This is a genomic window from Paraburkholderia sp. J69-1 (genome assembly GCF_905220255.1).
GTDB lineage: Bacteria > Pseudomonadota > Gammaproteobacteria > Burkholderiales > Burkholderiaceae > Paraburkholderia.
The window spans coordinates 115,344-173,014 of record NZ_CAJMZG010000016.1; the positions used below are offsets into that span (position 1 = coordinate 115,344).

The following is a 57,671-nucleotide window of genomic DNA, read 5'->3' on the forward strand; positions in this document are numbered from 1 at the left end:
CCGTTGCCCGCTTGAGCGCTCATACCGCCTGCGCCGAACCCATCGAACCCGCCGCCTTCGAGTTGCGCCGCGACCTCGGCGCGCGACTTCGGCAAGTACTCGGGATAGCGCGCGTTGACGAAATCGAGCAGCCCTTCGCGCACCCGGCAACGCAGATCCCAGTTCAGCCCCGAGTCCTGCGAACTCACCAGCACGCGCAACTGCATCGCGCGCTCGTTCGCGTCCGTGACCTGCAGCACCTGCACACGCTTGTCCCACTCCGGCGCATGTTCGACGATACGCGCCAGTTCTTCGCGCAGCGGCGCGAGCGGCATGCGGTAATCGAGCCACAAAAACACCGTGCCAATGATCTGCGAACTGCTGCGCGTCCAGTTGGTGAACGGATTCTCGATAAACCACTGCAGCGGCACGATCAGCCGCCGCTGGTCCCAGATGCGCACCGACACATACGTGCCGGTGATTTCCTCGATGCGCCCCCACTCGCCCTGAATCACGACCACATCGTCGATACGGATCGGCTGCGAAATCGCAATCTGCAAACCCGCAATCAGATTGCCTAGCACGGGGCGTGCCGCGATACCGGCGACCAGACCGGCCACGCCCGCCGATGCCAGCAGACTCGCCCCGATCTGCCGCACGCTCGGAAAGGTCATGAGCGCGGCGCCCACGCCCAGAATGACGATGAGGACCATCACCGTGCGCGCCAGCACGCGCGCCTGCGTGTGGATGCGGCGCGCTTCGAGGTTATCGGCGATATCGAGCGGATGCGCGGCGATGATGGCCTCGCCGATCGCCGCCGCACAGCGCACCGAGAGCCACGTGATCGCGCCCACCAGCGCGAACGCGCACAGCTCGCGCAAGGTGCCGATAAAACGCAGCGTGTCGGGCGCCTGCCACCAGACGAACTCCAGCGCCATCACGGCCAGCAGCACGCGCGCGGGCTGATGGACATAGCGCACGCACACGCTCGCATGCGGATACGGCCGCGCGATCCTGCGCACCACGCGCGCGCCGATCCAGTGGATGCTCAGCGCAATCAAGAGCGCCAGCGCGCTGACGATCAGCGTGCCGGGCCAGCTGTGTAGTGGCGCGTCGGCGGCATCGGCCAGACGCGCGCTGAAGACGGAAAGGGAATCGAAGTTGGGCATCGGCGGCCAGTTCCTCCTGAACGTGACGGAATCGATGAAAACGATGAAAAGATCGGGGCGGACGCGGCGTCGAAGTACAGCAATGCGCGCCAAAAAACGCCAAAGATTGCGGTGAACGCTATGGAAACAGCAGGCGCGAGGTCGTAAAAAACGTCCCGCAGGTGAATCGACTGAGGATTTCGCCGTTGGTTCAACGGCAGGTTCGAGTGCGGATAAAAGCGGCTGCACGGTCGTGCGTACAGCCGCCTGGACGCTCCAGCAGAGCATCCGATGCACGGACGGAAGGCCCGTCCGGCTCAAGACATGCGTTCAGGCAGTCAGATCAACTGGTGAGATTAACTAGCGAGATTAACTACCCGTCTTGCAGGGAAACGCCTTCCCCAGACCCAGCGAAATCGCCGTGCTGGCGTTGTAGCCGGCCACGTTTGGGTTATCGGCGATGTATTTGCGCACGGCGTCGGTCAGTTGCGCCGAGCGCGCGTCCGCCGGCAGGCAGAAGTACTGGCCAACCCGCGGCCCGGTCGTGCCGCCGATTGCGTCGATGGTGTTGAAGATGCCGTCGGCGGCCCCTTCGATATAGGCCGCGCAGGCGCTACGCGAGGCCACGTCGGTCTTCGAGCAAAGGCGGTTGAGGTCGCTGGCGGTGAATGCGAAAGCCGAGAGCGGCAACATGAGCGCGCCGGCGCAGAACAGAGCCCGCAGCATGGTTCTCCTTGAATCGTCGTGTGGGGCGGCGCCCCCGCGCCGCTCGCCGCCCGCTGGTGCGAGCCGTTGGAGGCGTCGTCAGCAAGGGGCAATCCCGCTATTGTGCACTGTTTTCCGGGACAGCCGTGCGGCGCGCTGCGCGCGGCGCCATCTGCGCCGTCAAACGCGGGCTGCGAGCCTGGGCTCGAGCCCGTCCTGCGTGGTGATAATGAGCCGAATTATTGCGCGGCCTGACCCATGCGCGCCGACAGATCCTTGATCGCATCCGGCGCCTTGTACTGCTTGGCGAAATCGAGCGCGTTCATGCCGATCTGGTTCTTGGTCTGCAGATTCGCGCCGTGATCGAGCAGCAGCTTCGCGGTGGTCATGTGGTCGCCGCGTGCGGCCATCATCAGCGGCGTGGTGCCGTTGGGCGACGGCGCGTTCACATCGGCCGAATAGCCGATCAGCAGTTTCGCCACGTCGTCGTTGCCGTTTGCAGCGGCGTAATGCAGCGGCGTCCAGCCCGGTTTGTTGACGTTCGCGCCCTTGGTGATGAGCAGCTTGACGAGATCGACGTCGCCGTTGAGCGAGGCCAGCATCAGCGCGTTTTCGCCGGCCTTGTCTTCGATGTTGATCTTGGTGTTCGGGTTGTCGAGCAGCAGCGCGGCAACCTTGTCCGACTTTTCGCGCGCAGCCAGCACGAGCAGCGGCATGCCCTGGTCGTCGGTGGCGTTCGGGTCCTGGCCGTTGGCGATGTCCTTGGCGACGCCCTTGTCGTCGTCGAACTTCACGCCCTTCACGAGCGAGTCGATCGGCGCGGCATAGGCCGGCGCGCTCGCGAAGAAGGCGGCACCCATGCCGATGGCGAGCGCGGCAGCGAGGCTGCGCAGGCCGGCGGCGCGCGGTGCGGACGTGGCGTGGACGGTGGACGTCAGCGAATTCAGGTTCATGTCAGGCCTTTACGTTATTCGATATCTGATTGATAACAAACGAAATACAAGCAACATTGCCGGCACGCGGGCCGCTGCGGTCCCGTTTCAGACCGGAGCCGGAATCTTGAACAGCCGGAAAAAATTCTGCGTGGTGGCAGCGCCGAGTTCGGCGTCCGGCAATCCGCGTTGCTGGGCAATGTATCTTCCGACATGGCTTACGTACGCAGGTTCATTCGGTTTGCCGCGATACGGCACCGGCGCCAGATACGGCGAGTCCGTTTCGATCAGCAAACGCTCGAGCGGCACGCGTCGCGCCACGTCCTGCACCTCGGTCGCGCTCTTGAACGTGACGATACCTGACAGCGAAATGTAAAAATTCTGGGCGATTGCGCGTTCGGCGATGGCCCACGGCTCCGTGAAGCAGTGCATCACGCCGCCCGGCACGCCGGCCTGCTCTTCTTCCATGATCCGCAGCGTGTCGTCGGAAGACGCGCGCGTGTGGATGATCAGCGGCTTGCCAGTCGCGTGCGCCGCGCGGATGTGATTGCGAAAACGCTCGCGCTGCCATTCCATATCGTCGATGGTGCGCTCGCCCAGCCGGTAGTAATCGAGCCCCGTTTCGCCGATCGCCACCACTTTCGGATGCTTCGCCAGTTCCACGAGATCGGCGACCGAGGGTTCCTGCACGTCTTCGTGGTCGGGATGCACGCCCACCGAGGCATAGATGTTCTCGAAACGGCTGGCGATATCGAGCACCGAAGGCAGCGTCTCCAGATCGACCGAGACGCACAGTGCGTGCGTCACGTCCTGCGCGCGCATGTTCTCGAGCACCTCGGGCAGGCGGTCGGCCAGGCCCTCGAAATTGATGTGGCAATGCGAATCGACAAACATGGGCGGTCCTGCGAATAAAGACTGAAAACGACGAAAAAAACGGTGAAAAGCGCCGAGCCGCGCTCAGGCGAACATCTCACGATAGCCGAGAAAAAGCTCCTCGAACACGAGGCGCGCATTCAACGGATGGTTCTCGACGGCGCGTTGCCGCGTCACGGTCTTGAGATAGCGCGCGAGTGCGGGCGCGTCGAGCTTCGCGGCGCAGCGCGCCAGCGCATCGGCCGATTGCGGGTAATAGCGCGGGCGTCCCGCCGTGCGTTCGGCGAGCAGATCGTAGGCCCAGCGTTGCAGCCAGCCGAGCACGAGCGGCACCGGCAGCTTTTGCAGCGTTTCGCCACAGGCGAAGGCGTCGCAGTTCGGGCCGGCAGCCAGTTGCGTGAGCGTCCAGTCGCGCAGCGTGCGGTTTTCGTCGCTGGCGAGCGCAAGCGCCGCGAGCGGCGCGCCGCCCGCTTCCGCGAGCAGACCGGCCGGATCGGCCACGCCCTGCTGCGCGAGCCACGCCTGCGCTTCCTGCGGCGCGGGCGTGCCCATCGGCCACTGGCGGCATCGGCTGATGATGGTGGGCAGCAAGCGGTCGATGCGCGCCGACACCAGCACGAACACCACGCTCGCGGGCGGCTCTTCGAGCGTCTTCAGCAGCGCGTTGGCGGCCGCGACGTTGAGCGCTTCCGCCGGATACAGCACGACCACGCGCGAGCCGCCGCGATGCGACCCCACGCTCGTGAAGTCCAGCAGCGCACGCACCTGCTCGATGCGGATTTCCTTGCTGGGCGTGCGCGTTTTCTTGCCTTCGTCGCCATCGGCCTTATCGGCCTTCGCGTCGCTTTCATCCGCTGCCGACGGGCCGACCAGACCGGCCAGCGCCTCGGGCACCACCACGCGGTAATCGGGGTGATTGCCCTGCGCGAACCAGGTGCAGGCGGGGCACGTCCCGCACGGCTGGCCGTCCGTGTGCGCCGCTTCGCACAGCAGCCCTTTGGCCAGATGCTGGGCGAACTGGAGCTTGCCGATGCCGGCCTGGCCGTGCAGCAGCAACGCGTGCGGCCAGTGGCGGCGCAGTTGCTGGAGTCGCTGCCAGTCTCCGGTTTGCCAGGGATAGATCATGTGTCGAATCAACCAGTTAGGCGAATGAAGCCGCGTGACAGCGCGCTCAGAGCGTGCCGATCACCTTTTCGAGCTTGCGGCGGATGTCTTCGATGCTCTGCGACGAATCGACGATCGCAAAGCGGTACGGCGCTTCTTCGGCACGGCGCAGATACTCGGTGCGCGTACGCGTGAAAAACGCATCGGTTTCGCTTTCGAAGCGATCCGGCGCGCGCGCGGCGCCACGACGCTCGCTGGCGGTTTCCGGTTCGATGTCGAACAGAATCGTCAGATCGGGCTGAAAGCCGCCCTGCACCCAGCGTTCCAGCGTTTCGAGCTTGTCGCGCGGCAGACCGCGCCCGCCGCCCTGGTAGGCGAAGGTCGCGTCGGTGAAGCGGTCGGACAGCACCCAGTCGCCGCGTGCGAGCGCAGGCTCGATCACGCGGGCCAGATGCTCGCGGCGCGCCGCGAACATCAGCAGCGCCTCGGTTTCGAGGTCCATCGGCTCGTTGAGCAGGATGTCGCGCAACTTCTCGCCCATCTCCGTGCCGCCCGGCTCGCGCGTCATGACGACCGTGCGGCCGGCGGCCGCGAGCTTCTGCTCGAGCTGTTCGCGAAACCAGGCGAGATGCGTGGTCTTGCCCGCACCGTCGATGCCTTCGAACGTGATGAATCGGCCCCGCGCCATTTAGTTACCCCGGATGTACTTATCGACGGCCTTGTTATGGTCGACGAGATTGTCAGAAAAAACGCTGCTGCCATCCCCGCGCGCCACGAAATAAAGCGCGGCGGTCGCGGCGGGATTGAGCGCCGCCTGTAGCGAGGCGGCGCCGGGCAGCGCGATTGGAGTCGGCGGCAGCCCGAGGCGCAGGTACGTATTGTAAAGAGTGTCGATCTGCAGATCGCGCTTGTGCAGACGCCCCATATAGCTCTCGCCCATCCCGTAGATCACGGACGGATCGGTCTGCAGCGGCATGCCTACCTTCAGACGATTGGTGAACACCGCGGCCACCTGGGCGCGATCGCCCGCCTTGCCGGTTTCCTTTTCGACCAGCGACGCCAGCGTGAGCGCCTCGTAAGGCGACTTCAGCGGCAGACCCGGCGCGCGCGCGGCCCACACTTCGTTCAGATGCGTCTGCATCACCTTGTAGGCGCGGCGGTAGACGTCGAGATCGCTCGAACCCTTGTCGAACAGATACGTATCCGGGAAGAACAGGCCTTCGCCGCTGCCCTGCGGTGCGGGCGGCGCGCCGATCGCGGCAAGCAGCTGCGCGTCGGTCATGGCGGCGGTGTCGTGGCTCAGCGCCGGATTGGCGTCGAGTTCCTGGCGCATATGTTTGAAGGTCCAGCCTTCGATGATGGTCGCGACATATTCGTTGACGTCGCCGAGCGCCATCTTCTGCAGCACTTCATAAGGCGTGATGCCCGCCTTGAACTCGTAATTGCCCGATTTGAGCTGGCTTTGCAGCCCGAGCACGCGCGTCATCAGCACGAACAACTGGGGCTGGACCGGTACGCCGCCGCGCCGCAACTGCGTGGTGACGCTGCGCACCGAACTGTGCGGCTTGATGGTGACGTCGAGCTGCTGGACGGCCAGCGGAATCGGCCGCGTGGCCCAATATGCAACGCCGCCCGCGGCGGCTGCGCCGAGCACGACGAGCGCTGCGCCCGCGGCAAGGCATTTCTTCAGGAGGGACATGGAAACATGACTCTGGGGGACCTCATATAATAACCGCTTGCCCTCGCTAAAGTCAGGATTGACTGTTCCCCGAATCCATGAACGCACCGCTCGCTCACGTAACCCCGGACGCCCCGTCCGCAGCCGATTTCGACGCCGTCCTCCAGGGCTGCGCCTACGCGATACTGCCGCAGTTCGGCGTGATCGACGCCAATGGCGACGACGCTGCCAGCTTCCTGCACGGCCAGCTCACCAACGACGTCCAGCATCTCGATGTCGCGGGCGCGCGCCTCGCCGGCTACTGCTCGGCCAAAGGCCGCCTGCTCGCTTCGTTTCTCACCTGGAAAAGCGGCGAAACGATCCGCCTGATGCTTTCAAAGGACGTGCAGGCCAGCGTGCAAAAGCGCCTGTCGATGTTCGTGCTGCGCGCCAAAGCCAAACTCACCGACGATACCGACAAGCTGCTCGTGGTCGGTCTGGCCGGTGACGTGCGCGGCGCGCTGGCGCGCGTGTTCGACGCGCTGCCCGATGGCGTGCACGTGAAAGTGGACGATCCGGCCGGCACGCTGATCCGCCTGCCCGATGCTGCTGGCCGTCTGCGCTATCTGTGGGTTGGCCCGAAGGAAGCCGTCGAGGCGAAACTCGCCACGCTCGCAGGCGAACTCAAGGCCGTGCCGTCCACGGTGTGGGACTGGCTCGACATCCGCGCGGGCGAGCCGCGCATCACCCAGGCGGTCAGCGAACAGTTCGTCCCGCAGATGGTCAACTACGACGTGCTCGGCGGCGTGAACTTCAAGAAAGGCTGCTATCCGGGCCAGGAAGTGGTCGCGCGCAGCCAGTATCGCGGCACCATCAAGCGCCGCACGGCGCTGGCGAGCGTCGCGGCCGGCCTCGACGCCGCGCATGCGGGCGTCGAACTGTTCCACTCGGACGATCCGGGCCAGCCCTGCGGCATGATCGTGAACGCAGCGGCCGCGCCGGAAGGCCTCGTCGATCTGCTCGCCGAAATCAAGCTGGCGGCGCTCGAATCGGGCAGCGTGCATCTGGGTTCGGCCGAAGGCCCGGCGCTGCGCATCCTGCCGCTGCCCTACGCACTGCCCACGGAAGTCTGAGTTTTTGACGGCGTTATCACTCGTGCGCCGGGCGCGCTTTACAGCTTGCCCGCGCACGGGTTGGTTCGCGCAAAAAAATAGCCATCGAGGAGACCGCGCGCGATGTGCCTGATCGTTTTTGACTGGCGGCCGCGCGCAAGCGACGGCGCGCTCTTCACGCTCGCGGCCAACCGCGACGAATTCCTGCGCCGTACGGCCGCGCCGCTGCAATGGTGGGACGACGCGCCCGACGTGCTGGCGGGCCGCGATCTGGTCGGTGGCGGCACGTGGTTGGGCATGACGCGCGGCGGACGCTTCGCCGCCCTGACCAATTACCGCGCGCCGCATGAAATGCGCCCCGACGCGCCCACGCGCGGCACGCTGGTCTCGCGCTGGCTGACCGGCGCGCCCGATCTCGCCGATACCCCGCTCGGTTATCTCGAAGCCGTGGCGCGCGACGGCGACATGTACAACGGCTTCAATCTGGTGATCGGTGACTGGACGCGGCGCGAACTCGCCTGGTACTGCAACCGCGGCGAGCGTGTGCCCACGCTGCTGCCCGAAGGCACCCACGGGATTTCCAACGCCGTGCTCGATACGCCCTGGCCCAAGCTCGTGCACAAGCGCGCCGAACTCGCGCAGCAGGTCGCGAACGGTCCAGAGGTTCCGCTAGATCAGTTGATCGACATGATGCGCGACCCGCGCATCGCACCCGACGCCGACTTGCCCGCCACCGGCATTCCGCTGGAGCGCGAGCGCGCGCTTTCAGCGGCGTTTATCGATACGCCCGACTACGGTACGCGCGGCACCACGGCGCTGCGCGTGCGCGTGAACCGCGATCGGCTCGATGTGCAAACCTGCGAGCGCAGCGACGACGATGGCTCGCATCGCATCAAGCGTCCGGGCGGCTTCGAGCGCCGCGAACGCTATACGGTGAACGCGACCGTCGCCAGTTTCGATCAAGCCTGAACGACTACGCCGCGCGCTCGAACGCTTCTACCAGCGCCTGCGCGGCGTCGCCTTGCGCGCGCCGCGCTTCGTCCACGAAAGCGCCCAGCTTGAAGAACTCGTGGACCATGCCGTCGTAGTGCACGAGCGTCACGTCGTTGCCGGCGGCGCGCAGTTTCTGCGCATACGCAACACCTTCATCGACGAGCGGATCGAACTCCGCCACCGCGATCCACGCGGGCGGCACGCCATGAAAATCGGGCGCGCCGCGCGTACCGTCGAGCGGCGCGAAACGCCAGTCCTCGCGATCGGACGCATCGCGCACGTAATGATTGAAGAACCACTGGATCGTGGGCGCTTCCAGCAGATAACCCTCCGCCAGACGCCGATGCGACTGCGTTTGCTGATGGCTGTCCGTGCCCGGATAGATCAGCATTTGCAGCAGCGGCGCGATGCCCGCGTCGCGTGCGAGCACGGCGCACACCGTCGCGAGCGTGCCGCCCGCGCTGTCGCCGCCTACGGCCAGGCGCGCCGGATCGATCGCGAATTCGCCCGCATGCGCGTGCAGCCACGCATACGCGTCGAAGGCGTCGTTCACTGCGGTCGGGAAACGGTGCTCCGGCGCGAGCCGGTAATCGACCGACAGCACCGCGCAACGCGCGTCGCGCGCGAACATGCGGCACAGCGCGTCGTGTGTATCGACGCTGCCGACCGTGAAGCCGCCGCCGTGAAAATACACCAGCGCCGGCAACGGCTCGGACCACTGCGGCTCGACCAACTGATAAAGCCGTGCGCGGATCGTCGCGCCATCGCGCACCGGCACATCGATATCTTCGACCGAATGCATCGGCGCGGCAGGAATCTCCAGCACCGATGCGCTCTTTTCGTAAGCCGCGCGTGCCGCCTGCGGCGTGAGTTCGTGATACGGCTTGCGGCCCGCGCGGGCCACCATGTCGAGAACGAGCGCGATCTTCGCGTTGAGCGGCATAGGCTTACGGTGAGTCCAGTCTGAACGCTGCTACGCGCGCGCCCCCTTGACTTCGGGCTTGAGCGAGAGCGGATCGGTGGGATTGCGCAGCGTCTCGATATCTTCGTGACGCAGCTTGACCGAAGCGAGTATGCCCGGATGCGTGAGGATATAAAAGCGGCCGTCGCGCACGGCGTCGAAGGTGGCCTTGGCGACGTCCTCGGGCGTGAGGCGGCCCGAGCGCACCGCGCGCTGCAGTTGCAGATCGGCGGCCTGCTGCGAGCGCGTGGGCGGCGCGTCGTTGCGCAGATCGTCGGGACGGCTGCGCTCGGCGTGGGCGATGCCGGTCGGCACGAAGGCCGGACACAGCAGCGAGCAACTGACCTGCGTGCCCACATTTCTCAGGTCGTGATAGAGCGTCTCGGTCAGCGCCACCACCGCGTGCTTGGAGGCGTTATAAACGGCCATCGCCGATGGCGCGAGCAGCCCGGCCACCGAGGCCGTATTGACGATATGCGCGCGCTCGCCCTGCGCGAGCATTGCGGGCGTGAAGCTGCGCACGCCGTTGGCCACGCCCATCACGTTGACGCCGAACACCCAGTCCCAGTCCTTCGCGCTGCTTTCCCACACGAAGCCGCCAGTGCCCACGCCCGCGTTGTTAAAGAGCAGATGGACCTTGCCGTAGGTATCGAGCGTGGCCTTGGCGAGCGCATCGACTTGCGCCGGATCGCGCACATCGGTACGCACGCCGATCGCCTCTGCGCCCTGCTCGCGCATCGTGGTCACGACGGCGTCGAGCGCGTCGGCATCGACATCGGCGAGCACGAGCTTCATGCCGAGCGCCGCGGCCTGTTGCGCGAACGCGCGGCCAAAACCGCTGGCGGCGCCGGTGATGACGGCCACACGGCCTACGAACTGGAACGGATCGGACATCGCGTCTCCTTTGTGATTAGTTAGCACTACATAGGCAATAAAAAGAACAAGCCGGCGTATCCGGCCGACCTGTTCCGTGCGCGCTGCGTCAGATCAGCTTGACGAGCTGCTTGCCGAAGTTCTGCCCCTTGAGCATGCCGAGGAATGCGCTGGGCGCGTTTTCCAGGCCTTCGGCCACGGTCTCGCGATAAACCAGCTTTTTCTGCGCGACAAGGCCGCCGAGTTCGGACAGCGCCTTCGCCCACACATCCATATGTTCGGAGACGATAAAGCCCTGCACCAGCAGACGCTGCGTGAGGATCAGTTGCGGATACTTGAGCGGCACCGGCTCACCGTCGTAGCCCGCGATCATGCCGCACACGGCGATGCGGCCGAACGCGTTCATGCGGGCGAGCGTGGCGTCGAGCACCGCGCCGCCGACGTTCTCGAAGTAGCCGTCCACGCCATCGGGCGTCGCGTTCTTGAGATCCTGATAGAGATTGCCGGCCTTGTAGTCGACGCAGGCGTCGAAGCCCAGTTCTTCCACCACATAGCGGCATTTTTCCGCGCCGCCTGCGATACCCACCGCACGGCAGCCCGCACGCTTGGCCAGTTGACCGACGACGCTACCCACCGCGCCGCTGGCTGCGCTCACCACCACGGTCTGCCCGGCCTGCGGCGCGATGATGCCGTTCAGGCCATACCAGGCGGTCACGCCCGGCATGCCGACCGGCCCGAGGTACGCGGACAGCGGCACGTGCGTCGTATCGACGACATGCATATCGCTGCCGTCCGAGGTGCCGAATTCCTGCCAGCCGGCCATGCCGACCACCTTGTCGCCTACCTTGAACTTCGGGTTCAGCGATTCGACCACTTCGCCCGAGGTGCCGCCGATCATCACGGCGTCGAGCGGTTGCGGCGCGGCGTAGGACTTGCTGTCGCTCATGCGCCCGCGCATATACGGGTCGAGCGAGAGCCAGTGATTGCGCACGCGCACCTGACCCTGCGCGAGCGGCGCGAGCGGCGTTTCGACGAGACGGAAGTTATCGACGCTGGCAACGCCTTCGGGGCGCGACGCGAGCAGGATCTGGCGATTGGTCTGGGTCATGGGATCGGTGATGGAAAGCGCGGCGCTTGCCGCGCGGTTTGGAAACGGAACGAACGCGCGGCTCAGCCGTCGCTCGGGCCAGGCGTGGCGTCGGGGTCGCTGCGCAGGCGCTGGCGCACGACGTCGCGGCCCACGGCCAGACGCCGCATGTACTTGAACGTGCCGAGCGCCTTGGCGACGAAATGGCCTTCGCTATCGCGGATCTCGCCTTCGCAATAGGCCATCGTGGTCGAGCGGTGCAGCACGCGGCCGAACGCGCGCAATTCGCCGCGCCCGGGCTGCATGAAGTTCACTTTCATTTCGACGGTGACGACGCCCACGCCATCGCCGGCCACGCTGCGCGCGGCCATGGCCAGCGCGATATCGGAGAGCGTCATGGTCACGCCGCCGTGCACGACCTGCCACGTATTCATGTGGCGCGGCGCGAGCGTCAGCAGCACTTCGCTTGCGCCGTCGCGCGCGCTCACGAGTTGCGCGCCCAGTTCATCGACGAACGGGCTTTCGATCGTGGGCTGCGGGTTTGCGGATTGCGTATCGACAGTCATGGCGGGCATCACGCGTTGTAATCGACGCACTGGCGCGTCTCGACCACGCGCTTCGCGAAGTCTTTGACCTTCTGATGCTCGGGGTGAACCTGGTAGGCGTCGAGTGCGGCCTTATCGGCGAAATCGGAGACGAGCACGAGGTCGTAAGTCGATTCGAGGCCCTCGCCTGCGAGACCCACTTCGAGATGGAGCGTGCCGGGCACGAGATCGCGGCAACCTTCGAGCAGCGTGCGGAACTTCGCGACGTTTTCCGCGCGCGAGGCGCCTTCGGCCGATTCCTTGAGCTTCCACATCACGATATGACGAATCACGTAATCACCTTTTCTGTCTGACTTGAACGGAAACCGCGCCATCGAAGCGCGAAACTGCCGTCATCATAACCGCGCATAGCGCGAGGCGAAGGCCATGGCTTCAGCGTCCCTGCGCCGCGAGACGATGCGCAATCGCACCGATGCGCGCCAGCGCGGCATCGGCGCTTTGCGGGTCGGGACCCGGACAACTGATGCGGATAAACCGGTCGAATCGGCCCGAATTCGAGAACACCGTACCGGGCATGATGCGGATGCGTTCGGCCAATGCGGCGTCGAAGAGCGCCATCGACTCGACGCCTTCCGGCAACTCGATCCAGAACGCCATGCCGCCGGCCGGCGGCGTGAAGCGCGTGCCGTCAGGAAACCCAGCGCCGATGCCCTGCGCCATGCGCGCGCGTTGCAGCGCAAGGCGTTCGCGCAAGCGGCGCAGATGGCGTTCGTGCGCCTGGCTTTGCAAAAATTCGGCGAGCACCGCTTGCGATAGCGGCTCGTTCAGGCGCGACTGCGCGAACTTGAGCATCGCGATGCGCGAATGCCAGCGGCCGCCCGCCATCCAGCCCACCCGCATGCCGGGCGCAAGCGTCTTGTTGAACGACGTGCAATGGATCACAACACCCTGCGTGTCCCAGGACTTGAGCGCGCGCGGCGGCGTTTCGCTTTCCACCAGTTCGCGATACGGATCGTCCTCGATCACGGCCACGCCCGCCTGCGCGCATAGCTCGACGATGCGCTGCTTGTGCGCGTCGGGCATCACGCAGCCCAGCGGATTCTGCAGATGCGGCACCACCACCAGCGCTTTCACGCCCGCGTGCTGGCGCAGCGCGAAATCGAGCGCGTCGACCGACAAACCAGTGGTCGGGCTCGCGGGAATTTCGAGTGCGCGCAGGCCGAGGCTTTCGAGCACCTGCAACAGCCCGTAGAAACACGGCGACTCGACGGCGACCGTATCGCCGGGCTGCGTGACGGCGCGCAGCGCGAGATTGACGGCCTCGATGCCGCCGTGGGTCATGACGATCTCGTCGGGATGGACAGTGAAGCCAGCGGCGAGCGCACGACGCGCGATCACGGCGCGCAGACGCGGATCGCCGCGCTCGTGGCCGGGCGACGTCAGCAGATCGGGCCGATGGCGCAGCGTGCGCACGGCGATCTTCTGCAGCGCTTCGCCGGGGAACAGCGCGTCGGCGGCGGTGACGCCGCCCAGATTGAGCGCATCCGGCACCTGCTGCCAGCGCGCGACGAGCGCCGAAATATTCGCGTGAATGCCGACGAATTGCGCCACGAACTGCGGTTCGGCGGCGCTTTCCTGCCAGTTGGGCTCGCGCGCGGCAGGCAGCGTGCTGGCCGTGGCGCGCACGAAATAGCCCGCGCGCGGACGCGCCTCGATCAGCGCTTCGCGCTCCAGCACGCGATAGCTTTCGGTGGCCGTGGCGAGGCTGACGTCGTGCTGGCGCATGAAGGCGCGCATCGACGGCATGCGGTCGCCGGGACGCAGCACGCCGCTTTCGATACTGCGCCGGTAATGTCCGGCCAGTTGCCGGTAGAGAGGCTGGTCGGAGACGTTCATCGATCGATGATGCCAGAGGCGCGGCGTACCGCGACAGATACACGCCAGCGCCGATTGCACCGGTACAGCCCGCGCCGCGCGTGCGCTGTAGCGCAACGATTGGCGCCGTCCTGCGGCTGTTGCGGCTGAGCGCGCATCCCTAAGCTGGGAGCCTGACTTCGCTTCACCGACCGGATATCGACCATGCACGACTCGTCACGCTCCGAAAATTGCGTTCCCGCTCTCCAGACCCGCCCCATCGCGCTGACGCGCGGCGCGCGCCACGCCCTCGTATTGCGGCGCGGTGCGGCGATCGTGGCGGTGGAGGGGGACCTGCTCATCAGCTATCGCGATCGGGCGCTTGCTTCGCTCGGCCAGCTTGCGCCCGAACAGACGCTGCTTGTGTATGAAGGCGAGCGCTATATCGCCAGCGAACGCAACCACTATGCGATCTGCGCGGCGCAGCCGCATGGCGCGCGTCTGCTGGTGCAGGCGCCGCCGCAAACTGCGCTCATCGCCTGGATGACGATGGCGGCTCGCCTGCTGCGAGCGGGCGCGTGGCTGCGCGCCCGTCCGCCGCGAAGCGATATCGCCTCGCGTTAGGCCTTAGACGACTTCGAACAGGCCCGCTGCGCCCTGCCCGCCGCCGATACACATCGTCACGACGACGAACTTCGCGCCACGGCGCTTGCCTTCGATCAGCGCATGGCCCGTGAGACGCGCGCCCGACACGCCATACGGGTGACCGACCGCAATCGCGCCGCCGTTCACGTTGAGGCGATCGGCGGGAATGCCGAGCTTGTCGCGGCAATACAGCACCTGCACGGCGAACGCTTCGTTCAGTTCCCACAGGCCGATGTCCTCGACCTTCAGGCCCGCTTGCTTGAGCAGCTTGGGCACCGCGAACACCGGGCCGATACCCATTTCGTCCGGCTCGCAACCGGCTACCGCGAAACCGCGGAAGATGCCGAGCGGCTGCAGGCCTTCGCGCTCCGCCACCTTGGCGTTCATCACCACACAGGCGCTCGCGCCATCCGAGAACTGGCTGGCGTTGCCAGCCGTGATCACGCCGCCGGGCATCGCCGTGCGGATCTTCGACACGCCTTCGAGCGTGGTGTCGCCGCGAATGCCTTCGTCGGCGGAGATCGTCACTTCCTTCGTGACCAGCTGGCCCGTGGCCTTGTCGCCGACACCGGCGAGCACCGTCATCGGCACGATTTCGTCGTTGAAGAGACCGGCGGCCTGAGCGGCCGCTGCGCGCAGTTGCGACTGCACGCCGTACTCGTCCTGACGATCGCGCGAAATCTCGTAGCGCTTCGCGACGTTTTCGGCCGTCTGCAGCATGCTCCAGTAGATTTCCGGCTTGTGCTGGTTGAGCCAGCCTTCGGCCATCATGTGGCGGTTCATCTCGTTCTGCACGCACGAGATCGACTCCACGCCGCCTGCCACGAACACATCGCCCTCACCGGCGATCACGCGTTGCGCGGCCAGCGCGATGGTTTGCAGTCCCGACGAACAGAAGCGGTTCACCGTCATGCCCGGCACCGAAACCGGCAGGCCCGCGCGCAGAGCGATCTGGCGCGCGATATTGGCGCCCGTCGCGCCTTCGGGGTTAGCGCAGCCCATGATCACGTCTTCGATGCGCGCGGGGTCGATCTTCGCGCGCTCGACGGCGGCTTGCGTGACATGGCCACCGAGCGTGGCGCCATGCGTCATGTTGAAAGCGCCCTTCCAGGATTTGGCGAGGGCCGTGCGGGCAGTCGAAACGATTACGGCGTCAGTCATGCGTGTCTCCAGCAGAATTTTGGATGCTGCGAATAGTGTCGAATCCAGACATCAGACCATCATCAGAATGGCGATCAAGCGACGATCAAACCGTGCCCGCGAGCACGTCGGCCGACTGCGCGCGCTTCACGCCCGCCGCCTGCAACTGCTCCCACGCGGCGGCGAGCGACCCGTTCAGGTCGATGGCGCGCGAGGCGTCTTCGATCAGCACGGTTTCGAAGCCGGCGGCGCGCGCATCGAGCGCGGACCACGCGACGCAATAGTCGGTCGCAAGGCCGCAGCAGTAGACGCGCTTCGCGCCGGTCTCGCGCAGATAACCCGCAAGACCCGTGGGCGTCGTGCGATCGGCTTCGAGAAACGCCGAGTAGCTGTCGACATCCGCGTGATGGCCTTTGCGGATCAGCGCGCGGGCGTGCGGCACGTCGAGATCGCGATGCAGCGCCGCGCCTTCGGTGCCCTGCACGCAGTGCGTGGGCCACAACACCTGCTCGCCATAAGGCAGCGAGAGGGTTTCAAAAGGCGTGCGTTGACCATGATCGCCGGCATGATTCGCCGCAAACGACACATGCTCCGCCGGGTGCCAGTCCTGCGTGAGCACAACATGCCTGAAGCCCTGCGCGAGCCGGTTGGCGACCGGCACGACTTCATCGCCCCGCGCGACGGCCAGCGCCCCGCCCGGCATGAAGTCGTATTGCAGGTCGATCAACAGGAGCACGTCGTCTGCGCTTCTCATGATGTCCGTCCGATGTTGAACTGGTCAGATGTTCAGTTGAACGAGCCGCCCTCGTCGGCCAGCCGGGCGAGCGACGCCGCGATGTCCCACGCGTCGCCGTTCGGCTGGGCGGCGTAGCGGCGGATGGCGCGCGCCACGTTGTAGAGGCCGACGGTATCCGCGTAGAGCATCGGGCCGCCGCGCCACAGCGGGAAGCCGTAGCCCGTGAGATAAACCATGTCGACGTCCGAAGCCTTCGACGCGATGCCTTCTTCGACGATCTTCGCGCCTTCGTTCGCCAGCGCGAACACCAGACGTTCGACGATTTCGTCGTCGCTGATCTTGCGGCGCCCGGTGCCCGCTTCCTTCGAATACGCGACGATCATGTCGTCCACGAGCTTCGAAGGCAGCGCGTTGCGCTCGCCGGCCTTGTAGTCGTACCAGCCCGCGCCGGTCTTCTGGCCGAAGCGGCCCGTCTCGCAGAGGCGGTCGGCGATCTTCGAATACTTGAGGTCCGGCTGTTCCTGATAGCGGCGCTTGCGGATCGCCCAGCCGATGTCGTTGCCCGCGAGGTCGCTCATGCGGAACGGCCCCATCGCGAAACCGAACTTCTCGATCGCGCGATCGACCTGCGCCGGCAGTGCGCCTTCTTCGAGCATATAGAGCGCCTGGCGCACGTACTGTTCGATCATGCGATTGCCGATAAAGCCATCGCACACACCCGACACCACCGCCGTCTTGCGGATCTTCTTCGCGACCTGCATGACCGTGGCGAGCACGTCCTTGGCCGTGTCCTTGCCGCGCACGACTTCGAGCAGCTTCATCACATTGGCCGGGCTGAAGAAGTGCAGACCGACCACGTCCTGCGGACGCTTCGTGAACGCGGCGATCTTGTCGACGTCGAGCGTCGAGGTGTTCGAGGCGAGAATCGCGCCAGGCTTGGCGACTTCATCGAGACGCTTGAACACCTGCTCCTTCACGCCGAGTTCTTCGAACACGGCTTCGATGATGAGGTCGGCCTGCTTGAGGTCGTCATAGGACAGCGTCGGGCTGATCAGCGCCATGCGCGCTTCGACCTTCTCCTGCGTGAGCTTGCCCTTCTTGACCTGCGCTTCGTAGTTCTTGCGGATCGTCGCGAGGCCGCGATCGAGCGCTTCCTGCTTCGTTTCCAGCAGCGTGACCGGCACGCCCGCGTTGAGGAAGTTCATGGTGATGCCGCCGCCCATGGTGCCCGCGCCGATCACCGCGATCTTCTGGATATCGCGCGTGGGCGTGCCCGACGGCACATCGGGAATCTTGCTCGCCGCGCGTTCGCCGAAGAAGGCGTGGCGCAGCGCGTGCGATTCGGGCGTCTGCACGAGTTCGACGAAACATTCGCGCTCGTAGGCGAGGCCCTTGTCGAAGCCCTGCTTCACGCCTGCGGCGATCGCATCGATGCACTTCACCGGCGCCGGATAGTTCTTCGACATCGCGCCCACGGTGTTGCGCGAGAACTGCAGGAAGCCTTCGGCGTTCGGATGCTCGATCTTGCGGTGGCGCACGAGCGGATGCGGGCCTTGTTTATCGGCGGCCTTGCGCGCGAATGCAACGGCTTCGGTCAGCAGATCGCCTTCGATCATCGCGTCGAACAGGCCCGATTTCGCGAGCTTTTCGCTGGGCACCGGCGCGCCGCTGACGATCATGTTGAGCGCGGCTTCGAGGCCGATGGCGCGCGGCAGACGCTGCGTGCCGCCCGCGCCCGGCAGAATGCCGAGCTTGACTTCGGGCAGCGCGATCTGCGCGCCCGGTGCCGCCACGCGGTAATGCGCGCCAAGCGCCAGTTCCAGGCCGCCGCCCATCGCCACGCTATGGATCGCGGCCACGACGGGCTTGGCGCTTTTTTCCACTTCGTTGATGACGGTGTGGAGCGTGGGTTCCTGGGTCGCCTTCGGCGTGTTGAATTCGGTGATGTCGGCGCCGCCCGAGAAGGCTTTGCCCGCGCCCGTGATGACGATGGCCGTCACCGCGGGATCGCTGTTGGCGCGCGCCAGACCCTCGACGATGCCGGTGCGGGTCGCGTGACCCAGGCCGTTGACGGGCGGATTGTTGAGCGTGATGACGGCGACGCCGTCGCGAGTCGTGTAAATCACTGCCGCGTTGTCCACTACCATTTGCCTGCCTCCATGCATGCGGGCCGCGTTGTGCGTCGCCGGCTTCATTGTCCGACATTCCCGGTCAGCAGGCAGAATACCGAAAAAAGTACGCTCGTTCCATTTTTTTCTTGCTGCAGTGCATCGGGGTTTGTACCGAGGCGGGAAAAAAGGCGAAAAAAAACGCAGCCAGAGGCTGCGCCGGAGAAAGGGTTGAAACGGTTTTAATCGCGCAAAGCGGCGGATTTCGGCTGGCCGTCGGCGCCGCCGCCCGTGGCTTTGGCGAGATCGAGCGGCTCCATCGGGCATTGCTCCGCCGCCGCGAGCGCCGTCGGCAGGATGTGGTCGCGGAACTGCTCGCGCAGCTTGAGCTTTTGCAGCTTGCCTGTGGCCGTATGCGGCAAGGCGTCGACGAACACCACATCGTCGGGCAGCCACCATTTCACGACCTTGCCGTCGAAAAAGGCCAGCAGGGCTTCACGCGTAAGCTCGGCGCCGGGCTTTTTCACCGCGACGATCAGCGGGCGCTCGGTCCAGCGCGGATGCGCGCAGGCGATGCAGGCCGCTTCCGCGACCGCCGGATGCGCCACCGCGATGTTCTCCAGTTCGATCGAACTGATCCACTCGCCGCCCGACTTGATCACGTCCTTGCTGCGGTCGGTGATATGCAGGAAGCCATCGGGGTCGATGGTCGCGACATCGCCGGTCGGGAACCAGCCGTCGACTAAAGGCGTTCCCGCTTCCTGCCTGAAGTAACGGTCGATCACCCACGGCCCGCGCACATGCAGATCGCCGAACGCCACGCCGTCCCACGGCAGCTCGCGCCCATCCTCGCCGACGATTTTCATATCGACGCCGAAAATCACACGCCCCTGCTTTTCCAGCAGCGCGCGCTGTTGCGCGGGCGGGCGCTGCGCCTGCTCCCAGTTGAGCTTCGCGAGCGTGCCGAGCGGCGACATCTCCGTCATGCCCCACGCGTGAATCACCTCCACGCCGTAATCGTCTTCATAGGTGCGGATCATCGCGGGCGGACACGCCGAGCCGCCGATCACCGTGCGATTGAGCGTCGAAAACTTCACGCCCGCGTCGCGCATATACGTGAGCAGGCCGAGCCAGACGGTCGGCACGCCGGCCGAACAGGTCACGCCTTCGGCTTCCATCAACTCATAGAGCGATTTGCCGTCGAGATCTTTGCCGGGCAGCACGAGTTTGGTGCCGTTGAGCGGCGCGGCGTGCGGAATGCCCCAGGCGTTGACGTGGAACATCGGCACGACCGGCAGCAAGGCATCGCGCGCCGATAAACCGATCGAATCGGGCAACGAAGCCGCATAGGCGTGCAGCACGGAAGATCGATGCGTATAGAGCGCGCCCTTCGGATTGCCCGTGGTGCCCGAGGTGTAGCAGAGGTTCGAGGCGCTGCGCTCGTCCAGCAGCGGCCATTCGTATTCGCCGTTCCGGGCGGCCAGCAGCGTTTCGTAGCAGAGCACCGGCGTGTGCATCTCGGGCCGATGCGCCTCGTCGCACAAGGCGATCCAGCCGCGCACCTGCGGACACTGCGGTGCGAGCGTATCGACCAGCGCCGCGAACGTCGTATCGAAGAGGACATAAGCGTCCTCTGCATGATTGACGATCCAGGCGATCTGCTCGGGAAAAAGGCGCGGATTGATCGTGTGACACACTGCGCCGAAACCCGTCACGCCGAAGTACGCCTCCATATGCCGATAACCGTTCCACGCCAGCGTCCCCACGCGCTCGCCGGGCTGCACGTCCAGCGCGATCAGCGCCTGCGCAAGCTGCTTCGAACGGACCTCGCATTCTCGATACGTGTAGCGATGAATATCGCCTTCGATACGCCGCGAAACGATCTGGGCGTTGGCGTGATGGCGCGCCGCATGCGCAATCAGCGATGACACCAGCAGCGGCACGTCCATCATCTGGCCCAGCAGCGGTGCGGTCATGGTCGGCGGTCTCCTCGACTCGGATGTCTGGATGCTCGTTTGTGATTGTGTACGGCCAGGCAGACAGCTTATTGACGGCGTGTTCTCAGGTTCCAGACTGGATTACATGACCCGCGGCGATGTCCTGCACGCCAGCGGGCGCGGACTTACAATATCGGCTATTCAACAGGCGCTCAACATGTCGTTTTCACCAGGCCCGAATTCCTCTCCCAGCGATTCCCAAGTGACACAGACCGCCACGAACCTGCCGGCCAGCGGCCCGCTCGCCGACTTCGAACGCGCGCTCACCGCGCCGCGCGACGACAACTTCGCGGCGCTCGGCGCCACCTTCTACACGCGCCTGCCCGGCGCGCCGCTGCCCGCGCCGTATAGCGTCGGCTACTCGCCCGAAACGGCCGCGCTGCTCGGACTCGATGCCGATGCCGTGCGCGACACCGCGTTCGCCGCGTTTTTCAGCGGCAACTTCACGCGCGAGCGTTCGCCCTCGGCGATGTCGTTCGCTTCGGTGTATTCGGGGCATCAATTCGGCGTGTGGGCGGGCCAGCTCGGTGACGGCCGCGCGCTGATGCTCGGCGAGGTCGAACACGCCGGCCTGCGCCACGAAGTCCAGCTCAAGGGCGCGGGACGCACGCCCTACTCGCGCATGGGCGATGGCCGCGCGGTGCTGCGCTCGTCGATCCGCGAATTTTTGTGCTCCGAGGCGATGCATCACCTCGGCATTCCGACCACGCGCGCGCTGGCCGTGACGGGCTCCGATCAGGCGGTGCGCCGCGAGGAACTGGAAACCGCCGCGGTCGTCACGCGCGTGTCGCCCAGCTTCGTGCGCTTTGGCCACTTCGAGCACTTCTACTCGCAGGACAACGTCGAGGCGCTGCAAAAGCTCGCCGATCACGTGATCGACCGCTTCTATCCGCAACTGCGCGAAGCCGACGATCCGTATCTCGCGCTGCTCGATCAGGCCGTGCAAACCACGGCGGCGCTGATGGTGGACTGGCAGGCCGTGGGCTTTTGCCATGGCGTGATGAACACCGACAACATGTCGATTCTCGGTCTCACGATCGATTACGGCCCGTTCGGTTTCATCGACGGTTTCGACGCGAACCACATCTGCAATCACTCGGATTCGCAAGGCCGCTACGCCTATCGCGCGCAGCCGCAGATCGGTTACTGGAATCTCTTCTGCCTCGCGCAGGCGCTGCTGCCGCTGTTCGGCATGCACTACGAGATCGCCGACGACAAAACCCGCGGCGAGCGCTGCGTGGCCGACGCGCAAGGCGTGCTCGAACGCTTCAAGGGCCATTTCGCGCCCGCGCTCGAAGCGCGTATGCGCGCGAAGCTCGGCCTCGAACACGCGCGCGAAGGCGACGACCAGCTCGCCAATCGCCTGTTCGAGATCATGCATGCGAACCGCGCCGATTTCACGCTGACGTTCCGCAATCTCGCCAACGTGTCGAAGCTCGATGCGCAAAACGATACGACGGTGCGCGATCTGTTCCTCGATCGTCCTGCCTTCGACGCCTGGGCCGCCGATTACCGCGCGCGCCTCGCCCACGAAACGCGCGACGACGCTGCACGCGCCGCCGCGATGAACCGCGTGAACCCGAAGTTCGTGCTGCGCAACCATCTCGCGCAGACGGCGATCGAGCGCGCGGAGCAAAAGGACTTCAGCGAAGTCGAGCGCCTTGCCAACGTGCTCAAGCGCCCCTTCGACGAGCAGCCGGAGAACGCCAGCTACGCGGCGCTGCCGCCCGCGTGGGCCAGCTCGCTCGAAGTCAGTTGCTCTTCGTAAGCTCGGCCCCATATAGACCATCTTCCACCCAGAGGAACCCCGACATGAGCCAGGACGACCACAACTCCGACGCCTACCCCGGCAACAAGAGCGACGCCGAATGGCGCGAGCAGCTCGATGCGACCCAGTACCAGGTCACGCGCCACGCGGCCACCGAGCGCGCCTTCACCGGCAAGTATTGGGACCACACCGAGCGCGGCATCTACGACTGCGTCTGCTGCGGCACGCCGCTATTCGAATCGGATACGAAATTCGACGCCGGCTGCGGCTGGCCGAGCTATTTCCGCCCGATCGACGGCGAGGTGATCGAGGAGCGCACGGACCGCACGCACGGCATGCTGCGCATCGAAGTGCGCTGCAAGAATTGCGGCGCGCACCTGGGCCACGTGTTCGAAGACGGTCCGGCCCCGACGGGCCTTCGGTATTGCATCAATTCGGCTGCGCTACAATTCGAGCCCAAGTAACGCGGGCAGGCACGCGTTCTCGTTGTTGAGCGCGTGTCGCGTTACCGCGTCGCGCCCTTTTTGCGGCTCTTTTTGCGGACTCCAGGCCGATAATGAAATTTCTGTTTGATCTGTTCCCGATCATCCTGTTCTTCGTTGCCTTCAAGCTGTGGGGCATCTTCACGGCCACGACCGTGGCCATCGTCGCGACGCTCGTGCAGATCGCCTGGGTGGCGTTCCGCCATCGCAAGGTCGATCCGATGCTGTGGCTGTCGCTGGGCATCGTCGTCGTGTTCGGCGGCGCCACGCTGATCCTGCACGACGAAACCTTCATCAAGTGGAAGCCCACGGTGCTGTACTGGGCCTTCTCGGTCGTGCTGCTGGTCTCGCAGGTGGCGTTCGGCAAGAACCTCATCGAAGCGATGATGGGCAAGCAGATCAGTCTGCCGCAACGCGTCTGGACGCAGCTGAACTTCGTCTGGTCGATCTTCTTTGCGCTGCTGGGCATGCTCAATCTGTTCGTCGCCTTCCACTTCTCCACGGATGCGTGGGTCGACTTCAAGCTGTTTGGCGCGACCGGCATCCTGGTCGTGTTCATCGTCGGCCAGAGCCTCTGGCTGTCGCGTCACATGAAGGAAGAAGAATGAGCGATGACTTTCTCAACGCCAGCGCAGCGCAACGTCTCGCGCTGATCGAAACGCGTCTCACGGCAGCGCTCGCGCCGGTCGATTCGATCGTCGTGCGCGACGACAGCGCGCTGCACGCGGGCCATGCCGGCGCGTCGGCGGGCGGTCATTTTCATGTCACGATCGTTGCGCCCGCATTCATGGGGAAAGCCCGCGTGGCAAGGCATCGCATGGTGTATGATGCGCTGGCCGAAGCCATGCAGCGCGGCATTCACGCGCTTGCGATCACCGCGCTCACGCCCGAAGAAGCCGCAGCGCTGCCCCCGATGTCGCGGTAGGCCCCACACTTTTGATTCGCCCTGTTAGGATTTTTCGATGACCTTGAAGAAAACCCGTCTCTGGGTGTTGCTGGCTGCGTTCGCGGCGGCTCCCGCCTTTGCGCAGAATGTCGCCGTCGTGAACGGCACGCCGATCCCGACGTCGCGCGCCCACGCGCTGATCGCCCAGGTCGTGGCGCAAGGCCAGCAAGACACGCCAGACCTGGAAAAGGCCGTGCGTGAAGAGCTGATCAACCGCGAAGTGCTGATGCAGGCCGCCGCACGTCAGGGCATCCCGAATCGTCCGGACGTGAAGGCACAACTGGCGATGGCGCAACAGCAGGTCATCCTGCACGCGTGGATCGAGGACTTCCTCAAGAACAACCAGCCGTCCGACGCCGACATCAAGGCGATGTACGACAAGGTCACGCAAGGCGCAGGCGGCAAGGAATATCACCTGCACCACATCCTCGTGGCCGACGAACAGCAGGCGAAGGACCTGATCGCCAAGATCAAGGCCGGCGCAAGCTTCGAAGAGCTCGCGAAGCAGTACTCGAAGGACCCGGGTTCGGCGAAGAACGGCGGCGACCTCGACTGGTCGGACCCGAAGGCTTACGTGCCGGAATTCGCTGCGGCCGCAACCTCGCTGCAAAAAGGCCAGGTCACCGATACGCCGGTGCATACGCAGTTCGGCTGGCACATCATCCGTGTCGACGACATCCGCGCAATCGCACCGCCGCCGCTCGAGCAGGTTCGCCCGCAGATCGTCCAGCAACTCCAGCAGGAAAAGCTGCTCGCGTTCGAAAAGCAACTGCGCGCGCAAGCGAAGATCCAGTAAGACTGCCCCGCAGTCCTGCTTCGATAAAAACCCCGCGACCTGTTCAGGCGCGGGGTTTTTTCATGCTGGCGGATTCAGCTCGTAGCTCGTGCTGCGCCCGCCCCCATCACACTTGCGCAGCACGCCTCGCGTGACGAGATCGTTGATATCGCGCAGCGCGGTATCGGACGAGCATTTGGCCATCGCCGCCCATTTGCCGCTGGTGAGCTTGCCGTCGAAACCGTCGAGCATGCGGTTCACGACCTTTGCCTGCCGCTCGTTGAACTGCGCGTCGGCCCATTGATGCCAGAAGCGCGCCTTGACGAGCACCGCATCGAGCGTGATCTGCGCGTGATCGACCGCACGATGCAGGGTGTCGAGAAACCACCGCAGCCACCCGGTCACGTCCATCGACTGCTTCTGCGTGCGTTCGAGAATCTCGTAATACGCCTTGCGCTCGCGCTGGATCTGCGCCGACAAACTGTAGAATCGCTGCGAACTGCCATCCGCGCGCGCCAGCAGCAGATCGCCGATCGCGCGCGCGACGCGGCCGTTACCGTCATCGAACGGGTGCAAGGTGACGAACCACAGATGCCCGAGCCCGGCCTTGATCAAGGCCGGCATCTGGGCGGGCGCGTTGACCCAGTCGAGAAAGCGCTGCAATTCGGCTTCCAGACGTGGCGCGGGCGGCGCTTCGAAGTGCACGCGCTGACGCCCGATCGGCCCGGAGACCACCTGCATCGGGCCCGTGACGTCATCGCGCCAGGCGCCGACCGTGATGCGCGATAGCCCCGCGTAACCGGTGGTAAACAAGGCCGCGTGCCAGCCGAACAGACGCTCGCGCGTGATGGGCTGGCGGCTGTTCGCCGTTGCGTCGAGCACCATCTCGACCACGCCTTCCACGTGCCGGTCCACCGGCGCGAGTGCACCGATATCCACGCCCAGACGCCGCGCGATCGACGAGCGCACCGACGCCACGTTCAGCCGCTCGCCTTCGATTTCGCTGGTTTTGAGGACGTCTTCGGTGAGCGCCGCGAGGCTCGCCTGATCGCGCAGACGCAGGCCGACATCGGCCAGACGGCCCATCAGCACGCCCTGGGCGCGGCTGGCTTCGGCCAAAGGTTCGGCGAGCGCCGCCATGTCGAAGCGCCATGCCGGCCAGTCGCCGGCTTGCCAGATGTAGGTGTATTCGCCGCTATTCATGCGGTGATTATGACGCGGATTCGCCGCAGGCACAAATTAATCACCGCATATTGTGCGGCGATTAATATCCGTATTCGCCGCACATCCTCGCCGCACGCCCAAACAAAAACCCCGGTCACGCCCGCCGTAGCGGACCTGACCGGGGTTTCCGGTGCGCGCAGCCGCCGTTTCAGGCAGCCATGCCGGGCCTTAGCCCACCCACTTGCGTGCGTTCTGGAACACGCGCAGCCACGGGCTGGCTTCGCCCCAGCCTTCCGGGTGCCAGCTCATCGTCACGGTGCGGTGCACGCGCTCCATGTGCGGCATCAGCACGGTGAAGCGGCCGTCGGCGGTCGTGACCGAGGTGATACCTTGCGGCGAACCGTTCGGGTTGAACGGATAGCCTTCGGTCGCCTGACCACGGTGATCGACGTAACGCATCGCAATGGCGGCCTTCGTGATGTCGCCCTGCTGCGAGAAGTCCGCGAAACCTTCGCCGTGCGCCACCGCGACCGGAATGCGCGAGCCTTCCATGCCGCTGAAGAAGATCGACGGCGAGTTTTGCACTTCGACCAGCGAGTAACGCGCTTCGAACTGCTCCGACTTGTTGCGCGTGAACTTCGGCCAGGCTTCTGCGCCCGGGATCATCGACGCCAGGCTCGAGAGCATCTGGCAACCGTTACAGATACCCAGTGCGAAGGTGTCCTCGCGCCCGAAGAACGCCGCGAACATGTCCGCGAGTTGCGCGTTGAAGCGGATCGTCTTGGCCCAGCCTTCGCCCGCGCCCAGCACGTCGCCGTACGAGAAGCCGCCGCAGGCGACTGCGCCCGCGAAATCGGCCAGCGTGGCGCGGCCTTCCAGCAGGTCGCTCATGTGGACGTCGTGCGCGTCGAAACCGGCGCGGTCGAACGCGTAGGCGGTTTCGAGGTGCGAATTCACGCCCTGCTCGCGCAGGATCGCCACGCGCGGACGCGCGCCCGTGTTGACGAACGGCGCGGCCACATCGGCGGCGGCGTCGAACGTGAGAACCGGCTGCATGCCCGGATCGGCGGCGTCGAGCAGCGCGTCGTATTCGGCGTCGGCGCAGGCCGGGTTGTCGCGCAGACGCGCGATACGCCAGCTCACTTCGCTCCACACGCGCTGCAGTTCGGCGCGCGGGGCTTCGTAGATGCGCTTGGCGTCGCGATAGATTTCAATCGAGTCGCGGTTGTTGAGCGAGCCGATCACGTGCGAGCAGACCGACAGGTTGTGCTCGCGCAGCACCGCCATCACGGCGTCGCGCTGCGTGGCCGCAACCTGGATCACCGCGCCCAGTTCTTCCGAGAACAGCGCGCGCAACGTGCGGTCGTCGCGGCGGCCGCTGGTCTGCTTCGCCCAGTCCTTGGCGTCGCCGAAGTCCGTGCCGTGCTCGCCGTCGAGCGTGAGCATGTCCACGTTCAGCGACACGCCCGTGTGGCCCGCAAACGCCATTTCGCAGACCGTCGCCCACAGGCCGCCGTCCGAGCGGTCGTGGTACGCGAGCACCTGCTCGTTGGCGTTGAGCTTCTGGATCGCGTTGAAGAACTGCTTGAGGTCCACGGCGTTATCGACGTCAGGTGCGTCGTCGCCAACCTGCTGCGTAACCTGCGCGAAAATCGAGCCGCCCATGCGGTTCTTGCCGCGGCCGAGGTCGATCGAGATCAGCACCGACTCGCCCGCTTCGTCGATACGGCGCAGTTGCGGCGTCAGGTGACGGCGCACGTCTTCGACCGGCGCGAACGCCGAAATGATCAGCGAAACCGGCGCGACCACTTCCTTCGCCACGCCCTCTTCGTTCCACTTCGTACGCATCGACAGCGAATCCTTGCCGACCGGAATGCCGATACCCAGCGCCGGGCACAGTTCCATGCCGATCGCCTTCACGGTGTCGTAGAGCGCGGCGTCTTCGCCCGGTGCGCCGCACGCGGCCATCCAGTTGGCGGAGAGCTTGAGCTTGTCGAGCGACGCGATGGGTGCGCTGGCGATGTTGGTGATCGCCTCGCCCACGGCCATGCGGCCCGATGCGGGCGCGTTGATGACGGCCAGCGGCGTGCGCTCGGCCATCGTCATCGCTTCGCCCTTGAAGCCGGCGTAGTCGAGTGCGGTGATCGCGCAGTCGGCGACCGGCACCTGCCACGGGCCGACCATCTGGTCGCGCACGTTCATGCCGCCCACCGAGCGGTCGCCGATGGTGATCAGGAACGACTTGCTGCCGACCGTCGGGTGACGCAGCACGCTCTTCGCGACTTCGTCGAGCGCGATGCCCGTGACGTCGACCGGCACGAGCGGCGTGCTCGCGTGTTCGACGTTGCGGTGCATGCGCGGCGGCTTACCGAGCAGGATGTCCATCGGCATGTCGACGGGCTGGTGACCGCCGTTGGCGGCGAGCGCCTGCTCGTCGGTGTCGATCAGCTTGAGTTCGCGTTCCGCGGTGGCCACGCCCACGACCGCGAACGGGCAGCGCTCACGCGCGCAGATCGCTTCGAAAGCGGGCAGATCGGCCGGGGCAATCGCCAGGACATAACGTTCCTGCGACTCGTTCGACCAGATTTCGCGCGGCGACAGACCCGACTCTTCGAGTTGCACCTTGCGCAGTTCGAAACGCGCGCCTTTATCGGCGCCGTCGACGAGTTCCGGGAAAGCGTTCGACAGACCGCCCGCGCCCACGTCGTGGATGCTCAGGATCGGATTGCCTTCGCCCAGCTGCCAGCACGAGTTGATGACTTCCTGCGCGCGACGCTCGATTTCCGGGTTGCCGCGCTGGACCGAGTCGAAGTCGAGTTCGGCCGTGTTGGTGCCGGTGGCCATCGAGCTGGCCGCACCGCCGCCCATGCCGATGCGCATGCCCGGGCCGCCGATCTGGATCAGCAGCGAGCCGGCCGGCAGGTCGTGCTTGTGCGTGTGCTGGTCGCTGATGTTGCCGATACCGCCGGCGATCATGATCGGCTTGTGGTAGCCGCGCACGGTGCCCGCGACGTTCTGCTCGTAGACGCGGAAGTAGCCGCCGAGGTTCGAACGGCCGAATTCGTTGTTGAACGCGGCGCCGCCGAGCGGGCCGTCGATCATGATTTCCAGCGGCGAAGCGATGCGGTCCGGACGGCCGTAGGTGCCGTGCTGATCGGCCGGATTGCGGTGCGCGAGCGGCACAGCGGCGTCGCGGGCGTTTTCCCACGATTCGCGTGCGTCCGGCAGGTCCAGGTTCGACACCGTGAAGCCCGTGAGGCCCGACTTCGGACGCGCGCCGCGGCCCGTTGCGCCTTCGTCGCGGATTTCACCGCCTGCGCCCGTGGCCGCGCCGGCGAACGGCGAGATCGCGGTCGGGTGGTTGTGCGTTTCCACCTTCATCAGCGTGTGCGTGAGTTCGGTGTGGCGGCCGTACTGCTCGCCCGGCACGCCGTCGCCGCTCTTGCGCGGGAACCAGCGTTCGGCCACCGCGCCCTGCATGATCGACGAGTTGTCCGAATACGCGACGATGGTGCCTTGCGGGCTGATCTTTTCGGTGTTGCGGATCATCGCGAACAGCGACAGATCCTGATCCTGACCGTCGATCGTCCAGCTCGCGTTGAAGATCTTGTGACGGCAGTGTTCGCTGTTGGCCTGCGCGAACATCATCAGTTCGACGTCGGTCGGGTTGCGGCCGAGCTTCGTGAAGTTCTCGACGAGGTAGTCGATTTCGTCGTCGGCGAGCGCGAGGCCCAGTTCGCCGTTGGCCGTTTCCAGCGCCGCGCAGCCGTGGCCGAGCACGTCGACGGTCTGCATCGGGCGCGCCGGCAGTTCGTCGAACAGATGCAGCGCCGCGTCACGCGACGGCGCCAGGCTTTCGGTCATGCGATCGTGCAGCGCGGCGGCAACCTGCGCATGCGCGTCGTCCGACAGCGTCTTCTTGCCGCCCAGCAGGCCGCTCTTGAGGATCACGGTGTACTCGACGCCGCGCTCGATGCGGCGCACCTGTTCGAGGCCGCAGTGATGGGCGATGTCGGAGGCTTTCGAGGCCCACGGCGACACCGTGCCGAAGCGCGGCACCACCATGAAGGTCACCGCGCTGCCGCGCTCCTGCGGGGCCGCGAACGGCGCGCCGTAGTGCATCAGCGCTTCGATCTTCGCGCTGTCGTCAGCGGAGAGCGGCGTGGCCGAATTGACGAAGTGCAGATACTGGCCGTGCACGCCGACGATATTGGCGTCGATACGCTGAAGCGTCTCGAGCAGGCGGGTCTGACGGAAGTCGGAGAGGGCCGAAGCACCGGGGAAACACGAGAAGTGGGCCATGGACTGGGGCGTTGCGTCGAAGTTACATCGCGGCTTCGCCTCGCGCGGTTGCGTCGCAAGGTGGCGATGCGTCGCGCGGGGCTGTGGCGACGGTCAGGCGAAGGGAGACCGCGATTATAACCCGGAAGCCCCCTTCCGACCGCCCTGGCGGCGGTTCGAAGGCGTTATCCAAAGCACGTCCGTGCGCCTTTTCGCGATACGGGAAATGCGAGCACCTTATATTCACGCTGCATCGCCGATATTTTTGCGATGCCATGGCGGTCCGGGAAGGCGGTCGCAGGCGCGCCGGCGCCGCCACGCGCATGGCGATTCGCCCCGATTGGCTGCTATGATTGCGCGTTTCACCCGATCGGCGCGGTACCTGCGCGCCGCACGTCTCACCCTCTTCGGCAGAGCGCCTCGACCCCGACAGTCGAGGGCGCACGGCCTGCCTGCAGATCGAATCATCATGGATGTCATCGTCATTGGCGGCGGAATCGCCGGCGTCGCCACCGCCTACCAGTTACGCGCGGCGGGCCATCGCGTCTGCGTGGTCGAGCGCCACGCCACCGTCGCGCAGGGCGCGACCTACGGTCATAGCGGCGTCGTGCTGCCTTCGCCGCTCGACGTCTGGTTCGGCCCTACCTTCCTGCGCAACGGCCGGCAATCGTCGGGCGGGGTGATCAGCAAGACCGGCTTCACGGGCCAGGCGCGCGCGTTCGTCAAGCGGCTCGCTACGCTGCATGGCTCCGAGGCGTTCGCGCAACGCTATGCGCTGCTGCGTCCGCTGATCGAATCCGCGCAGACTGCGCTCGAAGACATCGAAGCCCGCTTCCAGCTCGAATACGAACAGCGCGAAGGCCTGCTCTATCTCGTGCGCGCCACCGACGAGTGGTCGCTCAATCAGCCCGCGCTGGAATTGCTGCGCCGTTTCGAGACGCCGCATCACGTGCTCACGCCGCACGAATGCGTGGCCGCCGAACACACGATTCCCGCCGATCCACCGTTCGCCGGCGCGGTGCGCTTCGATCAGGCGCGCATCGCCAATTGCCCGCTGTTCGTCAAGCAGCTCAAGCAGACGCTCGATACGCTCGGCGGCGTGCAGTTCGAAACCGGGCGCACGGTCAGTGCGATCCGCGTCGAAAACCAGCGTGCGGCGGTCGAGCTCGCGCCGCGCCCGGACGAAAGCGGCAAGCAGCGCGACGTCGAAGTGATTTCCGCCGACGCCGTGGTGGTCGCAGCCGGCGCGGAAACGCTCAAACTGCTGGCGCCGCTCGGCATCAAGCTGCCTTTTTATCCGGTGCGCGTGCATACGCTCAACGCGCCGGTCGCACACGAGGAATGCGTGCCGCACTCGACGCTGATCGACGCGGCGCGGCGCATCGTCGTCACGCGCACGAACCATCGCCTGCGCATCGCGGGCGGCGCGGTGCTCCAGCGCGCCCGGCAGCTCGAGGAAGCACTGCCGGAAGCGCTCACCGAAGAAGCGCTCGCCCTGCTCGGCGAAGCCTCGCGCGACTGGGCGCCGGGCGCTGCGCGCATTTCGGCGGCGCTCGCGTGGGAGGGCATGAAACTGCTTTCCGCCGATGGCCTGCCGGCCGTGGGCGGCGTCGGCCATCCGCGCCTTTTCGTGAATGCGGGTCATGGACCGGCTGGCTGGGCGCTGGCGCTGGGTTCGGCCCGCCTGATCGCCGCCGAGCTTTCCGGCACGCCACCGGAACTGCCGCCGGAAACCGTCAAGGCGCTCTGGCCTGGGCGCAGCTAAGGCTACTGTCATGTGACGCTATCGGGCCATCGCGGCCCGATAGCCCGATGGCGGCTTCACTCGGGTATCGTTGCACTGTCGAATTTCCGCATACGTCGCCGCCTTGCGCGGCCGGCCTCGCCACCATGACAGACGCCACGCCCGTTCATCCTTCTCTCGTCAATCCGCAAGGCCGCACGCTGGCGCTGTTCACCGTCGCGCAATTGCGCGAGCGCGAACACGCTGCGCAGGCCGCACTGCCCGCCCACACGCTGATGGCGCGCGCCGGTGCCGCCGCCGCCCACTTTCTGCGCGAACAGATCCTGCATGCGCCTTCTGCAGCCAGCGCGCAGCCCGTGTGGTTCGCGGCCGGTCCGGGCAATAACGGCGGCGATGCGCTCGTGGCCGCCGCCGCGCTGGCGCGTGCGGGCATCGCTTGCGAAGTCTGCATGCCCGTCGATGTGAAACCCGACGACGCACGCTGGGCGCTCGCCGAAGCGCGCGCGGCGGGCGTGCCGATTACCGCCGCGCCGCCCGCCTCTTTCGACGGCTACGGCTGGCTGGTGGATGGCATATTCGGCATTGGCCTTGCACGCGCGCTCGATGGCGTGTTCGGTGAACTGGCGAAGCGTTTGTCGGCCCGCATGCGCAGCCACGGCCGCGTGCTCGCGCTCGACGTGCCAAGCGGCCTCGATAGCGATACCGGCAATCGGATCGGCAACGGCGCGGCGGTGCGCGCGAGCCATACGATCACCTTCATCGGCGCCAAGCCTGGGCTTTATACCGGCGCGGGGCGCGATTACGCGGGCGCTGTCTGCGTGGCGCCGATCGGCATCGAAAGCGATGTGCCGCTGCAGAGCGCTGAAATCGCGCTGCTGAACTCGCCCACGCTGTTCGGGCCTGCCATGCCCGCGCGCGATTTCGCGACCCACAAGGGCAGCTTCGGCACACTGGCTGTGATTGGCGGCGATACCGGCATGTGCGGCGCGCCGATCCTCGCGGCGCGCGCCGCGCTGCTCGCGGGCGCGGGCAAGGTGCATGTGGGCTTTCTTGGCAGCGATGCGCCGCCCTACGACGCGCCTCATCCCGAACTGATGCTGCATCACGCGGGCAAACTCACGCTCGATACGATGAGCGCGGTGGCTGCGGGCTGCGGCATGGGCGGCAGCGCATCCGCGCGACAACTCGTCGAGCGCATTCTGCGACTCGACACCGCCGTGCTGCTCGACGCCGATGCCTTGAATCTGATCGCCCGCGACGACGCGCTGGCGGCCCACGTGAACGACCACGCGCGCACGCGCGGCGCGCCTTGTGTGCTTACACCGCACCCGCTCGAAGCCGCGCGCCTGCTCGACGCCGATACGGCTTCGGTGCAACGCGATCGACTCGCATCGGCGCGCACGCTGGCATCGCGCTATCAGGCCGTCGTGGTGCTCAAAGGCAGCGGCACAGTCATCGCCGCACCCGACGGCCGCCTCGCGATCAACCCGACCGGCAACGCCGCGCTCGCCACCGGCGGCACCGGCGACGTGCTGGGCGGCCTGATCGGCGCCTTGCTCGCGCAGCGCCTGCCCGCCTTCGAAGCGGCGCTGGCGGGCGTCTATCTGCACGGTCTCGCCGCCGATACGCTCGTTGCGCAAGGCGACGGGCCCGCGGGTCTCGCCGCCGGCGAACTCGCGCCGATGGTCCGGCGCCTGATGAACCGGCTCTTTTACGCTCCGAAAGATTGAAAACCGGCCACATACTGGGCAAAAACCGGCCCAAACCGCGGCACACCGTTTGCTAACGTATCGACGATTCCGTTAGCACAGCCGGGCCGCTGCGCAGCTTCGCTCATGCCCGCTATACTGATCTTTCGCGCGCCGCCCACCGGTGGTGCGCTTCCCCGCAGCGCGTGACGCGCGCGTCGGCCTGACCGGCTGACGCCGTCCGCCGCCTTCCATTCGTTTTCCCTCGCTAGACGAACATGACGAATCTGCTCCCTGCCTGGTCCGCGCTACAGACGCATTACGAACAGATCCGCGATGAAAAAATGCGCGACTGGTTCGCACCCGCCAACGATCCCGCGCCGACCCGCGCCGAACGCTATACGTATGCGGGCGGCGGTCTTGCAGCCGATTTTTCGAAGAACCGCATCAACGACGCCACGCTGAAGCTGCTGGTACAGCTCGCGCGCGAAGCCGGCGTCGAAAAGCGCCGCGACGCGATGTTCGCCGGCGAAGTCGTCAACCCGACCGAAGGCCGCGCCGCGCTGCACACCGCACTGCGCGCGACCGAAGCGAACGCACCGTTCCACGCCCAGATCCTCGCCGAAAAAGCGAAGATGGCGAAGTTCGCCGATGCCGTGCGCGATGGCGCATGGACCGGCTATACCGGCAAGCGCATCCGCCACGTGGTGAATATCGGCATCGGCGGCTCGGATCTCGGCCCGAAGATGGTCGTGCACGCGCTCCAGCATCTGGAAACGCCCGAGATCGAATCGCACTTCGTCTCGAACGTCGACGGCGCCGATCTCTGGCGCGTGATCGAAAACATCGATCCCGAAGAAACGCTGGCTATCATCGTCTCGAAGACCTTCACGACGCTCGAAACCATGACGAACGCGCGCTCGATGCGCGACTGGTTCGTCAAGCACGGCTGCCCAGAAGATGCGCTCGCGAAGCACTTCGTCGGCGTTTCGGCGAATCCCGCCGAAGTCGTCAAGTTCGGCATCGCCGAGGAAAACGTCTTCGAGATGTGGGACTGGGTGGGCGGACGTTATTCGCTGTGGTCGGCCGTGGGGCTGTCGATCATGATCGCGATCGGGCCGCAGCAGTTCGACGAACTGCTCGCGGGCGCGCACGACATGGACGAGCACTTCCGCACCGCGACGCTCGAAAAGAATCTGCCGGTGCTGCTCGGCATGATCGGCATCTGGTATCGCAACTTCTTCGGCTCGCAGAGCTATCTGGTCGCTCCGTACTCCGAAGCATTGCATTACCTGCCGTCGTATCTGCAGCAGCTCGAAATGGAGAGCAACGGCAAGCAGGCGCGTCTGGACGGCAAGTTCGTCGATTACGCGACTTCGGCCATCACCTGGGGCGAGCCGGGTACGAACGGCCAGCACGCGTTCTTCCAGATGCTGCACCAGGGCACGACGATCGTGCCGATCGACTTTATCGCGGTGCTCACGCCCGAGCATCCGCTCGCCGATCACCATCCCAAGCTGCTCGCCAACTGCTTCGCGCAGAGCGAGGCCATGATGCTCGGCCGCACGGAAGAAGAGGCGAAGAAGATCGCCGGGCCGGACAAGCCCGAACTCGTGCCGCACATCATGTTCCCCGGCAACCGTCCGACCACGACGCTGCTCGTCGACGCGCTCACGGCGCGCTCGCTGGGCGCGCTGATCGCGCTCTACGAGCATAAGGTGCTGGTGCAGGCTTCGGTGTGGGACATCAACCCGTTCGACCAGTGGGGCGTGGAACTGGGCAAGATCCTCGGCAAGGTCGTGGAAGCCGATCTCACGGCCGCGAGCGGCGATGTGAAAGCGCACGATTCGTCCACGAGCGCGCTGATCGCGCGTGCACGTGCGGCACTCAAACGTTGAACTGAAGTTTCGCTGATGTAGAAAAGGCGTGCGCGGTGCGAACCGGGCACGCCTTGTTTTTTGGCGATCTCGTTTGCGGCGGTGCTGAGGCTAGCGACCCGCTTCGATATGATCGCGCGCGTCTTCGGGGCCGTCGGCGTGCAGCGTGTTCGGCACACGCCGGCCCGCTTCGATCGTCACCACGGTGTCGCAGCGGCGCGCGAGATCGATGTCGTGCGTGACCAGCACGAGCGTCGCGCCATTGGCGCGGTTGAGTTCGAACATCAGGTCGATGACGGCGTGCCCCGTGGCGGCGTCGAGGCTGCCGGTGGGTTCATCGGCGAACAGAACGGACGGATGCGTCACGAAGGCGCGTGCGAGCGCCACGCGCTGCTGCTCGCCGCCCGAGAGCAGCTTGGGATAGTGGCTCGTGCGCTGCCCCAGACCCACGCGCTCGAGCAACGCGCGCGCACGCGTGAAAGCCTCGCGCGTGCTCAAACCGCCCTGCAGTTCGAGCGGCAGCGCAACGTTCTCCAATGCGGTAAGGTGCGGCATCAGCTGGAACGACTGGAACACGAAACCGACCGCGCCGTTACGTAACGCAGCGCGCCGATCTTCGGCCATACCGGTAAGCTCGTGTCCAAGCAGACGAACCGAGCCCGCGCTCGCGCTGTCCAAACCGGCCAGCAGGCCAAGCAAGGTGGACTTGCCCGAACCCGAAGCACCGACGATCGCCACGCTGCTGCCCGCGTGCACGCTCATGTCGATACCGTCGAGGATCGTCAGTTCGCCGGTCGCGTCCGTGACGCGCTTGCTCAAACCCCGTACTTCGATGACTGGATCGCTATTCATTCGCACATGATGACATCAGGATTAGCCGTCAGGAAACACGTCTCTGGGCGCCTCGCGCCGCTCGCCGCGCTGGCGCTGCTTGCGGCGATTGCCCTGCCCTGCGCCGCGCCGCATGCGGCTTATGCTGCCACCGCAACGGATACGCAACCGGCTGCGGCCAAACCCGTGATCGCGGTGCTAGGCGACAGTCTGTCCGCCGAATACGGCCTGCCGCGCGATACGGGCTGGGTGGCCCTGCTGCGCCAGCGCCTGACTAGCGAGCGAATCGATTATAGCGTCGCCAATGCCAGCATCAGCGGCGACACGACCAGTGGCGGCCTCGCCCGCCTGCCGCTCGTGATGCAGCGCATGAAGCCGTCGGTCGTGATCGTCGAACTGGGCGCGAACGACGCCTTGCGTGGCGTACCGCTTGCCACTACCGGGAGCAATCTGCGCGCCATCATCGCCCAGATCCGCCAGGGACACGCGCAACCGGTGCTGATCGGCATGTACGTGCCGCCCAACTACGGCCCCGACTACACCCAGAAGTTTCACGACCTCTACGGCCAGCTGTCGAAAGAACTGCACGTGCCGCTGGTGCCGTTCCTGCTCGCCGGTCTCGCCGATAAACCCGATCTCTTCCAGGCCGACCAGATGCATCCCACCCAGCAGGCACAGCCTTTGCTCCTCGACAACGTGTGGCCGACGCTCAAGCCGCTGCTTGGCAGCAGCGCGCAGCGCTAGCAGACACGCAGGACGCAGTTGCACGCGGCTGGGCGTAGTCTGGGATGCGATGCGCCGGGATGTCAGGCGCGCTGTCGATCCGGTTTGATCCGGTGCCGGGCGTCGCGCATCAGGTCACATTTTTTTGCGCCGGACGAGAAACCTTCGTCCAATCTCAGATTGACCCTGACTGGAGGGATAAAACGTGAAATATTTACCTCTTATTGTCGTAACGGCAGCCCTTGCTGCCTGCGCCAATCAGCCGATGCCTAGCGGCGCCCAATCAGTCGGCACCAGCCAGCAACCGCCGACGGCCGTTGCCCAGTGCATCGCCAAGAAGTGGGCCGACAAGTCGCAGCAGCAAGTCGTCTCGCAAAGCGTGATGGCGAACGATCAGGCCGTGGACGTCTATGTGCCGGGCCAACAGCCGCCTAACGGCGCAGCCGCAACGGTGCGCCCGGCGTGGAACGCCAATGCCAAGACCTGGGTGGGCTTCCGTTCGGGCGGCGGCGCGGGTGCCGATGCCACGAGCGATATCAGCGCCTGCCTCTGAGCTTGAGTTCTCGCGCGCCGCACTTTTTTGCAGCGCGCAAAAGCAAAACGCCCCGCAGATTGCGGGGCGTTTTCATTTGAAGCTCGAAGCGGTGGCGGTGCTTACTGGCCGTCGCCGTCGCTTTGCTGGTTCGACGCGCCAAGCGTGCCGTAGAACTTGACCTTCGAGCGCTCGCGCAGCGCATCGAGATACGCCTGCGTCTGCGACTGGCCACCGACGCCGGCAAGCTGCTGCTGCGCTGCCGCGAGACGCTGACCATCGGCCGCCGGGCCGTTCGTCACGCTGTTCACGCGATAGATCGCGTAACCGTCATTGCCGAGATCGACGCCCACGTAAGCGGGCAGCTTCTGCGCATCGGCCTTGAACACAGCGGACAGCGCGCTGGGCGGCAGACCTTGTGCGTCGTTGCGCGACACCTTGAGCGCCGACGAGAAACCATCGGTCGACTTCGACTTCTGCAGTTCGGCCAGCTTTGCTTCGCCGTCCTTGCGCGCCATCTCGCCAGCCTGCTGCGCGACCACCTTCTGGCGCACGGCATCCTTGACCGCGGCGAACGCCGGCACGGCTGCAGCCTGGAAGTTCGTCACGTGCGCCGAGATCAGCGTGTTGTTGCTCACCTCGATCGCCTGCGTGTTGTTGTGCTGGTTCACCGAATCGGTCGCGAACACGGCGGCAAGGAACTTCGCGTTGTTCAGCGGGCTATCCTGCGGCAGCGTGGCGTTGGGCTTCGGCGTGACCGTGGCGGTCTGGATCGTCAGCTTGTACTTGTCGGCGGCCGGCTGCAGGCTCTTGGCCTGTTCGTAGACCGTCGAGGTAAAGCCATCGGCTGCATCCGCGAGCAGTTTGGCTGCCTGCTGCGTCTTCACGTCGTTGAGGATCTGGCCCTTCACGTCGTCGAAAGGCTTCGTCACGGACGGCTTGATGTCGGTGACCTTGACGATGTGATAGCCGAAGTCCGACTGGATCACGTCGCTGATTTCGTCCTTCTTCAGCTTGAAGACGGCGTCGTCGAAGGCCTGACCGCCTGCGATCATGCCCGGACCGAAGTAGCCCAGATCGCCGCCTTTCGCAGCCGAACCCGGGTCCTGCGAATCCTTCTGCGCGAGCTGCGCGAACTGGTCCGGGTGCGCCTTCACTTCGGCGAGGATCTGCTCGGCCTTCTGCTTCGCGGCAGCGCGATCAGCTGCGCTCGCATCCTTCGCAACTGTGATCAGGATGTGACTCGCGCGCACTTCTTCCTGCGACTTGTAGTGCGCGATGTTGTCGTCGTAATACTTCTTGAGATCGGCGTCGCTCGGGTTGACCGAAGCCGCAGCCGTCGCCGCCGACAGCACCAGATACTGAATCTGCGCCGTAGCGGGCGTGGCGAAGTCGTTCTTGTGCGCGTCGTAATAAGCCTGCAGTTGCGCGTCGGTCGGCTGGACCTTCGGCGCGTAGTCGCTGGCATGGAACGCGAGACCTTGCACTTCGCGCTGCTGCTCCGACAGACCCGTCAGTTGCTGCGCAAGCGCCTTCGACGTGAACGCGCTGTTCACCAGCGCCGCGGGCAGTTGCTGCATCGCGAGGCTGTAACGCACGCGCTCGTCGTACTGCTCGGGCGTCATGCCCTGCATGGCGAGCAACTGCTTGTATTTGTCGAGATCGATCGAACCGTCGGGGTTCTTCAGCGACGAGATGATCGGATCGGCCAGCAGCGTGCGGCGCACCGCTTCGTCCGAAGCCGTCAGGTGCAGACGCTGCACTTCATCGGCGAGAACGCGTTGCTGGATCAGACCGTCGAGGATGTCCTTGCGATGTTGCGGCGTGTCGAACATGCTGGCATCGAACTGCGCGCCCATGATCTGGCGCGCCTGATCCATCTGCTGACGCGCAGCGTTGTCGTACTCGACACGGGTGATCTTGTGACCGTTGACGCTGGCGACGTTCGCGCTTTCGTCAAAGAAGCCGCGGAAACCTTGAATACCGACGAAGCCGAGACCTGGCAGAATCACCAGCATCAGCATCAGCATCATCAGTCGTTTGTGATTGCGGAAAAAGTCGAGCATGCGTGACCAAGCGTTGAAGGGCGCCAAAAAACAGAACGCCCGATCTTACATCAGCAGACAACAAAAAAGGCGAACCGGAGTTCGCCTTCTTGCTGTACTGCTGGAGTATTCCTGGCGGAGCGGACGGGACTCGAACCCGCGACCCCCGGCGTGACAGGCCGGTATTCTAACCAACTGAACTACCGCTCCGTGCGGTTTGTTGCGCCATCTGCCACCGCTGCGTAGTGCACTGACTGCGTGTGCATCGCGCGGCTGGCAAACTGAAACTGTGGTGGGTGCTGAGAGGCTCGAACTCCCGACCTACGCCTTGTAAGGGCGCCGCTCTACCAACTGAGCTAAGCACCCAGCTTCAGATTTTTCGCTGCCGTGTTTCTCAAGCAGCGAGCCCGCTAGTTTAGCGCATCTTTTAGCGCTTTGCCAGGCCTGAATTTAGGAATTTTTGCAGCCTTGATTTTGATGGCGTCGCCGGTGCGCGGATTGCGTCCCGTGCGCGCCGCGCGCTTGCCCACCGCAAAGGTGCCGAAACCCACCAGCGTGACCGAGCCGCCCTTCTTCAGCGTGACTTTGACGCCGTTGATCACGGCGTCGAGCGCGCGGCCCGCCGCCGCTTTCGAAATATCGGCCTGCTGTGCAATGTGATCGATCAAATCCGTTTTATTCATTCCGGTCCCCGAGGATGGTGTGGTCATTCGTGGCGGCGCACTGCGTAGCCGCGCGCCTTAAGGAACATCGTTTATTGATCTTGCCGGTCCTGCGGCCACGGCCTGAAGCCTAAGCCCGCTCATTTAACGAAGCCGATTAATACGTGTCAAGCCGGGTTCAGCCTGATGCTACGGGGCTTTGGAAGAAGTCTTCGAATCGATACGACACGTTTGCAGCCTTTGCAGCCTTTGCAGCCATAAGGCCGTAACGTCAACGAATCTCACGCGCAGGTCTGGAAACCCGCTGAAAAGCAAAAAGCCCGCGGACATGCCGCGGGCTTTGGGGTACTGCAAGCCGGCACGAACCGCGCGAGGCGCGGCCCGTCATCGACTTAGTGTTTCACGACTTCCGGCGTGCCGGGTTCTTTCGATTCGACCACGGGCGCCTTCGCGTCCTCGGCCTTCACCTCTTCTTCCGGCAGCGGTTGCGGTGCACGTTCGAGCGCCAGTTCGAGCACCTTGTCGATCCAGCGGACCGGCACGATTTCGATGGCGTTCTTCACGTTGTCCGGAATCTCGGTCAGATCCTTGACGTTCTCTTCAGGAATCAGCACGAGCTTGATGCCGCCGCGATGCGCTGCAAGCAGCTTTTCCTTCAGCCCGCCGATCGGCAGCACTTCGCCGCGCAGCGTGATTTCACCCGTCATCGCGACGTCGGCGCGCACCGGAATACCCGTGAGCACCGACACCAGCGCCGTGGTCATCGCACCACCTGCGGACGGACCGTCCTTCGGCGTCGCGCCTTCCGGCACGTGAATGTGGATGTCCTGCTTCTCGAACGCTTCGTCCTTGATACCAAGGCGACGCGAACGCGAACGCACCACCGAGCGAGCCGCTTCGACCGATTCCTTCATGACGTCGCCGAGCGAACCCGTGCGGATCACATTGCCCTTGCCAGGCATGACCGCCGCTTCGATCGTCAGCAGATCGCCGCCGACTTCCGTCCACGCGAGGCCCGTGACCTGACCAACCTGATTTTCCTTCGCAGCCAGACCGAAGTCGTACTTGCGCACGCCAAGGAACGTGTCGAGGTTGGCGCTGTCCACCGTGACGGCCTTGTCGGCCTTCTTCAGCAGCAGCATCTTCACGACCTTGCGGCAGATCTTCGACACTTCGCGCTCGAGCGAACGCACGCCCGCTTCACGCGTGTAGTAGCGAATGATGTCGCGGATCGCGCCTTCGGCCACTTCGATCTCGGTCGGCTTCAGCCCGTTGTTCTTCTTCTGCTTCGGCAGGAGATAACGCTGGGCGATGCTGACCTTCTCGTCTTCCGTGTAACCCGAGAGGCGGATGACTTCCATCCGGTCGAGCAGCGGCGGCGGAATGTTCAGCGAGTTCGACGTGGCGACGAACATCACATCGGAGAGGTCGAAATCGACTTCGATGTAGTGGTCGGCGAACGTGTGGTTCTGTTCCGGGTCGAGCACTTCGAGCAGCGCCGACGACGGATCGCCGCGGAAATCCATACCCATCTTGTCGACTTCGTCGAGCAGGAAGAGCGGATTGCGCACGCCGACCTTGGTCAGGCTCTGCAGGATCTTGCCCGGCATCGAACCGATGTACGTACGACGGTGGCCGCGAATTTCGGCTTCGTCACGCACACCACCCAGCGCCATACGCACGAACTTGCGGTTCGTTGCGCGCGCAATCGACTGCCCAAGCGAGGTCTTGCCGACGCCCGGAGGCCCAACGAGGCACAGGATAGGCGCCTTGACCTTGTCCACGCGTTGCTGGACCGCGAGATACTCGAGAATGCGTTCCTTCACTTTCTCGAGACCGTAGTGGTCTTCGTCGAGCACGGATTCGGCGTTCGAGAGGTCGTTGTTGACCTTGCTCTTCTTGCGCCACGGCAGGCCGATCAGCGTGTCGATGTAGTTGCGCACGACGGTGGCTTCAGCCGACATCGGCGACATCAGCTTGAGCTTCTTGAGCTCGGCGTCAGCCTTCTTCTTCGCTTCCTTCGGCATGCGCGCGGCGGTGATGCGCTTCTCGAGTTCTTCGAGATCGGCACCCTCTTCGCCTTCGCCCAGTTCCTTCTGGATCGCCTTGACCTGTTCGTTCAGGTAGTACTCGCGCTGGCTCTTCTCCATCTGGCGCTTGACGCGGCCACGGATGCGCTTTTCGACCTGCAGGATGTCGATTTCGGCTTCGAGCTGGGCAAGCAGATGCTCCAGACGCTCCACGACCGGGAACATCTCGAGGATATGCTGCTTCTGGTCGAGCTTGAGCGGCAGGTGTGCGGCGATGGTGTCAGCAAGACGACCGGCTTCGTCGATACCCGACAGCGAGGTCAGGATCTCCGGCGGGATCTTCTTGTTAAGCTTCACGTACTGGTCGAACTGCGAGACGATCGCACGGCGCAGCGCTTCGGTTTCAGCGCTATCGGCGTGGTCCGGCTCGAGCGGCATGACTTCGCACGAGAACTGCGTTTCCTGCTCTTCGATCGAGAGCGTTTTCGCACGCTGCAAACCTTCCACGAGCACCTTCACGGTGCCGTCGGGCAGCTTGAGCATTTGCAGGATGTTGGCGATACATCCCACTTCGTACATGTCTTTTTCGGTCGGCTCATCCTTTGCGGCAGTCTTCTGCGCGACGAGCATGATGTGCTTGCCGCCTTCCATTGCCGCTTCGAGGGCCTTGATCGATTTCGGCCGGCCCACGAAAAGGGGAATCACCATATGCGGGAAGACTACGACATCGCGCAGCGGCAGCAGCGGGAGCGTGGTGCGTTCCGGCGGGAGGAGTTGGGTTCCTGACATTTCATTTCCCCATGAGTGGAATCAATTGTTCGGTAAGTGAGGCCTGAAAAACCGATTACAAGCCTCGCGCGTGTGGGAAAAGTTCAGTGACTCCAAAAAAGGTGCGCCATCGACCACAAGATAAACGAAAAAGCCGTTCATCTCAGTGTATGAACGGCTTTTTCCCGGAACTCTTTAGCCGATCACCCGCATCAGTTCGACCCAGCGACTTTAGGCGCGTCTTCGTAAATCAGAAGCGGCTTGCCGTCGCCATCAATCACGTTGTCGTCGATGATGACCTTGCTCACGCCCTTCATGGTCGGCAGCTCGTACATGACGTCGAGCAATGCCTGTTCCAGGATCGAACGCAGGCCACGGGCCCCGGTCTTGCGGCGGATCGCCTTGCGGGCGACAGCCTGCAGCGCGGCCGGGCGGATTTCCAGTTCCACGCGCTCCATGTTGAAGAGCTTGTGATACTGCTTGACGAGCGCATTCTTCGGCTCGACCAGAATCTTCATGAGCGCGGCTTCGTCGAGCTTGCCGAGCGTGGCGACCACCGGCAGACGGCCGATCAATTCGGGAATCAGACCGAACTTGATCAGATCTTCCGGTTCCGTCTCGCGCAGCACTTCGCCCGTGTCGCGTTCCTGCTTGCTCTTCACGCTCGCGCCAAAACCGATACCGGTTTTTTCCGTGCGATCCGTGATGACCTTTTCCAGACCGTCGAACGCGCCGCCGCAGATGAACAGGATGTTGGTCGTATCGACCTGAATGAAATCCTGGTTCGGATGCTTGCGGCCGCCCTGCGGAGGCACCGACGCCATCGTGCCTTCGACAAGCTTGAGCAGCGCCTGCTGCACGCCTTCACCCGACACGTCGCGCGTAATCGACGGGTTGTCCGACTTGCGGCTGATCTTGTCGATTTCGTCGATGTAGACGATGCCGCGCTGGGCCTTGTCGACTTCGTAATTGCAGTTCTGCAGCAGCTTCTGGATGATGTTCTCGACATCCTCACCCACATAACCGGCTTCGGTCAGCGTAGTGGCGTCCGCGATCACGAACGGCACGTTCAGAAGGCGCGCGAGCGTCTGCGCGAGCAGCGTCTTGCCCGAACCCGTAGGCCCGATCAGCAGGATGTTGCTCTTCGAGAGTTCGACTTCGTCCTTCTTGTCGAGATGCTTCAGACGCTTGTAGTGGTTGTACACCGCCACTGCGAGAATCTTCTTCGCGCGTTCCTGGCCGATCACGTACTGGTCGAGGATGTCGCGGATCTCCTGCGGGCTCGGCAGGTCCGAGCGCGACAGCGCCGCGTCGATACCCGCACCGGCGGCTTCGTCGCGAATGATCTCGTTGCACAGGTCGATACATTCATCGCAGATGAACACCGACGGGCCAGCGATCAATTTCTTGACCTCATGCTGGCTTTTGCCGCAAAACGAGCAATACAACAGCTTCTCGCTGTTAGAACCTTTTTTGTCCGCCATGGATAGATGAGCCTCCGGACACTCTGTTACAGATAATACGCCGTTTCCCCTGGCCCGGCCGGGGGTGCGTTAACCGCTTGCTGTGACGGCGTTGGGGCCGCAGGCCGCGAAGCGCGTTTGCTGATTATTTCACATGGTCCGCACGCGCGTGCCTATCCCTTTTTTCACGGGGTTAAGTCACGCTGCATACGCGTTTCCGGCGCTTTTTCGACGCCGGAAACGCGTGCCGGATCAGGGACGCTTGTGGAGCACCTGATCGACGAGGCCGTACGCCTGCGCGTCGTCGCCGGACATGAAGTTGTCGCGGTCGGTGTCGCGCGCAATGCGCTCGACCGGCTGACCGGTATGGTGCGAGAGCAACTGGTTCAGACGTTCCTTCAGGTACAGGATTTCACGCGCCTGGATTTCGATATCCGACGCCTGGCCACGCGCGCCGCCCAGCGGCTGGTGAATCATCACGCGCGAATTCGGCAGCGCGAAACGCTTGCCCTTCTCGCCCGCTGCCAGCAGGAACGCGCCCATCGAGGCCGCGAGGCCCATGCAAAGGGTCGAAACGTTCGGCTTGATGAACTGCATCGTGTCGTAAATCGCCATACCGGCCGAGACCGAGCCGCCCGGGCTGTTGATGTACAGGCTGATGTCCTTGTCCGGGTTCTCGCTTTCGAGGAACAGGAGCTGGGCGACAACGAGGTTCGCGGTCTGGTCGTTCACTTCGCCGACCAGGAACACCACGCGCTCTTTCAGCAGGCGCGAATAGATGTCATACGAACGCTCGCCGCGGCCGCTCGTCTCGACGACGATCGGCACGAGGCCGAGCGCCTGCGGTTCGAGGTCGCGCGAGGCGTGGGAGGTCAACGTGTCCAGCGATTGAGCGCGAATGGTCATGCGGTGCATCCTTGTCTGGAAGAGTTGTTCTGGTTACGCAGGTCAAACACAGTAAGCCTGAAATACCGGAATGGCGACGGACCCTGCAGAAATCAACCCTAACGCGTGTGTGGCCAAATTCTGCGGATACAAAAACGGCGTGCTGGCCGTCGGTCGCTCCGACAGCCGGCACGCCGTAGCGGGCAGATTTAAGCCTGCGCCGTTGCGCTTGCCAGTTCTTCGAAGCTCACTTGCTTGTCCGTCACCTTGGCCTTGCCGATCACGAAGTCAACGACGTTCGATTCGACGACGTACGCTTCCATTTCGGCCAGACGCTGCTGGTTCGAATAATACCAGCGCACGACTTCCTTCGGGTCTTCGTAGCTTTTCGCGAATTCGTCGACTTCAGCGCGGATCTGTTCCGGCTTCGCTTCGAGGTTGTTCGCCTTCACCAGTTCGGCCAGCACGAGGCCCAGCTTGACGCGGCGCTCGGCTTGTTCCTTGAACATTTCAGCCGGGATCGGTGCGTCCTTGGCGTTGGGCACGCCGCGCTGTTCCAGATCGGCACGCGCCATTTCGACGAGGCGCTGCTGGTCCTGTTCGATCAGTGCGTTCGGCACGTCGAGTTCGGCGATCTTCAGCAGGGCGTCCATCACCTGGTTCTTGACGATAGCCTGGGTGCGACGCTTGGCTTCGCGCTCGAGGTTGTCCTTGATTTCGGCGCGCATCTTCACGAGGTCGCCGTCGGCGATGCCGAGCGACTTGGCGAATTCACCGTCGATTTCCGGCAGATGCGCCCACTCGATCAGTTGCATCGTGATCGTGAACTTCGCGGTCTTACCTGCGACGTCCTTGCCGTGGTAGTCCTCGGGGAATGCCAGGTCGAATTCGCGCGACTCGCCCTGCTTCAGGCCAAGCGCTGCCTTTTCGAATTCCGGCAGCATGCGGCCTTCGCCCAGCACGAATGCGAAGCCTTCAGCCGTGCCGCCCGGGAATGCGACGTCGTCGATCTTGCCGACGAAGTCGACCGTCACGCGGTCGCCTTCCTTGGCTGCCGTGTCTGCGCCGCCGTCACCGTGCTCGCCGGCTTCGCCGCGTGCATGGTAGTGGACGCGCTGCTTGCGCAGGATGTCCAGCGTGCGGTCGATTTCCGCTTCGCTGATGGTCGTGGTCGTGCGCTCGATTTCGGCGCTGGCGACGTCGCCCAGCTTCACTTCCGGGTAGACCTCGAAGGTCGCGTCGAAAGCGTAATCGCCTTCAGCAGCTTTGGCCTTCGGCGCGAAGCTCGGCTGGCCTGCAACGCGCAGGTTTTCCGTGCGGCTGATATCGAAGAATTCCTTGCCAACCTTGTCGCTCAGGACTTCGGCTTCCACCTGGCCCGAGTACTGTTGCGTGACCATCTTGAGCGGCACCTTGCCCGGGCGGAAACCCGGCATGCGCACGTTCTTCGCGAGTTGGCGGATGCGCGAATCGACTTCTTTCTGCACGGCGTCCTTCGGCAGGGAAATCGTCACGCGGCGTTCGAGCTTGCCGAGGTTTTCAACAACGTTAGCCATGGCTTCAATCGTCCTAAAATTGTTCGAGCGTATCAGTAATCTTTGCTGCCGCAGTCCGATGGGAAAATCCGCATCGCTTGCGTCTCGCTTGTGCCTCGTCGGCGTCGCTTGCCGGTCGATCCTGACCAACAAGCGCTCTCTAACCGGATAAAGCGCTTTTCGCAGCATTCGGCGGCAATCGTCCGCCCTGCCCGCGCGGCACGCCGAGGCGTTTAAGCGGGCTTTCGCGGACGCTGCCCGCTGGGCGGCGCCCTTTTCCGGGAGCCGCGAGACCCGGCCCGTTCCGAATCGGCCCGACAGGCCAAAAAGGACGGTTTGCGGTGCGGTTCCGTCAAAAGAGCCGAGTATTTTAGCAAACTATTGCCCGACCCAAATGGAATTGCCGTTCGGACGCGGAAAAGGCCTATGAACCGGCCCGTTTTCGGTCTAAAACGGGCCGGTTTGGCCTGCGTTTGTACCGTGCCGCGCCCCTGGCGGAACGCCATAACCCGGCTGTCCGCGATGCGCGCTATCGCGCTTCGGGTATCCAGCGCGCCCCTCGCGGCTGGTAAGCTAACGCTCGCGCCGGACGCCCCGCCGGCCGCAGCCGCCATCACTACTCTTCCAGTCGAGACACCATGCCTAACCAGACGTTTGCTGACGCACCCGTCGTCGTCATCGCTCCCGATTCATTCAAAGGCTCGCTCAGCGCGGATGGGGTCGCCGCCGCGATCGCCGATGGCATCCGCCGCGCCCGTCCCGATGCCGAAATTCGCATCTGCCCGATGGCCGATGGCGGCGAAGGCACGCTCGACGCCATGCTGAGCGTCGGCGGCGAGCGCCGCACGCTCAATGTCGAAGGCGCCGCCGGCGCGCACCGCGATGCGCTCGTCGGCCTGCTGCACGACGGCAGCGCGATCGTCGAAACGGCCGAGATCGTCGGCATTACCGATACGGTCGGCATGGGCGTGCCGGTCGCAGCGCGCAGCACGCGCGGCATGGGCGCGGCCGTGCGCGCGCTGCTGGACGAAGGCGTGCGCCGTTTTTATGTCGCGCTTGGCGGCAGCAGCACCAACGATGGCGGCGCCGGACTGCTGGTCGGCCTCGGCCTGCAACTGTTCGATGCGACGGGAAGCGCGCTCGAACCCACGCCGCAAGCGCTGGCTCGCGTGGCGCGCGTCGATGTCTCCGGCCTCGACCCGCGGCTGGCCGAAGCCACCTTCATCGCCATGTCGGATGTGGACAATCCGCTCACGGGCGATCATGGCGCCACCGCTGTGTTCGGTCCGCAAAAAGGCGTGAAAGCCGAAGAAGTCGCGACGATCGACGCCGCGCTCGGCCATTTCGCCGATCTGCTCGAAGCCGCGCTGAATCGCCAGGCGCGCCATGAAGCAGGCGCGGGCGCGGCGGGCGGGCTGGGCTTTGCGCTGCGCATGCTGGGCGCGAGCTTCGAACCGGGCGCCGAAGTCGTTGCGCGCACCATCGGTCTCGACACTGCGCTCGCGGGCGCGCACTGGCTCATCACCGGCGAAGGTCGTTCGGACGTGCAGACGCTGCACGGCAAGGCGCCCTTTATCGCCTGCCGCCACGCGCAGGCCGCGGGTGTACCGGCTACGCTGCTTTCGGGCGCAGTCGATTCCAGCGCGCTGCCGCGTCTTGGCGAGCACTTCAGCGGTTGCTTCTCGCCCGCGCCGGGCCCGATCACGCTCGAAACCGCGATCCGCGACGCCGCCACGCTGCTCGCGAACGAAGCCGAACAGCTCACGCGCCTGCGATACGGCTCGCGCGCAGCGTAAGTTCATCGCAAGCCCGCCACACTCGCAACCCGCGCCACCTTCGCGCCGCACACGAATTCGCTCGAATCGTCAGACTTTTTCGTGTGCGCGCGCAACCAGTTTTGCAGTAAGCGATTAATAGATTCGCATGCTCCGGCTTGCGCGCGCCAGCACGCACGTTGAGGGTTCTTGCGCGTTGACCCGCGCGCTGGTTGCGGCAACAATCACGGTGAGCGCGACACGATCGCGCATACCTCACGCGACCAGACCAGGACGACCATGAAGGAAAGCAAAGCCGGACTCGAACAATTTCTGACCTATCGGCTCCATGTCCTGAACAAGCTCTCCGAACGCGGTGCCAGCGAGCGCTATCAGGACAAGCTCGGCATCACGCTGCCGGAAGCTCGCCTGATCGCTGCTGTCGGCGCATTCGGCCCGTTTTCGGTGATGGAGCTTGCGCGTCACGCGAATCTCGACAAGAGCCAGGCCAGCCGCGCAGCCGAAGCGCTGATGCGCCGCGGACTCATGCAGCGCGACGCGAGCGAGGAAGACGGACGCCTCGTGCTCGTCTCGCTGACGGCCGACGGACGCGCCCTCTACCGCAAGGTCATGCCGATCGCACGCAAGTGGAACGTCGATCTGTTCGCAATCCTTGACGACAAGGAGCGCGAGCTGCTCAACCGTGCACTGGAAAAGGTCATCGCGGCGGCACAGGAAGAACTCTGAGGCAGCGCAGTCGATAACTGAAACTGATGGGCAGACGCATCGCGCCGGATGCCCGCAGCTTGCTGCCGACGCAAAAACAAAAAGGCCACGTACCGTCAAGTACGTGGCCTTTGTCTTTACTAGCCTGGTGCGTGAGGCCGGACTCGAACCGGCACACCCTTGCGGGCGTCAGGACCTAAACCTGGTGCGTCTACCAATTTCGCCACTCACGCGAATCTTTCTGACCGGCAACTGCGCTGCGAACCGGTGAAACGAGTCGCGTGCAATACAGCCCGATACAGCTTCCTGCGCCCCGCTTGTGCACCCCGATGGGGCGCCGTCAAAGCGCAAGCGCGAGATTCTAACCGATTGCTCCACGCTTGTCTGCATCTCGAAAGCGCCGGAACCCGAAAGCCGCGCCGATGCTAGAATCGCCGCGCTTCCCCACGCCCCAGAACCCCGTGAATTTCGACGAATACTGCCTGCAAAAGGCGGCCCCGCCAGGATCGAGCACTTACTACGCGCTGCGCCAGGCGAGCGCCGCGCAGCAACCGCTGCTCGCCGCCCTCTTCGCGCTGCGCCGCGAACTCGAGGAAACCGCCAAGGAAACCAGCGACCCGACCGTCGGGCGCACCAAGCTTGCCTGGTGGCAGAAGGAACTGGCCGCGCTCGCGGCAGGCAACCCTTCGCATCCGGTCACCAAGGCGATCGCGCACCACACCGGCGACACGGCGAAGCTCTATGCGCTGCTGCAACAGTTGCTGGCCGGCTTCGAGATGGATTTCGAGCAGGCCCGCTATCTCGATCTGCCGAATCTGCGCCGCTATATGGACGGCGTGGGCGGCACGTTCGCGACGCTGGTGGCGCAGGTTGCGGCGGGCAGCGATGCAGAACGCGCGGCGATCGCGCAATGGGCCACGCCGCTGGGCAATGCGCTGATGCTCGCGCAATTCGTGCCGGAGATCGGCAACGATGCGCGCCACGGCCGCATCTATATTCCGATCGACGAACTGCAGCGCTACAACGTCACCGCCGCCGATCTGATCAACCGCCGCTACAGCGCGGAATTCACCGAACTCATGCAGTTCCAGACTGCGCGCGCGCGCGAAGCGGTGAACGCCGCGCTGGCCGCGATGCCCGCGAGCGAGCGCCGCCGTCAGCGGCCGTTGCGTGCGCTCGCGGCACTCGAACTGGCCTTGCTCGACGAAGTGGAACGCGAGCAGTTTCAGGTGCTGCATCAGCAGATCGTCCTCACGCCGATCCGCAAGCTCTGGATCGCGTGGCGCGCTGCGCGACGCGGCTAGACACGCGCCAGCCGCACACGAAACGCGCACACGAAACGCTTAGACGCGCAGCAACGGCAAGGGCTCGAAACGCTGTTGCAGGACGGCTTGCGCGTCCAGCCCCCACCAGTCTCCCAGCACCGTCGCGTAGATCTGCCGGAAATCGACGGCGACCGGCAAATTGCCGTTGCCGTCGAGGCGCGCAAGCTGGGGCGCCGCGCCGTACAGACCGCCCGCCACACGCCCGCCCGCCACAAAATGCGCCGACGCCGTGCCGTGATCGGTGCCGCGGCTCTGGTTCTCGCGCACGCGCCGCCCGAACTCCGCATACGTGACGATCATCGTGCGATCCCAACGCCCCATTTCGACGAGCGTCGAGCGCATCGCCGCCATGCCCGCCGCGAACTGACGCAGCAGATCCGCGTGCCGTTCAGGCTGATTCTGATGCGTGTCGAAGCCGTTGAGCGTGAGGCGGATCGCCGCCACGCCCTGGCCGTTCACGGGCTCGCCCTGCGGCGTGTCGCCGGACGCCAGCGCCTGCATCGCCGTCTTCACCGATGTGCCGAACGCGCCGTTCGGAAACGCGGTCTTCAGCGCCAGTTGCCCCGGACGCGGACGCAGTTGATCGGCGGCATGCACGATGTCGTTCTCGACATCGAGAATGTGCGCGAGCGCCGGGTTACGCTCCTTGAGCGAAACCGGCGTCACGAGTCGCGACGCGCGCGCGAACTGCGCCGGATTGACGAGCGCAATGGCACGCGCGCCGTTCGCGAGCGGCCCCATTTCGGCGCTGCCGAGCACGAGTCCATCGGCGGCAAAACCGCTGGGCACAGGCGCCGAGGCAAACGCGCGCGTGAGCCAGCCTTCGCGCAAATACTGGTCGGAACGCGAAGCCGTGTCCCAGATCTCGATGGAGCGGAAATGGGAGAGATTCGGCTGCGCGTAAGACACGCCCTGCACGATCGCGAGTTCGTGTGCACGCCACATCGGCATCAGTGGGGCGAGCGCGGGATGCAGTGCGCTATGTTCGTCGAGTTGAATCACATCGCCGCGACGCACGCCGATGGTCGGCCGCAGATTTGCATAGAGCGGGTCGGCGTAAGGCACGACGGTGTTGAGCCCATCGTTGCCGCCCTTGAGCTCGACGAGAATCAGCAGATTCCCGTAACCACTCGCACGCGGCTGCACCGACGGCGCAATGCCTTGCGCCCAGGCGGTTTCGGGTAACCATGTCGCACCCGCTGCCGTCATCGCGGCGGCGGCCAGAAAATCGCGTCGCTTCATGCCATGCCTCGCTCAATCGATGCGGCGCGCGCCGCCCGTGTCGTGAATAGTGTGATCATCGCATGCACGCTTATTTGAGCTGGCTTATTTGAGCTGATACACGGGGTCCATCAGGAGTGCCTGGAGATACGCCTGGGCGCTACTGCCTGCTGCAATCGCATCGACAGGCGCAAGCGGCAATACCGCATGCTGCATCTGCAACTGCGCCGAGAGCGACGGCCTGGCATCGGCGGTCAAACCGAAATGGCCGAGCCAGCCATCCAGATCGAAACGCATGCCGCCTTGCATCGGCCGCGCGGGCGTCTTCGTTGCGCCGCTTGCCGGCAACGTTGCAGAAGCCTTCGACATCGCAGCATGCGCAGCCGGACGCCCCGCTTCGGTCGCGCGAAACAGTTGCTCGACAAACTGCTTGCGCGCAAGCAGCGTCGAACTGTTGATCCACGCAGCGCCGCCGGGCCAGCCTTTCACATTCGGCGGATAAAACAGGTTCTCGCCGAGCGATGCCGAAGTGCGCACGAAAGGCATCGTGTTGACATACGCGACGTCGAAGCGGCGCACGGTGCCCGCGATGAATTCAACCGGCGAACTCACCAGCACGCCGCGATTGCGTTCGTCCCAGAACGCGGGCGTCACCAGCAGCGCAGCCAGCGCCGCCTTGATGTCGTAGCCGCTCGTGCGAAAACGCGTCGCCACGGTATCGAGTTGCGCGGGATCGGGCGTGTCGGCAACGAATTCGCGCCATAGTTTCGCCGATACGAAACGCGCGGTCTGTGGCTCGCCCAGCAGAATGTCGAGCACCGCATCGCCGTCGAAGGAACCGGTGTGGCCGAGCACGGTCTTCACACCATCGTCGTGCTGCGGCGCGCGCCAGTCGAAACGCCCGGTATCCGGGTCCACGCCCCAGCCCGTGTAGGCGCGCGCCGCTTCGGAAACGTCCTGCTGCGAGTACTGCCCTTCGCCGAGTGTAAAAAGCTCCATCACCTCGCGGGCGAAGTTTTCGTTGGGCTTGCCCTTGCGATTGCTGGCGCCATCGAGATAGAGCAGCATCGCCGGATCTTTCGCCACGTCATGCAGCATCGCCGAAAAACTGCCGAGCGCGTGACGCCTCAGGAGCGCATTTTGCTGCGCCATCATCTGCGGCTCGGGAACCTTGTCCTGTCCCGATGTGAAATGGTTGTGCCAGAAGAGCGTCATGCGCTCGGTGAGCGGCGATGGCGTCGTGAGGATTTCGCGCATCCACCAGGCGCGCAGGTCGTCGTAATGCTGGCCGCGCGTGCGTTGCTCGTCGCGGCGCTGGTCGGGTGTCAGCGCTTTGCGTTGCTCGCGGGTCAGGAGCGCGTCGCCGGTCCAGCCCGGCAGTGGCGTGAGCGCTTCGGTGCGAGTTGTCGATAACACCTGCGCGACCGCTTGCGCGCGCGTGAGCCCGACGTATGGCGCGATCTCGTTAGGCGCCGGAGCAAAGCCAGTGCGCAGGAGCAGATGCGTGGCGTCGTCGGCGTCCAGCAGATCGGCATCGGATGCTGTTTCGACGGCCGCGGCGCGGCGGTGCGAGCGGTGAGGCTTCGGCGCGTCTTCTGCCGAGGCACTTCGCGACAACGTGCCAAGCGTGGAAGCGAGCGCGACCAGGCCTGCAGTCTTTTCCGGCAACGCTTCTGGCAAAAACCGCATGAACCGTTTCATGGCACACATGGGATCGAAAGGAGCGCACGAGCCGATCGCGCATCCATGATGGATGGAGGTATCGACTTAACGGGCCGCACAGCGCACTTGTTGACCGCGCAATTGAAACGGAATTTTTCTCTGCCGCCAGGCGTTATAGCTGGTTAAAGCGCGCAAGCGCAGCAGGACGGTGCGGCGGGAAGGAAAATAAAGGTAAGGCGGGGAAATGAAACGCAAGAAGCGCGAGTGCATCGAACGACACACCGGGGAGCGACGTAGTGTTGGCTCAGCGCTTGTAGAGCTCGCGCACGGCGTCTTCGATGTGCTGGCGCAGAAGGCGGCGTTCGTCGGGCGTCATATGACCGTCACGACGACGTTCGTCGAGATCGGGGGGAACGACGGTACGCTGGTTGAGGTCAGAAGCAGGACGTGGCGGCTGATCGTTGCGCACGCGCCGGATCGGCGGCCTGCCCGCGTAGCGGCTGCCCGCATGAGGGCCGTCGGCGAAGGTCTGGGCATGGACAGGCGCCGCTTCCAATGCCACCACGACGCCGCTGGCCAGCGCCAGTGCGATCACGGTATGGCGCATTGTCGGGCCGACCCCTCCCATCGTTTTTTTCCCTTCTTGACGCGGCAAACGGCTACCTCGAATACATGTGGACCCGGCTCTGACACGGGCACTGGTTCGAAAATCGAATGAAGTATCCACCGAATGGCCGCTAAACGTAAAGAAGTCTATCCGTCAGTGCTTGATGCCGTGGCACAGGGCGGGTAAATTTTGTAACTGACTGTAACCCGATAAAGTGTGCGATCTCGCACCGTAACTCAATCGCGCTAAGATGCCAGGCATGGAAACCAAGAACCCGTCCAAAATCCTCGTTGTCGACGACGACCCGCGACTGCGCGACCTGCTGCGCCGCTACCTCGGCGAGCAGGGCTTCAACGTCTACGTCGCAGAAAATGCACCCGCCATGAACAAGCTGTGGGTGCGCGAACGTTTCGACCTGCTGGTGCTCGATCTGATGCTGCCAGGCGAAGACGGTCTGTCGATCTGCCGCCGCCTGCGCGGTAGCAACGACCGCACGCCCATCATCATGCTCACCGCCAAAGGCGAAGATGTGGATCGCATCGTGGGCCTCGAAATGGGCGCCGACGACTACCTTCCGAAGCCCTTCAATCCGCGCGAGCTGGTCGCGCGTATTCATGCCGTGCTGCGCCGCCAGGCGCCGTCCGAGCTGCCGGGCGCACCGTCGGAAACCACCGAGGTGTTCGAGTTCGGCGAATTCGCGCTGAATCTCGCCACCCGCACGCTCACCAAGGCCGGTCAGGAAATCCCGCTCACCACGGGCGAATTTTCGGTGCTCAAGGTGTTCGCGCGTCATCCGCGTCAGCCGCTTTCGCGTGAAAAGCTCATGGAGCTTGCACGCGGGCGCGAATACGAAGTGTTCGATCGCAGCCTGGACGTGCAGATTTCGCGTCTGCGCAAGCTGATCGAGCCGGACCCGGGCAGCCCGCGTTTCATCCAGACAGTCTGGGGCCTCGGCTACGTGTTCATCCCCGACGGCGCCGCCTGATCCTGGATGGGCCTGATGGTGTCTCGAGGTGTCTGTAGTCCCGCACTGCCACTGTTGACGGGAAGGGTTCATGCGGATTGACCGGCGTTTGCTCACGCTCGCGTTCGGCGATCTGTTCTGGCGCACCTTCCTGCTGATCGCGCTGCTTATCGCGGTCAGCCTCGCGGCGTGGTTCCAGAGCTTTCGTGTGATCGAGCGGGAGCCGCGCGCGCAGCGCGTGGCGCTTCAGCTCGTCGCGGTCGTCAAGCTCACGCGCACGGCCCTGCTCTATTCCGATCCCGATCTGCGCCGCGCGCTGCTGCAGGATCTGGAGAGCAACGAAGGCGTGCGCGTCTACCCGCGCGAAACCACCGACAAGTACAAGCTCCAGCCCGACGAATCGCTCAATCGTCTGATTGAACACGACATTCGCGGGCGGCTTGGCGACGACACCGTCATCGCGCAGTCCGTGAACGACATTCCGGGCGTGTGGATCAGCTTCAAGATCGACGACGACGACTACTGGGTCGCGCTCGACCGCGACCAGCTCGATAACGTCACGGGCCTGCAGTGGGTCGGATGGGGCGTCTCCGCGCTCGCGCTCTCGCTGTTCGGCGCGGCCTTCATCACGAGTCTCGTGAACCGGCCGTTCGCGCGTCTGGCCATGTCCGCGCGCATGGTGGGTTCCGGGCAGTCGCCCGCGCAGCTGCCCGAAAGCGGCATGGGCGTGGCCGCCGAAACCAATCGCTCGTTCAACCAGATGGTGCGCGACCTCGATCAACTCGAGGCCGACCGCGCGCTGATGCTCGCGGGCATCTCGCACGATCTGCGCACGCCGCTCGCGCGGCTGCGGCTGGAAACCGAGATGAGTCCGTCCGATCAGGCGACCAAGGATGCGATGGTCGACGACATCGAGCAGATGGACATGATCATCGGCCGCTTCCTGGACTACGCGCGGCCGGTGCAGCGTATGCCCGAGCGCGTCGATCTTTCGGTGATCGCCAGCGAAATGGCCGCGCGTATGGCGACCGAAGACGGCGTGCGCCTGATCACGCGCCTCGCGCCCACGGCGGTCATCGAAGCCGATGACACCGACGTGCGACGCATCGTCGGCAATCTGCTCGAAAACGCGCGCAAATACGGTGCGAGCGAGTCGGACGGCATTCCTCACATCATGCTGGAAACGCGCGTCTCGCATTCGCGCGTGGAGCTTTCCGTCGTCGACGAAGGCCCCGGCATTCCCGAGGACCAGCTTGCGCTCGTCACGCGGCCGTTCTATCGCGTCGACAGCGCCCGTACGCAGGCCAACGGTACGGGTCTAGGCATGGCGATCGTGCAGCGTCTGGTGGGCCGTTATCGCGGCGCGCTGCGCCTGCGCAACCGGGCGCCTGGCCCGGGTCTGGAAGTGACCATCGAGTTTCCGCTCGCCAAGGGCGCCTGAGTCAGCTTTCCCCTCCTTGAAGGTGACCACGCCGCCGTGCAGGCTCGCGGCGTGCGTCGCCGTCACCTGCCACAATCAAAGCGAAATCGTGCGCGCACGGGGCGCGCATCCGGCACGTCTTCAAGGAGCGACGCCATGAAAACCGTGGGCGACAAACTGGCAGCTTTCACCGTCACCGCCGCGAAGCCCGGCTTCAATCATCCTGAAGAAAACGGCGAATCGGCTTTTATCGAAATCACCGAGCAGACCTTCTCGGACAAGTGGAAAGTGATCTACTTCTATCCGAAGGATTTCACGGTGGTCTGCCCGACCGAGATCGTCGCGTTCGCACAGTTGTACAAGGAGTTCGAAGACCGCGACGCGGTGCTGATGGGCGGCAGTTGCGATAACGAGTACGTGAAGCTCGCGTGGCGGCGCGAGAACCGGGAACTCGACCGCCTGAACCACTACTCGTTCGGCGACGTAAAAGGCGAGCTGATCGACCAGCTTGGCATTCGCGACAAGGAAGCCGGCGTGGCGCTGCGGGCGACCTTTATCGTCGATCCCGACAACACGATCCAGCACGTGTCCGTGAACAGTCTCAACGTGGGGCGCAGCGCGGCCGAAGTGCTACGCGTGCTCGACGGGCTGCAAACCGGCGAGCTGTGTCCGGGCGGCAGAGAAGTCGGCGGCGCCACGTTCTGAGTTTCATCGCGGAGCACTCAGGTCTGCCCGGCCGCGGTACGCGCGGGCAGGCGGTTGCGGATCGCCGTCGTGAGCGGCGCTTTCCATTCCAGCACGCGCTTTTCGAGCAGTTGCCAGGACAGATGGGCGAGCAGCACGGCCAGCGCGAATTGCAGCACGAGCGGCAGCAGGTCCTGAGCGAATTCGGGCACATGCAGACGCGTGTAAAGCGCGGGCGCGTCGCCCAGCTTCGACGGCACGAGGTTGTGGAACAGATAGAAGCCGTAGCTGATGGTGCCCAGATACGCGAGCGGCCGCACTTCGAGCGCCGTCACCAGCGCGCTGTCCTGACGGCGCACGATCCACAAAAATACCGCGCCCAGCGAAAGCGCGAGGCCAATATCGAGCAAACCGGGCAGCACGGCGCGCTGGGTCGCTTCGCAGCTCAGGCAATCGGCGCGCGCGAACGCGAACACGCCCAGACACGCGAACGCGAGCCCGCACCACAGCGCGGCAGGTAAATGCCCCCTCACCTGCACGCGCTCGCCGCCAATCGCCAATGCGCCGCCGAGCGCGAGCAAAGCGAAATTCCACGGCGAGAACGCGTAGACGAGCGGCTCGATGGCGCCGCTCGCGTAGAGCGCAAGATGCGCCAGCCCC

At 64.8% G+C, this 57,671-nt stretch carries 49 protein-coding genes and 3 tRNA genes (2 of these 52 cut by a window edge); 19 read left to right on the forward strand and 33 right to left on the reverse strand.

The annotated features are described in order from the left end of the window. From U5A67_RS26655 to mltG, 7 genes are all read right to left on the reverse strand, one after another. Positions 1–1,148, reverse strand: partial view of a mechanosensitive ion channel family protein gene (locus U5A67_RS26655; RefSeq protein WP_321816514.1) — the 5' portion only. 163 nt of this gene lie to the left of the window's left edge; only the first 1,148 of its 1,311 coding nucleotides appear in the window; the start codon lies at positions 1,146–1,148; its stop codon lies beyond the left edge, outside the window. Positions 1,149–1,496: 348 nt separating this feature from the next. Next, positions 1,497–1,853: a Rap1a/Tai family immunity protein gene (locus tag U5A67_RS26660; RefSeq protein ID WP_205981610.1), complete on the reverse strand. Its 357-nt coding sequence runs from the start codon at positions 1,851–1,853 to the stop codon at positions 1,497–1,499. A gap of 218 nt (positions 1,854–2,071) precedes the next feature. Continuing rightward, positions 2,072–2,785, reverse strand: a complete 714-nt coding sequence (locus U5A67_RS26665) for an ankyrin repeat domain-containing protein (RefSeq protein ID WP_205981609.1) — start codon at positions 2,783–2,785, stop codon at positions 2,072–2,074. A gap of 87 nt (positions 2,786–2,872) precedes the next feature. Next, positions 2,873–3,658: a TatD family hydrolase gene (locus U5A67_RS26670; protein WP_321816515.1), complete on the reverse strand. Its 786-nt coding sequence runs from the start codon at positions 3,656–3,658 to the stop codon at positions 2,873–2,875. A gap of 63 nt (positions 3,659–3,721) precedes the next feature. Further along, positions 3,722–4,762, reverse strand: coding sequence for a DNA polymerase III subunit delta' (locus tag U5A67_RS26675; protein ID WP_321816516.1), 1,041 nt, complete (start codon positions 4,760–4,762; stop codon positions 3,722–3,724). 46 nt (positions 4,763–4,808) lie between these two features. Continuing rightward, entirely contained in the window at positions 4,809–5,429 is a 621-nt protein-coding gene (tmk, locus tag U5A67_RS26680) for a dTMP kinase (protein WP_321816517.1), read from the reverse strand. Further along, positions 5,430–6,440 (reverse strand): endolytic transglycosylase MltG, encoded by a 1,011-nt coding sequence (gene mltG / locus U5A67_RS26685; protein WP_205981605.1) that lies wholly within the window; start codon positions 6,438–6,440, stop codon positions 5,430–5,432. Between the two features lie 77 nt (positions 6,441–6,517). Here mltG and U5A67_RS26690 point away from each other — a divergent pair, with 77 nt between their 5' ends. Both U5A67_RS26690 and U5A67_RS26695 read left to right on the forward strand, forming a co-directional pair. After that, complete coding sequence (locus U5A67_RS26690; protein ID WP_321816518.1) at positions 6,518–7,531, forward strand: folate-binding protein; 1,014 nt, start codon at positions 6,518–6,520, stop codon at positions 7,529–7,531. A gap of 102 nt (positions 7,532–7,633) precedes the next feature. Further along, the gene (locus U5A67_RS26695; RefSeq protein WP_321816519.1) at positions 7,634–8,479 is read left to right on the forward strand and encodes an NRDE family protein; all 846 of its coding nucleotides are present in this window, start codon (positions 7,634–7,636) and stop codon (positions 8,477–8,479) included. A gap of 4 nt (positions 8,480–8,483) precedes the next feature. Here U5A67_RS26695 and U5A67_RS26700 read toward each other — a convergent pair whose 3' ends face one another. From U5A67_RS26700 to U5A67_RS26725, 6 genes are all read right to left on the reverse strand, one after another. Continuing rightward, positions 8,484–9,446 (reverse strand): alpha/beta hydrolase, encoded by a 963-nt coding sequence (locus tag U5A67_RS26700; protein ID WP_321816520.1) that lies wholly within the window; start codon positions 9,444–9,446, stop codon positions 8,484–8,486. A 30-nt stretch (positions 9,447–9,476) separates the two neighbouring features. Then, entirely contained in the window at positions 9,477–10,358 is an 882-nt protein-coding gene (locus tag U5A67_RS26705) for an SDR family oxidoreductase (protein WP_321816521.1), read from the reverse strand. A gap of 88 nt (positions 10,359–10,446) precedes the next feature. Next, positions 10,447–11,445, reverse strand: a complete 999-nt coding sequence (locus tag U5A67_RS26710; RefSeq protein ID WP_205981600.1) for an NADP-dependent oxidoreductase — start codon at positions 11,443–11,445, stop codon at positions 10,447–10,449. A gap of 62 nt (positions 11,446–11,507) precedes the next feature. Further along, positions 11,508–11,990, reverse strand: coding sequence for a PaaI family thioesterase (locus tag U5A67_RS26715; protein ID WP_321816559.1), 483 nt, complete (start codon positions 11,988–11,990; stop codon positions 11,508–11,510). Between the two features lie 8 nt (positions 11,991–11,998). After that, entirely contained in the window at positions 11,999–12,301 is a 303-nt protein-coding gene (locus U5A67_RS26720) for a Dabb family protein (protein ID WP_205981598.1), read from the reverse strand. 100 nt (positions 12,302–12,401) lie between these two features. Continuing rightward, positions 12,402–13,865: a PLP-dependent aminotransferase family protein gene (locus U5A67_RS26725; RefSeq protein ID WP_321816522.1), complete on the reverse strand. Its 1,464-nt coding sequence runs from the start codon at positions 13,863–13,865 to the stop codon at positions 12,402–12,404. A gap of 183 nt (positions 13,866–14,048) precedes the next feature. On the opposite strand from U5A67_RS26725, the gene U5A67_RS26730 reads away from it, so the two are divergent. Beyond that, complete coding sequence (locus tag U5A67_RS26730) at positions 14,049–14,447, forward strand: hypothetical protein (protein WP_321816523.1); 399 nt, start codon at positions 14,049–14,051, stop codon at positions 14,445–14,447. A 3-nt stretch (positions 14,448–14,450) separates the two neighbouring features. Here U5A67_RS26730 and U5A67_RS26735 read toward each other — a convergent pair whose 3' ends face one another. The 4 genes from U5A67_RS26735 to U5A67_RS26750 all read right to left on the reverse strand — a co-directional run bounded on the left by U5A67_RS26735 (position 14,451) and on the right by U5A67_RS26750 (position 20,428). Beyond that, a complete protein-coding gene (locus U5A67_RS26735; RefSeq protein WP_205981595.1) occupies positions 14,451–15,629 on the reverse strand; it encodes an acetyl-CoA C-acyltransferase in 1,179 nt (392 codons plus the stop codon). 85 nt (positions 15,630–15,714) lie between these two features. Then, entirely contained in the window at positions 15,715–16,362 is a 648-nt protein-coding gene (gene pncA, locus U5A67_RS26740) for a bifunctional nicotinamidase/pyrazinamidase (RefSeq protein WP_205981594.1), read from the reverse strand. A gap of 32 nt (positions 16,363–16,394) precedes the next feature. Continuing rightward, entirely contained in the window at positions 16,395–18,491 is a 2,097-nt protein-coding gene (locus U5A67_RS26745; protein ID WP_321816524.1) for a 3-hydroxyacyl-CoA dehydrogenase NAD-binding domain-containing protein, read from the reverse strand. Between the two features lie 203 nt (positions 18,492–18,694). Beyond that, a complete protein-coding gene (locus U5A67_RS26750) occupies positions 18,695–20,428 on the reverse strand; it encodes a 3-(methylthio)propionyl-CoA ligase (RefSeq protein ID WP_321816525.1) in 1,734 nt (577 codons plus the stop codon). 178 nt (positions 20,429–20,606) lie between these two features. Here U5A67_RS26750 and U5A67_RS26755 point away from each other — a divergent pair, with 178 nt between their 5' ends. The 5 genes from U5A67_RS26755 (at position 20,607) to U5A67_RS26775 (ending at position 24,441) form a co-directional block, all read left to right on the forward strand. Continuing rightward, complete coding sequence (locus U5A67_RS26755; RefSeq protein ID WP_321816526.1) at positions 20,607–22,217, forward strand: protein adenylyltransferase SelO; 1,611 nt, start codon at positions 20,607–20,609, stop codon at positions 22,215–22,217. Positions 22,218–22,261: 44 nt separating this feature from the next. Beyond that, positions 22,262–22,681: a peptide-methionine (R)-S-oxide reductase MsrB gene (gene msrB / locus U5A67_RS26760; protein WP_321816527.1), complete on the forward strand. Its 420-nt coding sequence runs from the start codon at positions 22,262–22,264 to the stop codon at positions 22,679–22,681. A gap of 92 nt (positions 22,682–22,773) precedes the next feature. After that, the gene (locus U5A67_RS26765; RefSeq protein ID WP_205981589.1) at positions 22,774–23,307 is read left to right on the forward strand and encodes a septation protein A; all 534 of its coding nucleotides are present in this window, start codon (positions 22,774–22,776) and stop codon (positions 23,305–23,307) included. Further along, a complete protein-coding gene (locus U5A67_RS26770; protein WP_205981588.1) occupies positions 23,304–23,624 on the forward strand; it encodes a BolA family protein in 321 nt (106 codons plus the stop codon). The genes U5A67_RS26765 and U5A67_RS26770 overlap by 4 nt, the downstream gene beginning before the upstream one ends. A 37-nt stretch (positions 23,625–23,661) precedes the next feature. Next, complete coding sequence (locus tag U5A67_RS26775) at positions 23,662–24,441, forward strand: peptidylprolyl isomerase (RefSeq protein ID WP_321816528.1); 780 nt, start codon at positions 23,662–23,664, stop codon at positions 24,439–24,441. Positions 24,442–24,501: 60 nt separating this feature from the next. Here the strand turns inward: U5A67_RS26775 and U5A67_RS26780 are convergent, their stop codons facing one another. Both U5A67_RS26780 and purL read right to left on the reverse strand, forming a co-directional pair. Next, complete coding sequence (locus tag U5A67_RS26780) at positions 24,502–25,623, reverse strand: Fic family protein (protein ID WP_321816529.1); 1,122 nt, start codon at positions 25,621–25,623, stop codon at positions 24,502–24,504. A 189-nt stretch (positions 25,624–25,812) separates the two neighbouring features. Beyond that, positions 25,813–29,886, reverse strand: a complete 4,074-nt coding sequence (gene purL, locus U5A67_RS26785; RefSeq protein ID WP_321816530.1) for a phosphoribosylformylglycinamidine synthase — start codon at positions 29,884–29,886, stop codon at positions 25,813–25,815. A gap of 448 nt (positions 29,887–30,334) precedes the next feature. On the opposite strand from purL, the gene U5A67_RS26790 reads away from it, so the two are divergent. From U5A67_RS26790 to pgi, 3 genes are all read left to right on the forward strand, one after another. Continuing rightward, positions 30,335–31,630: an FAD-dependent oxidoreductase gene (locus tag U5A67_RS26790; protein WP_205981584.1), complete on the forward strand. Its 1,296-nt coding sequence runs from the start codon at positions 30,335–30,337 to the stop codon at positions 31,628–31,630. Positions 31,631–31,755: 125 nt separating this feature from the next. Then, the gene (locus U5A67_RS26795; RefSeq protein WP_321816560.1) at positions 31,756–33,339 is read left to right on the forward strand and encodes an NAD(P)H-hydrate dehydratase; all 1,584 of its coding nucleotides are present in this window, start codon (positions 31,756–31,758) and stop codon (positions 33,337–33,339) included. Between the two features lie 236 nt (positions 33,340–33,575). Then, positions 33,576–35,195 carry a glucose-6-phosphate isomerase gene (gene pgi / locus U5A67_RS26800; RefSeq protein ID WP_321816531.1) on the forward strand — a complete coding sequence of 540 codons (1,620 nt, stop codon included), beginning with the start codon at positions 33,576–33,578 and terminating at the stop codon, positions 35,193–35,195. Between the two features lie 90 nt (positions 35,196–35,285). On the opposite strand, the gene U5A67_RS26805 is transcribed toward pgi, so the two are convergent. Then, positions 35,286–36,026 (reverse strand): ABC transporter ATP-binding protein, encoded by a 741-nt coding sequence (locus U5A67_RS26805; protein WP_321816532.1) that lies wholly within the window; start codon positions 36,024–36,026, stop codon positions 35,286–35,288. A gap of 6 nt (positions 36,027–36,032) precedes the next feature. Here U5A67_RS26805 and U5A67_RS26810 point away from each other — a divergent pair, with 6 nt between their 5' ends. After that, positions 36,033–36,749, forward strand: a complete 717-nt coding sequence (locus tag U5A67_RS26810; RefSeq protein ID WP_321816533.1) for an arylesterase — start codon at positions 36,033–36,035, stop codon at positions 36,747–36,749. Positions 36,750–36,933: 184 nt separating this feature from the next. Next, positions 36,934–37,281: a hypothetical protein gene (locus U5A67_RS26815; protein ID WP_205981581.1), complete on the forward strand. Its 348-nt coding sequence runs from the start codon at positions 36,934–36,936 to the stop codon at positions 37,279–37,281. Between the two features lie 101 nt (positions 37,282–37,382). Here the strand turns inward: U5A67_RS26815 and U5A67_RS26820 are convergent, their stop codons facing one another. From U5A67_RS26820 to tig, 8 genes are all read right to left on the reverse strand, one after another. Further along, a complete protein-coding gene (locus U5A67_RS26820) occupies positions 37,383–39,326 on the reverse strand; it encodes a SurA N-terminal domain-containing protein (RefSeq protein WP_321816534.1) in 1,944 nt (647 codons plus the stop codon). Between the two features lie 112 nt (positions 39,327–39,438). Continuing rightward, positions 39,439–39,515, reverse strand: a tRNA-Asp gene (locus tag U5A67_RS26825). A gap of 80 nt (positions 39,516–39,595) precedes the next feature. Next, a tRNA-Val gene (locus U5A67_RS26830) sits at positions 39,596–39,671 on the reverse strand. Between the two features lie 44 nt (positions 39,672–39,715). Further along, positions 39,716–39,988, reverse strand: coding sequence for an HU family DNA-binding protein (locus tag U5A67_RS26835; protein ID WP_205981891.1), 273 nt, complete (start codon positions 39,986–39,988; stop codon positions 39,716–39,718). A 371-nt stretch (positions 39,989–40,359) separates the two neighbouring features. Continuing rightward, on the reverse strand, positions 40,360–42,786 hold the full coding sequence (lon, locus tag U5A67_RS26840; RefSeq protein ID WP_205981579.1) for an endopeptidase La: 2,427 nt from the start codon (positions 42,784–42,786) through the stop codon (positions 40,360–40,362). A 191-nt stretch (positions 42,787–42,977) separates the two neighbouring features. Continuing rightward, complete coding sequence (gene clpX / locus U5A67_RS26845; protein WP_205981578.1) at positions 42,978–44,249, reverse strand: ATP-dependent Clp protease ATP-binding subunit ClpX; 1,272 nt, start codon at positions 44,247–44,249, stop codon at positions 42,978–42,980. Positions 44,250–44,480: 231 nt separating this feature from the next. Next, on the reverse strand, positions 44,481–45,134 hold the full coding sequence (gene clpP / locus U5A67_RS26850) for an ATP-dependent Clp endopeptidase proteolytic subunit ClpP (RefSeq protein ID WP_027814661.1): 654 nt from the start codon (positions 45,132–45,134) through the stop codon (positions 44,481–44,483). A 188-nt stretch (positions 45,135–45,322) separates the two neighbouring features. Then, positions 45,323–46,669: a trigger factor gene (gene tig / locus U5A67_RS26855; RefSeq protein WP_321816535.1), complete on the reverse strand. Its 1,347-nt coding sequence runs from the start codon at positions 46,667–46,669 to the stop codon at positions 45,323–45,325. A 617-nt stretch (positions 46,670–47,286) separates the two neighbouring features. On the opposite strand from tig, the gene U5A67_RS26860 reads away from it, so the two are divergent. Both U5A67_RS26860 and U5A67_RS26865 read left to right on the forward strand, forming a co-directional pair. Continuing rightward, positions 47,287–48,444, forward strand: a complete 1,158-nt coding sequence (locus tag U5A67_RS26860; protein ID WP_321816536.1) for a glycerate kinase — start codon at positions 47,287–47,289, stop codon at positions 48,442–48,444. Positions 48,445–48,702: 258 nt separating this feature from the next. Next, complete coding sequence (locus tag U5A67_RS26865; protein ID WP_321816537.1) at positions 48,703–49,149, forward strand: MarR family winged helix-turn-helix transcriptional regulator; 447 nt, start codon at positions 48,703–48,705, stop codon at positions 49,147–49,149. A gap of 125 nt (positions 49,150–49,274) precedes the next feature. Here U5A67_RS26865 and U5A67_RS26870 read toward each other — a convergent pair. After that, positions 49,275–49,361, reverse strand: a tRNA-Leu gene (locus U5A67_RS26870). A 228-nt stretch (positions 49,362–49,589) separates the two neighbouring features. Here U5A67_RS26870 and U5A67_RS26875 point away from each other — a divergent pair. Continuing rightward, positions 49,590–50,432, forward strand: coding sequence for a squalene/phytoene synthase family protein (locus U5A67_RS26875; RefSeq protein WP_321816561.1), 843 nt, complete (start codon positions 49,590–49,592; stop codon positions 50,430–50,432). Positions 50,433–50,471: 39 nt separating this feature from the next. Here U5A67_RS26875 and U5A67_RS26880 read toward each other — a convergent pair whose 3' ends face one another. The 3 genes from U5A67_RS26880 to U5A67_RS26890 form a co-directional block, all read right to left on the reverse strand. Beyond that, positions 50,472–51,695, reverse strand: a complete 1,224-nt coding sequence (locus tag U5A67_RS26880; protein WP_321816538.1) for a DUF1501 domain-containing protein — start codon at positions 51,693–51,695, stop codon at positions 50,472–50,474. Between the two features lie 84 nt (positions 51,696–51,779). Beyond that, complete coding sequence (locus U5A67_RS26885) at positions 51,780–53,363, reverse strand: DUF1800 domain-containing protein (RefSeq protein ID WP_321816539.1); 1,584 nt, start codon at positions 53,361–53,363, stop codon at positions 51,780–51,782. Positions 53,364–53,640: 277 nt separating this feature from the next. Next, positions 53,641–53,943 (reverse strand): hypothetical protein, encoded by a 303-nt coding sequence (locus U5A67_RS26890; protein ID WP_205981523.1) that lies wholly within the window; start codon positions 53,941–53,943, stop codon positions 53,641–53,643. Positions 53,944–54,193: 250 nt separating this feature from the next. Here U5A67_RS26890 and ompR point away from each other — a divergent pair, with 250 nt between their 5' ends. The 3 genes from ompR (at position 54,194) to U5A67_RS26905 (ending at position 57,032) form a co-directional block, all read left to right on the forward strand. Beyond that, positions 54,194–54,928: a two-component system response regulator OmpR gene (gene ompR, locus U5A67_RS26895; protein ID WP_027814652.1), complete on the forward strand. Its 735-nt coding sequence runs from the start codon at positions 54,194–54,196 to the stop codon at positions 54,926–54,928. Positions 54,929–54,998: 70 nt separating this feature from the next. Continuing rightward, entirely contained in the window at positions 54,999–56,348 is a 1,350-nt protein-coding gene (locus U5A67_RS26900; RefSeq protein WP_205981522.1) for an ATP-binding protein, read from the forward strand. Between the two features lie 135 nt (positions 56,349–56,483). Beyond that, positions 56,484–57,032: a peroxiredoxin gene (locus U5A67_RS26905; RefSeq protein ID WP_321816540.1), complete on the forward strand. Its 549-nt coding sequence runs from the start codon at positions 56,484–56,486 to the stop codon at positions 57,030–57,032. Positions 57,033–57,049: 17 nt separating this feature from the next. Here U5A67_RS26905 and U5A67_RS26910 read toward each other — a convergent pair whose 3' ends face one another. After that, a protein-coding gene (locus U5A67_RS26910; protein ID WP_321816541.1) for an acyltransferase crosses the window boundary here: on the reverse strand, positions 57,050–57,671 show its 3' portion. The gene runs 518 nt beyond the window's last position; only the last 622 of its 1,140 coding nucleotides appear in the window; its start codon lies beyond the right edge, outside the window; its stop codon occupies positions 57,050–57,052.

Coding starts and splice junctions, on each gene's coding strand:
- U5A67_RS26660 (WP_205981610.1), bottom strand. CDS start 1,853: ATGCTGCGGGCTCTGTTCTGCGCCGGCGCGCTCATGTTGCCGCTCTCG.
- U5A67_RS26665 (WP_205981609.1), bottom strand. CDS start 2,785: ATGAACCTGAATTCGCTGACGTCCACCGTCCACGCCACGTCCGCACCG.
- U5A67_RS26670 (WP_321816515.1), bottom strand. CDS start 3,658: ATGTTTGTCGATTCGCATTGCCACATCAATTTCGAGGGCCTGGCCGAC.
- U5A67_RS26675 (WP_321816516.1), bottom strand. CDS start 4,762: ATGATCTATCCCTGGCAAACCGGAGACTGGCAGCGACTCCAGCAACTG.
- tmk (WP_321816517.1), bottom strand. CDS start 5,429: ATGGCGCGGGGCCGATTCATCACGTTCGAAGGCATCGACGGTGCGGGC.
- mltG (WP_205981605.1), bottom strand. CDS start 6,440: ATGTCCCTCCTGAAGAAATGCCTTGCCGCGGGCGCAGCGCTCGTCGTG.
- U5A67_RS26690 (WP_321816518.1), top strand. CDS start 6,518: ATGAACGCACCGCTCGCTCACGTAACCCCGGACGCCCCGTCCGCAGCC.
- U5A67_RS26695 (WP_321816519.1), top strand. CDS start 7,634: ATGTGCCTGATCGTTTTTGACTGGCGGCCGCGCGCAAGCGACGGCGCG.
- U5A67_RS26700 (WP_321816520.1), bottom strand. CDS start 9,446: ATGCCGCTCAACGCGAAGATCGCGCTCGTTCTCGACATGGTGGCCCGC.
- U5A67_RS26705 (WP_321816521.1), bottom strand. CDS start 10,358: ATGTCCGATCCGTTCCAGTTCGTAGGCCGTGTGGCCGTCATCACCGGC.
- U5A67_RS26710 (WP_205981600.1), bottom strand. CDS start 11,445: ATGACCCAGACCAATCGCCAGATCCTGCTCGCGTCGCGCCCCGAAGGC.
- U5A67_RS26715 (WP_321816559.1), bottom strand. CDS start 11,990: ATGACTGTCGATACGCAATCCGCAAACCCGCAGCCCACGATCGAAAGC.
- U5A67_RS26725 (WP_321816522.1), bottom strand. CDS start 13,865: ATGAACGTCTCCGACCAGCCTCTCTACCGGCAACTGGCCGGACATTAC.
- U5A67_RS26730 (WP_321816523.1), top strand. CDS start 14,049: ATGCACGACTCGTCACGCTCCGAAAATTGCGTTCCCGCTCTCCAGACC.
- U5A67_RS26735 (WP_205981595.1), bottom strand. CDS start 15,629: ATGACTGACGCCGTAATCGTTTCGACTGCCCGCACGGCCCTCGCCAAA.
- pncA (WP_205981594.1), bottom strand. CDS start 16,362: ATGAGAAGCGCAGACGACGTGCTCCTGTTGATCGACCTGCAATACGAC.
- U5A67_RS26745 (WP_321816524.1), bottom strand. CDS start 18,491: ATGGTAGTGGACAACGCGGCAGTGATTTACACGACTCGCGACGGCGTC.
- U5A67_RS26750 (WP_321816525.1), bottom strand. CDS start 20,428: ATGACCGCACCGCTGCTGGGCCAGATGATGGACGTGCCGCTGCTGGTG.
- U5A67_RS26755 (WP_321816526.1), top strand. CDS start 20,607: ATGTCGTTTTCACCAGGCCCGAATTCCTCTCCCAGCGATTCCCAAGTG.
- msrB (WP_321816527.1), top strand. CDS start 22,262: ATGAGCCAGGACGACCACAACTCCGACGCCTACCCCGGCAACAAGAGC.
- U5A67_RS26765 (WP_205981589.1), top strand. CDS start 22,774: ATGAAATTTCTGTTTGATCTGTTCCCGATCATCCTGTTCTTCGTTGCC.
- U5A67_RS26770 (WP_205981588.1), top strand. CDS start 23,304: ATGAGCGATGACTTTCTCAACGCCAGCGCAGCGCAACGTCTCGCGCTG.
- U5A67_RS26775 (WP_321816528.1), top strand. CDS start 23,662: ATGACCTTGAAGAAAACCCGTCTCTGGGTGTTGCTGGCTGCGTTCGCG.
- U5A67_RS26780 (WP_321816529.1), bottom strand. CDS start 25,623: ATGAATAGCGGCGAATACACCTACATCTGGCAAGCCGGCGACTGGCCG.
- purL (WP_321816530.1), bottom strand. CDS start 29,886: ATGGCCCACTTCTCGTGTTTCCCCGGTGCTTCGGCCCTCTCCGACTTC.
- U5A67_RS26790 (WP_205981584.1), top strand. CDS start 30,335: ATGGATGTCATCGTCATTGGCGGCGGAATCGCCGGCGTCGCCACCGCC.
- U5A67_RS26795 (WP_321816560.1), top strand. CDS start 31,756: ATGACAGACGCCACGCCCGTTCATCCTTCTCTCGTCAATCCGCAAGGC.
- pgi (WP_321816531.1), top strand. CDS start 33,576: ATGACGAATCTGCTCCCTGCCTGGTCCGCGCTACAGACGCATTACGAA.
- U5A67_RS26805 (WP_321816532.1), bottom strand. CDS start 36,026: ATGAATAGCGATCCAGTCATCGAAGTACGGGGTTTGAGCAAGCGCGTC.
- U5A67_RS26810 (WP_321816533.1), top strand. CDS start 36,033: ATGATGACATCAGGATTAGCCGTCAGGAAACACGTCTCTGGGCGCCTC.
- U5A67_RS26820 (WP_321816534.1), bottom strand. CDS start 39,326: ATGCTCGACTTTTTCCGCAATCACAAACGACTGATGATGCTGATGCTG.
- U5A67_RS26835 (WP_205981891.1), bottom strand. CDS start 39,988: ATGAATAAAACGGATTTGATCGATCACATTGCACAGCAGGCCGATATT.
- lon (WP_205981579.1), bottom strand. CDS start 42,786: ATGTCAGGAACCCAACTCCTCCCGCCGGAACGCACCACGCTCCCGCTG.
- clpX (WP_205981578.1), bottom strand. CDS start 44,249: ATGGCGGACAAAAAAGGTTCTAACAGCGAGAAGCTGTTGTATTGCTCG.
- clpP (WP_027814661.1), bottom strand. CDS start 45,134: ATGACCATTCGCGCTCAATCGCTGGACACGTTGACCTCCCACGCCTCG.
- tig (WP_321816535.1), bottom strand. CDS start 46,669: ATGGCTAACGTTGTTGAAAACCTCGGCAAGCTCGAACGCCGCGTGACG.
- U5A67_RS26860 (WP_321816536.1), top strand. CDS start 47,287: ATGCCTAACCAGACGTTTGCTGACGCACCCGTCGTCGTCATCGCTCCC.
- U5A67_RS26865 (WP_321816537.1), top strand. CDS start 48,703: ATGAAGGAAAGCAAAGCCGGACTCGAACAATTTCTGACCTATCGGCTC.
- U5A67_RS26880 (WP_321816538.1), bottom strand. CDS start 51,695: ATGAAGCGACGCGATTTTCTGGCCGCCGCCGCGATGACGGCAGCGGGT.
- U5A67_RS26885 (WP_321816539.1), bottom strand. CDS start 53,363: ATGCGGTTTTTGCCAGAAGCGTTGCCGGAAAAGACTGCAGGCCTGGTC.
- U5A67_RS26890 (WP_205981523.1), bottom strand. CDS start 53,943: ATGCGCCATACCGTGATCGCACTGGCGCTGGCCAGCGGCGTCGTGGTG.
- ompR (WP_027814652.1), top strand. CDS start 54,194: ATGCCAGGCATGGAAACCAAGAACCCGTCCAAAATCCTCGTTGTCGAC.
- U5A67_RS26900 (WP_205981522.1), top strand. CDS start 54,999: ATGCGGATTGACCGGCGTTTGCTCACGCTCGCGTTCGGCGATCTGTTC.
- U5A67_RS26905 (WP_321816540.1), top strand. CDS start 56,484: ATGAAAACCGTGGGCGACAAACTGGCAGCTTTCACCGTCACCGCCGCG.